The sequence below is a fragment of the Petrotoga sp. 9PW.55.5.1 genome (assembly GCF_003265365.1).
GTDB lineage: Bacteria > Thermotogota > Thermotogae > Petrotogales > Petrotogaceae > Petrotoga.
In genome coordinates this window covers 1-54147 of sequence record NZ_AUPM01000060.1, presented here as the reverse complement: position 1 = coordinate 54147, position 54147 = coordinate 1, and the positions used below count along the sequence as shown (strand labels likewise).

At 32.3% G+C, this 54147-nt stretch carries 43 protein-coding genes, 2 pseudogenes and 3 CRISPR repeat arrays; of the genes and pseudogenes, 11 read left to right on the top strand and 34 right to left on the bottom strand.

Annotated elements, in window-relative coordinates; genetic code table 11:
- Both PW5551_RS09055 and PW5551_RS09050 read right to left on the bottom strand, forming a co-directional pair.
- A pseudogene (locus PW5551_RS09055) lies at positions 1 to 262 on the bottom strand (ABC transporter ATP-binding protein); the annotation flags it as partial.
- A gap of 817 nt (positions 263 to 1079) precedes the next feature.
- On the bottom strand, positions 1080 to 2324 hold the full coding sequence (locus PW5551_RS09050; protein ID WP_113075456.1) for an MFS transporter: 1245 nt from the start codon (positions 2322 to 2324) through the stop codon (positions 1080 to 1082).
- A 340-nt stretch (positions 2325 to 2664) separates the two neighbouring features.
- Between PW5551_RS09050 and PW5551_RS10335 the strand changes: the two are divergent.
- Positions 2665 to 2817, top strand: a pseudogene (locus tag PW5551_RS10335) (IS21 family transposase); the annotation flags it as partial.
- A 13-nt stretch (positions 2818 to 2830) separates the two neighbouring features.
- Here the strand turns inward: PW5551_RS10335 and PW5551_RS09040 are convergent.
- The 30 genes from PW5551_RS09040 to PW5551_RS08895 form a co-directional block, all read right to left on the bottom strand.
- A complete protein-coding gene (locus PW5551_RS09040) occupies positions 2831 to 3721 on the bottom strand; it encodes a tyrosine-type recombinase/integrase (protein ID WP_113075454.1) in 891 nt (296 codons plus the stop codon).
- Between the two features lie 37 nt (positions 3722 to 3758).
- On the bottom strand, positions 3759 to 5492 hold the full coding sequence (locus PW5551_RS09035; protein ID WP_113075453.1) for a phospho-sugar mutase: 1734 nt from the start codon (positions 5490 to 5492) through the stop codon (positions 3759 to 3761).
- A gap of 182 nt (positions 5493 to 5674) precedes the next feature.
- Positions 5675 to 6847: a MalY/PatB family protein gene (locus tag PW5551_RS09030; protein WP_113075452.1), complete on the bottom strand. Its 1173-nt coding sequence runs from the start codon at positions 6845 to 6847 to the stop codon at positions 5675 to 5677.
- Positions 6837 to 7670, bottom strand: coding sequence for an XdhC family protein (locus PW5551_RS09025; RefSeq protein WP_113075451.1), 834 nt, complete (start codon positions 7668 to 7670; stop codon positions 6837 to 6839). Before PW5551_RS09025 ends, PW5551_RS09030 begins: the two co-directional genes overlap by 11 nt.
- Positions 7670 to 8476: a bifunctional 5,10-methylenetetrahydrofolate dehydrogenase/5,10-methenyltetrahydrofolate cyclohydrolase gene (locus PW5551_RS09020; RefSeq protein WP_113075450.1), complete on the bottom strand. Its 807-nt coding sequence runs from the start codon at positions 8474 to 8476 to the stop codon at positions 7670 to 7672. Before PW5551_RS09020 ends, PW5551_RS09025 begins: the two co-directional genes overlap by 1 nt.
- Before the next feature lie 27 nt (positions 8477 to 8503).
- Positions 8504 to 10168: a formate--tetrahydrofolate ligase gene (locus tag PW5551_RS09015; RefSeq protein ID WP_113075449.1), complete on the bottom strand. Its 1665-nt coding sequence runs from the start codon at positions 10166 to 10168 to the stop codon at positions 8504 to 8506.
- Between the two features lie 24 nt (positions 10169 to 10192).
- Positions 10193 to 12349: a glycogen debranching protein GlgX gene (glgX, locus tag PW5551_RS09010; protein ID WP_113075448.1), complete on the bottom strand. Its 2157-nt coding sequence runs from the start codon at positions 12347 to 12349 to the stop codon at positions 10193 to 10195.
- 31 nt (positions 12350 to 12380) lie between these two features.
- A complete protein-coding gene (locus tag PW5551_RS09005; protein ID WP_113075447.1) occupies positions 12381 to 13142 on the bottom strand; it encodes an ABC transporter ATP-binding protein in 762 nt (253 codons plus the stop codon).
- The gene (locus tag PW5551_RS09000) at positions 13139 to 14158 is read right to left on the bottom strand and encodes an iron ABC transporter permease (protein WP_113075446.1); all 1020 of its coding nucleotides are present in this window, start codon (positions 14156 to 14158) and stop codon (positions 13139 to 13141) included. The genes PW5551_RS09005 and PW5551_RS09000 overlap by 4 nt, the downstream gene beginning before the upstream one ends.
- 21 nt (positions 14159 to 14179) lie before the next feature.
- On the bottom strand, positions 14180 to 15184 hold the full coding sequence (locus tag PW5551_RS08995; protein WP_113075445.1) for an ABC transporter substrate-binding protein: 1005 nt from the start codon (positions 15182 to 15184) through the stop codon (positions 14180 to 14182).
- A 22-nt stretch (positions 15185 to 15206) separates the two neighbouring features.
- Positions 15207 to 15797, bottom strand: coding sequence for an NTP transferase domain-containing protein (locus tag PW5551_RS08990; RefSeq protein ID WP_113075444.1), 591 nt, complete (start codon positions 15795 to 15797; stop codon positions 15207 to 15209).
- A 32-nt stretch (positions 15798 to 15829) separates the two neighbouring features.
- Positions 15830 to 17152, bottom strand: a complete 1323-nt coding sequence (locus PW5551_RS08985) for an NCS2 family permease (RefSeq protein WP_113075443.1) — start codon at positions 17150 to 17152, stop codon at positions 15830 to 15832.
- A 25-nt stretch (positions 17153 to 17177) separates the two neighbouring features.
- On the bottom strand, positions 17178 to 18890 hold the full coding sequence (gene ade / locus PW5551_RS08980) for an adenine deaminase (protein WP_113075442.1): 1713 nt from the start codon (positions 18888 to 18890) through the stop codon (positions 17178 to 17180).
- A gap of 25 nt (positions 18891 to 18915) precedes the next feature.
- Positions 18916 to 20001 carry a 4Fe-4S binding protein gene (locus PW5551_RS08975; protein ID WP_113075441.1) on the bottom strand — a complete coding sequence of 362 codons (1086 nt, stop codon included), beginning with the start codon at positions 19999 to 20001 and terminating at the stop codon, positions 18916 to 18918.
- Between the two features lie 12 nt (positions 20002 to 20013).
- Positions 20014 to 20571 (bottom strand): nucleoside-triphosphatase, encoded by a 558-nt coding sequence (locus tag PW5551_RS08970; RefSeq protein WP_113075440.1) that lies wholly within the window; start codon positions 20569 to 20571, stop codon positions 20014 to 20016.
- The gene (locus PW5551_RS10695) at positions 20564 to 21562 is read right to left on the bottom strand and encodes a xanthine dehydrogenase family protein molybdopterin-binding subunit (RefSeq protein ID WP_113075439.1); all 999 of its coding nucleotides are present in this window, start codon (positions 21560 to 21562) and stop codon (positions 20564 to 20566) included. Before PW5551_RS10695 ends, PW5551_RS08970 begins: the two co-directional genes overlap by 8 nt.
- Positions 21546 to 22835, bottom strand: a complete 1290-nt coding sequence (locus PW5551_RS10690) for a xanthine dehydrogenase family protein molybdopterin-binding subunit (protein ID WP_113075438.1) — start codon at positions 22833 to 22835, stop codon at positions 21546 to 21548. Before PW5551_RS10690 ends, PW5551_RS10695 begins: the two co-directional genes overlap by 17 nt.
- The gene (locus PW5551_RS08955) at positions 22822 to 23316 is read right to left on the bottom strand and encodes a (2Fe-2S)-binding protein (protein WP_113075437.1); all 495 of its coding nucleotides are present in this window, start codon (positions 23314 to 23316) and stop codon (positions 22822 to 22824) included. Before PW5551_RS08955 ends, PW5551_RS10690 begins: the two co-directional genes overlap by 14 nt.
- Positions 23313 to 24230: a xanthine dehydrogenase family protein subunit M gene (locus tag PW5551_RS08950; protein WP_113075436.1), complete on the bottom strand. Its 918-nt coding sequence runs from the start codon at positions 24228 to 24230 to the stop codon at positions 23313 to 23315. The genes PW5551_RS08955 and PW5551_RS08950 overlap by 4 nt, the downstream gene beginning before the upstream one ends.
- Entirely contained in the window at positions 24172 to 25500 is a 1329-nt protein-coding gene (gene ssnA, locus PW5551_RS08945; RefSeq protein ID WP_113075435.1) for a putative aminohydrolase SsnA, read from the bottom strand. The genes PW5551_RS08950 and ssnA overlap by 59 nt, the downstream gene beginning before the upstream one ends.
- Positions 25501 to 25511: 11 nt before the next feature.
- Positions 25512 to 26876, bottom strand: a complete 1365-nt coding sequence (locus PW5551_RS08940) for an 8-oxoguanine deaminase (protein ID WP_113075434.1) — start codon at positions 26874 to 26876, stop codon at positions 25512 to 25514.
- A 4-nt stretch (positions 26877 to 26880) separates the two neighbouring features.
- On the bottom strand, positions 26881 to 27360 hold the full coding sequence (locus PW5551_RS08935) for a (2Fe-2S)-binding protein (protein ID WP_113075433.1): 480 nt from the start codon (positions 27358 to 27360) through the stop codon (positions 26881 to 26883).
- 14 nt (positions 27361 to 27374) lie between these two features.
- Complete coding sequence (locus tag PW5551_RS08930) at positions 27375 to 28244, bottom strand: xanthine dehydrogenase family protein subunit M (RefSeq protein WP_113075432.1); 870 nt, start codon at positions 28242 to 28244, stop codon at positions 27375 to 27377.
- Positions 28241 to 30496: a xanthine dehydrogenase family protein molybdopterin-binding subunit gene (locus tag PW5551_RS08925; protein WP_233488501.1), complete on the bottom strand. Its 2256-nt coding sequence runs from the start codon at positions 30494 to 30496 to the stop codon at positions 28241 to 28243. Before PW5551_RS08925 ends, PW5551_RS08930 begins: the two co-directional genes overlap by 4 nt.
- Positions 30497 to 30551: 55 nt before the next feature.
- Entirely contained in the window at positions 30552 to 31562 is a 1011-nt protein-coding gene (locus PW5551_RS08920) for an ornithine carbamoyltransferase (protein WP_113075430.1), read from the bottom strand.
- A gap of 38 nt (positions 31563 to 31600) precedes the next feature.
- Complete coding sequence (gene hydA, locus PW5551_RS08915) at positions 31601 to 32956, bottom strand: dihydropyrimidinase (RefSeq protein ID WP_113075429.1); 1356 nt, start codon at positions 32954 to 32956, stop codon at positions 31601 to 31603.
- 25 nt (positions 32957 to 32981) lie between these two features.
- Entirely contained in the window at positions 32982 to 34184 is a 1203-nt protein-coding gene (locus PW5551_RS08910) for a YgeY family selenium metabolism-linked hydrolase (RefSeq protein ID WP_113075428.1), read from the bottom strand.
- 65 nt (positions 34185 to 34249) lie between these two features.
- A complete protein-coding gene (locus PW5551_RS08905) occupies positions 34250 to 35494 on the bottom strand; it encodes a threonine synthase (protein WP_233488500.1) in 1245 nt (414 codons plus the stop codon).
- Complete coding sequence (locus PW5551_RS08900) at positions 35491 to 36969, bottom strand: pyridoxal-phosphate dependent enzyme (protein WP_113075426.1); 1479 nt, start codon at positions 36967 to 36969, stop codon at positions 35491 to 35493. Before PW5551_RS08900 ends, PW5551_RS08905 begins: the two co-directional genes overlap by 4 nt.
- A gap of 181 nt (positions 36970 to 37150) precedes the next feature.
- On the bottom strand, positions 37151 to 38494 hold the full coding sequence (locus tag PW5551_RS08895) for a uracil-xanthine permease family protein (RefSeq protein ID WP_113075425.1): 1344 nt from the start codon (positions 38492 to 38494) through the stop codon (positions 37151 to 37153).
- A gap of 592 nt (positions 38495 to 39086) precedes the next feature.
- A CRISPR array of direct repeats spans positions 39087 to 39737; the repeat unit is 29 nt; unit sequence TTTCCATTCCTTATAGGTAGGATAAAAAG.
- A gap of 306 nt (positions 39738 to 40043) precedes the next feature.
- Between PW5551_RS08895 and cas6 (PW5551_RS08890) the strand changes: the two genes are divergently transcribed.
- Positions 40044 to 40757 (top strand): CRISPR-associated endoribonuclease Cas6, encoded by a 714-nt coding sequence (cas6, locus tag PW5551_RS08890; protein ID WP_146738349.1) that lies wholly within the window; start codon positions 40044 to 40046, stop codon positions 40755 to 40757.
- Between the two features lie 337 nt (positions 40758 to 41094).
- The gene (locus PW5551_RS08885; RefSeq protein WP_113075423.1) at positions 41095 to 41334 is read left to right on the top strand and encodes a hypothetical protein; all 240 of its coding nucleotides are present in this window, start codon (positions 41095 to 41097) and stop codon (positions 41332 to 41334) included.
- Positions 41335 to 41498: 164 nt separating this feature from the next.
- Here the strand turns inward: PW5551_RS08885 and PW5551_RS10215 are convergent, their stop codons facing one another.
- On the bottom strand, positions 41499 to 41645 hold the full coding sequence (locus PW5551_RS10215) for a hypothetical protein (protein ID WP_158526174.1): 147 nt from the start codon (positions 41643 to 41645) through the stop codon (positions 41499 to 41501).
- A gap of 576 nt (positions 41646 to 42221) precedes the next feature.
- Between PW5551_RS10215 and cas6 (PW5551_RS08880) the strand changes: the two genes are divergently transcribed.
- From cas6 (PW5551_RS08880) to cas2, 8 genes are read left to right on the top strand one after another with little or no spacing between them, the layout of a single operon-like run.
- The gene (gene cas6 / locus PW5551_RS08880) at positions 42222 to 42953 is read left to right on the top strand and encodes a CRISPR-associated endoribonuclease Cas6 (RefSeq protein ID WP_113075422.1); all 732 of its coding nucleotides are present in this window, start codon (positions 42222 to 42224) and stop codon (positions 42951 to 42953) included.
- Position 42954: 1 nt separating this feature from the next.
- Positions 42955 to 44655 carry a type I-B CRISPR-associated protein Cas8b1/Cst1 gene (gene cas8a1, locus PW5551_RS08875; protein ID WP_113075421.1) on the top strand — a complete coding sequence of 567 codons (1701 nt, stop codon included), beginning with the start codon at positions 42955 to 42957 and terminating at the stop codon, positions 44653 to 44655.
- Positions 44656 to 44660: 5 nt separating this feature from the next.
- Complete coding sequence (gene cas7i, locus PW5551_RS08870; protein WP_113075420.1) at positions 44661 to 45578, top strand: type I-B CRISPR-associated protein Cas7/Cst2/DevR; 918 nt, start codon at positions 44661 to 44663, stop codon at positions 45576 to 45578.
- Complete coding sequence (gene cas5b / locus PW5551_RS08865) at positions 45575 to 46261, top strand: type I-B CRISPR-associated protein Cas5b (RefSeq protein WP_113075419.1); 687 nt, start codon at positions 45575 to 45577, stop codon at positions 46259 to 46261. Before cas7i ends, cas5b begins: the two co-directional genes overlap by 4 nt.
- On the top strand, positions 46248 to 48443 hold the full coding sequence (gene cas3 / locus PW5551_RS08860) for a CRISPR-associated helicase Cas3' (protein WP_113075418.1): 2196 nt from the start codon (positions 46248 to 46250) through the stop codon (positions 48441 to 48443). Before cas5b ends, cas3 begins: the two co-directional genes overlap by 14 nt.
- 31 nt (positions 48444 to 48474) lie before the next feature.
- A complete protein-coding gene (gene cas4, locus PW5551_RS08855; protein ID WP_113075455.1) occupies positions 48475 to 49002 on the top strand; it encodes a CRISPR-associated protein Cas4 in 528 nt (175 codons plus the stop codon).
- Positions 48992 to 49972, top strand: a complete 981-nt coding sequence (cas1b, locus tag PW5551_RS08850) for a type I-B CRISPR-associated endonuclease Cas1b (protein ID WP_113075417.1) — start codon at positions 48992 to 48994, stop codon at positions 49970 to 49972. Before cas4 ends, cas1b begins: the two co-directional genes overlap by 11 nt.
- 3 nt (positions 49973 to 49975) lie before the next feature.
- On the top strand, positions 49976 to 50239 hold the full coding sequence (gene cas2, locus PW5551_RS08845) for a CRISPR-associated endonuclease Cas2 (protein ID WP_113075416.1): 264 nt from the start codon (positions 49976 to 49978) through the stop codon (positions 50237 to 50239).
- Between the two features lie 203 nt (positions 50240 to 50442).
- Positions 50443 to 52508: direct repeats of the CRISPR family, unit length 29 nt; unit sequence GTTTTACCTTAACTATGTGGGATGTAAAT.
- Positions 52509 to 52649: 141 nt separating this feature from the next.
- On the opposite strand, the gene PW5551_RS10330 is transcribed toward cas2, so the two are convergent.
- Positions 52650 to 53003, bottom strand: coding sequence for an ATP-binding protein (locus tag PW5551_RS10330; protein ID WP_199562271.1), 354 nt, complete (start codon positions 53001 to 53003; stop codon positions 52650 to 52652).
- Between the two features lie 272 nt (positions 53004 to 53275).
- Positions 53276 to 54012: a CRISPR direct-repeat array (repeat unit 27 nt; unit sequence CTTTTTATCCTACCTATAAGGAATGGA).
- Positions 54013 to 54147: the final 135 nt, after the last annotated feature.

Genomic DNA, 54147 nt, shown 5'->3' with positions numbered 1-54147 from the left:
GGAAGTTAACTTTTCGATGGTAAGTATTAAAAAAATAACTGAATAACCTATCTAAAGCTACTACCCCAATCAAAAAAAACAAAAAATAGGGTAAGATATTAATTTTTTGAAGCGATATTATTTCATCAATTAAGTATTGAAGAAAAAAAGGGTTCAGCGAACCAAATGCAATAGCTATCATACCTAAAAGAAATATGATAATCATATATCTTTTATAATTTTTTACACCATATTTTATAAGCCTTTTCGCAAATTTGTTCATATAATAACCTCCAATGATTCGTTTGATCAGTAGTTTGATTCTAAAAAACAATTGGAACAGCTTTTATATTTGGTTTTATCAAATGTTTTACTATATTCTTGTTGTGATACTGCTAAAAGATTTTCTAATTTTTCTTTACTTTCAAATACATTCCCTAATGAAAAATCATTATTATCAACTAAAAGCTAGCATGGAAAAATATTCATTTTTTAAATAAAAACACTCTTTAGAATTTTGAACCACTAACATAAATATCTAATGATAATTTGCTCACTATGTTCAAACACTTCTTGTCTTTTTAATCCTTTTTCCAATACTCTTTAAAAATTAAAAATGCATACTTACCAACTTTCATCAATATAACTTACAATTTCTCCAGGATTTAATGATTCGAAACCTGCGATTCCTTCATTATCACCTGCCCAAACAAAAACTCCCCTGATAGCAATACCACTGTCAATAAAATAACAATGAACTTTTTCATCTTTTATCCAACCTTCTGATTTTGTAATTAACCTTCTTCTCTTACAAACTCATAAGACCAAACACTATTTTTATCTTACCCTTTTCTATATGATTTTCAAGTAATTTTTTTATCAGGTTCAAATATAGATCAAAATATATTTTCAGAGATCGGCTCAAAAAACCTTATGTAAACTTTAATTAAGATGTTTTTTATCACGTTTTATACTCTGTTTTCGTTTTCTCTTTTTTGATGATAGTTACAGTATAGTTGATTAAAAAGGTAAAAGTTAATGAATATGGGCTTGTTAACAATAGAACCAAAGTAAATATTATGTTGTTTTTAAATGAAAATTTAGTCTACCGCTATTTCTTGTTTTTTTAATCGAATAGGGATAAATATATACATTAGCCCTATTATGCTACTTATAAGTCCAAAAACTATAAAAATATTTTGCAAAGGAAAGATAGTTGCTAATACTCCAGCTAAAGCAAAAGAAAAAGGTCTTAAAGAATTGTCCATCGTAGAACGTAAGGCAAAGACTCGTCCTCTTGTATCTTTTGGCGTTCTTCTTTGAATTATAAGATTTTCATTAACATTTACAATTTCACTCATAATTCCTAAAATAAGAAGAGAGAATAACGCATAAAGATATCTATTAGCTATCCCAAGAGACATTAAAGATAATCCTGAAAGTATACCGGCAATGGTCAAGGCTGTATATTTCATTTTTATTTCTTTAACAAATGAAAGGACAAGAGCAGAAATTAATGAACCTACACCTAACATTGCCTGCATAATTCCATACCCTGCGGAATCAACTTTCAATATTTGATCAGCTAATATTGGCAAAAAAACAAAAATAGTTGTACCGAAGAAATCAGCTATAATTTCTAAAAGTATTAACCATTTCAATTCAATATTAGACCATATCACTTTAAATCCATCTTTTATATCTGGCCACATTCGAATTTTTTTGTGAGTTTTTACTTCTTTTTTATTTATTTCTTCTATATTTATGAACATTTCAGATACAGCTGATAAAATAAATGTAATAGCGTCTATAAAAATTGCTCCTTTTATACCTACTAAAGAAATAAGTACCCCACCTATTGCCATTCCTATAATTTGGGAAAGTCTATCAGTCATTGAGATTAAAGCGTTTGCTTGAAAAAGATCTTTGTCATCAGCAATAACGGGTATCAAAGAGAGTAAAGCAGGGCCAAACAAGCTTCCGCAGATCTGTAATCCAAAAATTGCCAAAATTAACACCCATATTTGGAATAAATAAGTGCCAAAAAAGGAACCTAACAACAAGAGGATCACACCACATGTTATATCTGTTATAACAAGAATATTCCTTTTCTTCCACCTATCGGCCCAGACTCCTGCAAAAGGAGAAAAGATTATATTGACAACTGCTACCGTAGATAAAATAGCGCTAACTGCTGCAACTCCGCCTATCTCAGTTGCAGCAGACCAAAGAATAGAGATAAAAAAAATTGCTGTTCCTACACTTGAAACAAGCCTTCCAAAGAATAAAAGTAAAAAATTTCTATTCTTTGTTAAAAGGTTTAAACTTCCTTTAGAACCTGGCATTTTATCCCCCTTTCTTTCATTTTTCTCCAATCTCTCATAACCTTCTAATATTTTCTAAATAAAAGTAGTATAACTCTTTATCGAGATTGTCATAGGCAGTATAATAAGAGTCATTTTTTCTAAGTTTTTTATATATTTTTTTGAACATTATTATTCCCTCCTTTAATAATATTAAGTTATGAATCAATAATTTAAATAAATTATATCACCTTATTTTTCAAAAGTCAAGGTATAGAATAAAAAAATCAAATTATTTTTATTCTAAAATAAAATTATTAATTTAAATATTGAAAAATTATAAAAATATTTTAAGGAGTTTAGATAATTAAGGATATTGAAGATGAAAGAGATGAAAGAGCAGATAGAAATAATAAAAGTGATGGGAATGAAACCGAATTTTTCTGAATTAGCAAGTATATACGCAGTAGATAGAAGGACAGTGAAAAAGTATTACGAAGTATACGAAGGGAAAGCTAAGAAAAGGAATAAACCGGGGGTGAGCCGGTTTAAATTTTATCTAATAGAGAAGTATGATTGTCAGATCTAACATATATTCCAGTAGTAGAAATTGTAGTATGTCCCAATATGTAACGTACCTCTTCTAGATTTTTCCCCGAGTTAAGAAGCCTTTTAGCGCAAGTGTGCCTAAGCGCGTGAGGGGTGGCATTCAAATAATTTATATTTTTATACCCTTTATTTTTCAATTGATCAATTTTTTCATTGACTTTTATAACATATTTTTTGAATCTACGCTCCATAGTTCGAGAAGAGAAAGGAACATCATTGTTATTGGAAAATATATACTCCTTATTTTCAGAAAAAGATAATAGTTCTTCTGCATACTCTTTTGAAATTTTAAGATACCTTTCTTTATTTCCTTTCCCTTTTACTATAATTTCAGCGTAATTTTGATTAAAAACGATACTTTCTTTTTTCAAAGATAAAGCTTCTGATATTCTTAATCCTGTATTTAATAGTAGAGAATAAAACATCCTATCAAAAATATCATCGATAACGGAGAAAAATATTTTTATTTGATCTTCGGTTAGCCCTTTAGGTACATCGCTTGGAATTTTAGTACTCGCATCTTTCCAATAATTTTTTCCTGTTATTTCTCCGTTTTCATACAGATAATTTAAAAAAGATTTTAAAACTACTATTCTAAGTTTTATAGTTCTTTGAGAGAGATTGGATATCTCTTGTAAATATTTTAGAAAACAGGTTCTATTTAATCCATATTTTATTACGTACTTTTTATAATTATTCAAAACTTTTTGATATTCTTTTATAGTTGAATCAGCACGTCTTTTTACAAATTTCAGGTAGGATAAGAACTCGTCTATATATTCATTTATTTGATCATTATTAATTTCATTATTATACGATGTTTCATTCATAGAATTCCCCCTGAAGATGCCAATATTAATTTTTCAACTATTGCACAGAATCTATAATGTCATCTATCGTTTTTCTTATTGAATTTAGTTTTCTTTTTGATTCTTCTTTATTTTTGTCATAAGAGTAGATGTAAATCTTAAGTTTTGGTTCTGTTCCCGAAGGTCTAACTGCATACCAAGAACCATCATTAAACCAGAATCTTAAAACATTTGATGAAGGGATCTCCGTAATTACCTCTGTCTTGTTTTCGTATAAATAATACATTTGATTTTTTGAATAATCGGCGTACTTAGCTAATTTTAAATCAGATATCTGTTTGGGAAAATTATATCTAAATTTTTCCATTATTCTATTAATTCTTTCCTGCCCTGCAATTCCTTCTAGAACTAAAGAAAAATTATTTTCTAATTCATATCCAAACTCTTTATAAATATCCTCTAGAACTTCTAACAAATTTTTACCCTTATTTTTGTAATAGCCAACCATTTCTGAAATTAACATAGATGCAATAACGCCATCTTTGTCTCTAACGAAATCTCCCATAACATAACCTATACTTTCTTCAAAACCAAATAAGAATTTATACTTTCCTTCCTTTTCTAGTTCATTTTCCTTTCCACAGATATTTTTAAAACCCGTGAGTGTCTCAAACACAGTTATCCCATATTTATCAGCAATTCTTTTTGATAAATCTCCTGTAACTATAGATTTTATAATTGCCGAGTTAGTATCTAAACTTTTATTTTCTTTTTTACTCTCTAGAATGTAGTTTACCAACAAAGCACCTACTTGGTTACCGTTAGGCATTTTATACTCATTGTTATTTAATACTTCAATAGCTGTTCTATCACAATCTGGATCATTTGCTAATAGTAAATCTGCGTTTTTCTGATCACCTAATTTTTTTGCCTCTTCAAAAGCAACTTCATATTCCGGGTTTGGATTAGCAACACTTTTGAAATCTGGATCAGGAAGTTCTTGTTCTTTGACAACAAAAACATTGTTGAACCCTCTATCTTTTAATACACGTCTGACAAAGTAGTTTCCGGTACCGTTCAATGGAGTATAAACTATGTTGATGTTTTTATCAATCTCTTTATCTCTTAAAGCTAAACTCTCAACTCTTTTTAAATATTCTTCGTCTAGTTCTTTTGGAACATATTGAAGTAACTTCTTTTTTATAGCTTCATTTTCAGGAATTTTCTTGATTTTATCAAAATCGTAGCCAATTTCTTCTATTTTTTCTACTATACCGTTGGCTACATCATCTAAAATTTGTGAACCTTGATCCCAATAAACTTTGTATCCATTGTAATTTTTAGGATTATGACTCGCTGTAACTACAATACCCGCTGTAGTTTTTAAGTATCTAACAGCAAAAGAAAGTACTGGCGTTGGTCTTATATCTTCAAACAAATAAGCTTTTACGCCGTTACCAGCAAAAATTAGTGCACACTGTTTAGCAAATTCTTTTGAAAAATGCCTCACATCGTAAGCTATAACAACTCCCATATTCATTCTTTCATGTCCAAAATCCTTTATATAATCAGCAAGAGCCTGAGTTGCTCTTCCCACAGTATAAATGTTCATCATGTTGGTACCAATTCCTAACTTTCCTCTTAAGCCGGCTGTTCCAAACTCTAAGTCTTTGTAAAATCTCTCTTTTATTTCTTCGTCGTTGTTTTCGATTTTTTTCAACTCTTTTTTTGATTCTTCATCAATAATAGGATTATTGAGCCAATTATAATAAATTTTCTTGTAATCTCTCAAAATCATTACCTCCTGTCTTTTGCGTATACACTCCCACTTTCATTTCAAATATTACCTTTTTTTAACTCTTGTGATAAAATGAAAATATCCTAATCATCGAAATATTTTTCACTTAGCGTTTCTAACTTCTTAGAGTGTAATATATTTACATTTAGATTATACCATCCTTCAATTAAAATAATTTACAGGTCTTTAAAAGCATTATAAATGTTATTACAAACTTTTTCTATGACACTTTTTGGACACCCTATGTTCATTCTAAAATAACCTTTCCCTTCTTCTCCAAAAATGCTTCCTTCTTCTAATCCAACTTTTGCTTTGTTTACAAGCATTTCTTTTATCTTTTCTTCATCTCCATACGCTCTAAAATCTAACCACATTAAGTATGTCCCTTCGGGCTTTGTAATTTTTACTTTCGGTAGCTTATCATTAAAAAAGCTTATTACAAAATCTATATTATTTTCTAGATAAATTAGTAGCTCTTTAAGCCAACCTTCACCTTTTTCATATGCTGCTTTGGCAGCTATCATGCCAAATATATTTAGGCTACTACTTGAAATACTTTCAATAGTATTTTTGTATTCGTTTCTTAATTCATTGTTTGGGATAACTACATACGAGGCCTTTAAGCCTGCTAAGTTAAAAGTTTTACTTGGAGCATAAAAGGTTAGTGATTTTTCTTTTATTTCTTGAGAAATAGATACAATAGGGATATGTTTGTTACTTGGATATATAAGATCTGAATGTATTTCATCCGATAATAGAATAACGTTGTGTTTAACACATAGATCACTTAATTTTTCAAGCTCTTGTTTTGTCCACACCCTACCAACTGGATTGTGAGGATTACAAAGTATGAATAGTTTCGTTCTTTTATCGGATAACTTTTTCTCTAAATCCTCATAATCCATTATATAATTTCCGTTTTCTATTTTTAGAGAGTTACGTAATATCTCTCTTCCGTTAGATTTGATGATGTTATAAAAGGGATAATAAACTGGTGTTTGAATTACTACTTTATCTCCAGGTTTTGAAAAAGCAAGAATCGCTATTTTTAAAGCATCAACAACTCCATCTGCTGTTATTATCCATTCTTTACTGATATTCAACTCATGTCTTTTTTTAACCCAATTTACAAAAGAATCAAAATAATTATCATCTATCATTGGATAGCCAAATACCCCATGATCTGCTCTTTCTTTCAAATTTTGTATAATTTCGGGAGGAGACTTAAAATCCATATCAGCTACCCACATAGGGATGATATCTTCCCTTCCATATAACTGTTTTAAAGCCTTCCATTTAGCTGATTCTGTATTTCTTCTATCAATTATTTCATCAAAGTTATATTTCACTCAAAGATTTCTCCTTTATTGAATAAGTATTTCTTAAAACAGTTATATTAGCCTTTCTATAAACCGCAATAATTTCAGCCAAAATTGAAATAGCAATTTCTTCAGGAGTTTCCGCACCTATTGGAATCCCAATAGGTTGATAAATTTTGTCTACGTAACTTTTTGAAACTCCTCTCTTTAATAAGTTTTCTTTCATTTTTAATGTTTTTCTTAATGAACCAATTACACCCAAATAAGCGAAAGATTTACCTTCTAGCAATCTTACAACATCTTCGTCTAATGAATGCTGGCGAGTTAGAACAACTACATAAGTGTTCTTATCAAAATTTATTTTCTTAAAGGCTTCATCTAAAGAACAAATTATAGTTTCTGTCCAAGAAATGTTTTGCTGATTAGCCAAATCTTCTCTATCATCCCAAACGATTGTTTTAAATCCCGTTATACTTGCAACTCTTGCTAAAGCTTTACCTACGTGACCAGCTCCAAATATTACTATTTTTGGTTCGTTTCCCAATGGTTCTAATAGAACGCTTATTTCCCCACCACAAATAGATTTTCCATCACTTTCTTTTTCTCTTAGTACTGCGTCATAAATTTTAGGCTCTATTTCTCCTTTTTTTATCATTTCATTTGCTTTTTCTATAACTTCTTTTTCTGAAGGGCCTCCGCCAACTGTTCCTATTGTTGAGCCGTCGGCTCTAACCCACATACTTGCTCCAATATCTCTTGGGGTAGAACCTACTGCTCTAATAACCGTACATAGAACGCCCGATTTCCCTTCTTCTATTTCTTTGTTTATAATTTTTAATAATTCAATATTCATTAAAACTCACCTTTTGCGGCTCTAAATACATTTCTCATTAGTATTGCTGTTGTCAAACTCCCAACTCCTCCAGGAACGGGAGTCAAATTACATATTTCAGAAACATCTTGTGAAACATCCCCTACTACCTTGCCGTTAACAACATTTATTCCTACATCGATAACGGTTGTTCCTTCTTTTACAAAACTTTTATCAACAAAATTGGCTCTACCTATTGCTGCTACTAATATATCAGCTCTTTTTGTTACTTCTTTTAAATTTTCTGTTTTTGAATGGCAAACTGTTACAGTAGCATCCCTACCGCGTTTTTGAAGCAGTATAGCAGCAGGTTTTCCAACTGTAGTGCTTCTTCCGATTATAACTACGTTCTTTCCTTTAACGTCTATAAAATCTTCTATAATTTTTACTACTGCTTCTGCTGTACAAGGTATGAAAAGTTCTTTTTCATAAAACATTGAACCTATATTGTATAAACTGACTCCTTCTACATCTTTAAATGGGGAGATGTTTTTTGCAATATCTAATTCTGTAAAACCTTTTTTCAAAGGTCGAGCAACAAATATTGCATGAGTATTTTCATCTTCGTTATGTCTTTGAAGATCTTCTACTAGATTATTGCTTTCAACAATTTCTAAGTTTATTCCATATTTTTTCGCACTTCGTTTCTGGGAATTTAGATAAGATAAAGTAGACTTATCAGGTTCAACAACTAAACTAACAAGTTTGGGTTCGAAAGTCAACTCATTTTTTATAATATCTATTTCTTCTTTAATTTTTTTTATTGTGTCTTTTACATCGATAAACATTTTAAACCTCCTATACTTTTTAACTTTTTAAGATAATCCAGAGATGTCACCTTTTTCATCTATGTCCATATTAACAGCGTTTGGAACTTTTGAAAGTCCAGGCATTCTGAGTATATCTCCAGCCAATGCAACAACAAATCCAGCACCAGCGGATAATTCAAAGTCTCTTATTGTAAATGTATAATCTTTTGGAGCTCCTAATTTATTCGGATCATCTGAGATTGAATTCTGTGTTTTAGCTATAATTACAGGAAGTTTATCATAACCATACTTTTTAAGATATTTTAATGAAGATAAAGCAGAAGATGTGTACTCTACCTTTCCAGCGCGGTATATATTTTTTGCTAATTTATCTATCTTTTCTTCTATAGGATCTGCAAAATTGTATATGGGAGTAAAGTTTGATTCCTTTTCAGTTAGTCTAACAACTTTTTCAGCTAAATCAATAGCTCCTTGAGAACCCTTTTCAAATCCCTCATTGACACTAGATTCGACACCTAATTCTTTGCAAAAATTTTCAACTATGGAAATCTCTTCTTCTGTGTCTGAATAAAATTTGTTTATCGAAACAATTACCGGAAGATTAAACTTCTTCAAATTTTCTACGTGGACTTGTAAATTGGCTAAACCTTTTTTCAAATTCTCCGTATTTGGAGTATTCAATTCATCTTTCTTTTGTCCTCCATGGTACTTTAGTGCTCTTATCGTTGCAACAAGAACTGTAGCTGATGGTTTCAATCCGAAAGTAGGTGAAACAAAGTCATAGAATTTTTCAGCTCCAAGATCTGATCCAAAACCAGATTCAGTGACAACATAATCAGAAAGTTTTAATGCGAGTTTAGTTGCAAGTATTGAATTAGTTCCGTGAGCTATATTTGCAAATGGCCCACCATGAACAAAAGCAGGAGTGTTTTCTATAGTTTGAACTAAATTTGGATTTATAGCATCTTTTAATAAGACTGTTAATGCCCCTTCAATTTCTAAATCTTTCACAGTTATAGGTTCACCTTTTCTATTTCTTGCAACTACTATATTGGATAATTTGTTTTTTAACTCTTCCATATTCTGGGACAAGCATAGTATGGCCATAATTTCTGATGCAGCGGTAATTATGAATCCATCTTGTCTTGGATAACCGTTTTTTCTTCCTCCTAGTGCTACTATAATTTCTCTTAGGGCTCTATCATTCATATCCATCGCCCTAGGCCATGAAACCCTTGTAGGGTCTATATTCAATTTATCGTACTTGATATAATCATCTATAACAGCGGAAATTAGATTATGAGCGGATGTTATGGCATGTATGTCTCCTGTAAAATGGAGGTTAATATCTTCCATTGGAAGAACTTGTGAATAACCACCACCTGCTGCTCCACCTTTTATTCCCATTACCGGTCCCAACGAGGGTTCTCTTAAAGTTACTAATGAATTCTTATGGATCTTATTTAAAGCCATTGATAAAGATATACTTGTGGTGGTTTTACCTTCTCCTGCAGGCGTAGGAGTAATTGCTGTAACCATTATTAGTTTCCCATCTTCTTTAAATTTTAGTTCGTTTAAATAATTATGAGATACCTTTGCGATATTTTTTCCGTATAAACTATAGTATTCTTCAGAAATGTCTAATTCGTTAGCTATGAGTTCGATTCTCTTTAATTTTGCTCCCCTTGCGATTTCAATATCTGTAAGCATTAAAAATCCTCCTTTTAAGAATTATTAAGATATTAAAACAATTGAACTTCTAGATTTGACTTTGTATTTTGGACTTTCTACTTTCAATGGCTCTTCAAGAAAATCTTTTGGACTTTCTTTGGAAGTATCAACGACTCTATGCCATTTTTTTCCATTAGGAAGCTTAGGGATTTCAAATATAAGATCTTGATCGAAGGCATTTAAAGCAACGTAAATGTCTTGATCTTTCTCTTGACAATTTGTTATGTAATCATCTCCACTTATCATAAAAGCTAAACTACGTGAATAATAACTGAAATCTGGTTTAAAAGGTTCGACTCCATGCCAGGTAATATCAGCAATTCCATCTCCTCCTATGTCTTTTCCTGTGAAAAATCTGTCTCTTCTTAGTGCACAATGTTTTTTTCTAAAATTTATCATCTTTTTGGTGAATTCAAAGATATCTTCAAATTTGTTTTTTCTACTCCAATCTACCCAAGATATTTGGTTATCTTGACAGTAAGTATTGTTATTACCTAGTTGAGTTCTGCAGAATTCATCACCCATCAAAATCATAGGTAGTCCTTGAGAAACCATTAATATAGTTATAAAATTTTTTATTTGTTGTTTTCTTAATTTTATAATCTTCACATCATTTGTTTCACCTTCCACACCATGGTTGAAACTATAATTAGCATCCGTTCCATCTTTATTGTTCTCTCCATTTGCTTCGTTATGTTTGTTATTATAAGACACTAAGTCCCATAACGTAAAACCATCGTGGGAAGTAACAAAATTAACACTATGGTATGGTTTTCTTCCTCTTCTCTCAAAAAGGTCGGGACTTCCTGCAATTCTTGTGGCTAAGTCTGTAACTGTTCCGTTATCTCCTCTTATAAATTTTCTCACAGTATCTCGAAATTTTCCGTTCCATTCTGCCCATCCTGTAGGAAAATCGCCAACATAATACCCACCTGCAGCGTCCCATCCTTCTGCAATAAGTTTTGTTCCAGCAAGAATAGGATCGTCAGCTATATCTTTTAACAAAGAAAGGTCTCCAACCCAATTACCTTTAGGGTCTCTTCCTAAAATTGATGCCAAATCAAATCTAAAACCATCAATATGCATCTCTGAAACCCAATGTCTAAGACTATCTAGAATCATCTGTTTAACAACATAATGACTTGAATTTATCGTGTTTCCAGTTCCTGAATAATTTTCATAATATCTTGGATTTGCCCTACTCAATAAGTAATAGACAGAATTTTCTAATCCTCTGAAATTTAAAGTAGGACCCATCTCATTTCCTTCTGCAGTATGATTGTACACAACATCTAAAATTATCTCTATACCATTCTTATGTAATTCATAAACAAGGTCTTGAAACTGTACAACCTCGTCACCTATTTTAAGCCCATATCTATAATTGTTTGTTACAGAGAAAAAACTTATAGGGTTGTATCCCCATACGTTTTTTAATCTTTCCCCTGTTAAAGGATTTATGTTGAGATTATCGTTCATAGAAAATGAAAACACTGGCATTAATTCTACAGCGTTTACGCCAAGTTCTTTCAGGTAATTAATTTTTTCAATTATTCCTTTGTATGTTCCTCTATGTTCAACTTCAGAATTCGGACTTATCGTAAAAAGCCTCACATGCATCTCATAGATAACAAGATCATTCAGTGAATGTCTAGGATGTATGTCATCTTTCCAATTGTAATTTTTACAATTCCAAATAACTGATTTTAAACCTGATCTGGCTGAGTCGAGGGAAGAAAAACTGAGATCTTTTTCATTGCTATCTCTATCATAACCGTAAATAGAATAATCTGAAAAGTCTAATTTGCCACCAAGAACTTTGGCATACGGGTCCAAAAGTAACTTGTTTGGATTGAATCTATGTCCTTTTTCTGGTTCATATGGTCCTTCTATTCTCCATCCATAATAATATCCAGCTCCTATATTTTCAACAAATACGTGCCAAACATCTCCTGTTCTATTAGCAATCTTATCTAACGTATATTTGAAAATAGGAGTTTCATCATAATACTTTTCGTATATTTCCAAGGTTACAGAAGGCCCATTTCTTGTATATATACCAAAATTAACCCCATTATCTTCAATTCTAGTTCCCAATATTGGTTCGCCTTTTGTTACTTTAAATCTGCCACTTTTTGTGGATTGACTTTTGACTTCCATAGCAACACCTTCCAATAATTCGTTATATTTCTTAATTTATGTAAATAATGCTTTTATCCTTAATATAATCTACCGATATATCAACTTCATACAGAGTTTGAAGATTCTTTGCATTCATAACTTTTTCTTTTTTACCACTTGAAATTATTTTTCCATTTTTTACCATAATAATTTTATCGCAAAATCTGAGAGCCAAATTTGGATCATGTAGAGCAGTAATAACCCCTTTTCCTTCTTCACTCAACTTTTTCATTTCTTTCATTAATAAGTACTGATTTTTAAAATCCAAATGAGATGTAGGTTCATCCATTACTAAATAATCAGTATCTTGCATCAAAGCTCTTGCTATTAAAACTAATTGCTTTTCTCCACCACTTAATTGATTGAAATTTTTTTCTGAAAGCTTTCCAATATTGAAAAATTTCAGCATTTCAAAAGCCTTCTGGTAATCTTTCTTATTAGGCATTTTCCCTAAGGTTAGATAAGGCGTTACACCCATTGATACTATATCCAACACAGAATAAGAAAAAACCGATGCATGTTCTTGAGGTACAACGCTAATAAGTTTGGCAATCTCTCTATTTTTTAAATGGCGGATATTAGTATCTTCGATATAAATTTCTCCGAAATACGGTTTTAATAGGCCATTTAAACATTTCAAAATAGTAGTTTTCCCAGAACCATTTGGTCCTAACAAAGCTACAAGCTCTCCTTTATTAAAAGAAAAATTAATATCATCGATTGTTTTTTTATTAGGTTCATATGAAAAAGATAGGTTTTTAACCTTTATCATTGATTCCACCCACTTTCTCTTCTACGTATAAGAAGATACACAAAAAAAGGAGCGCCAATAAATGCAGTAACAATACTTATAGGTATCTCAGATGGAGTGAGAGTTCGTGCAATATTATCCATAATTAATAACAATATGCCTCCTAAAACACCTGCTGCTGGAAGCATATACCTATGATTCGCTCCTATAATATATCTAGCTATATGAGGAGTTACCAAACCTATCCAAGTCACTTGGCCTGCAACAGCAACTGTTGGAGCAATCATCACAGTACTCACAAATATTAGTAATATCCTCGTCCATTTAACGTTGACACCCATCGATATAGCTTCTTCATCCCCCATTGACATAACGTTTAAATGCCATCTTAATATTAAAAGTATTATAATACCTGGAACCATAGTAAATAGAGAAATATAAACCTCTCTCCATCCTGCTCTGTTAAATCCTCCCATCAGCCAAAAAACAATATTTGGTAATTTCTCATAGGGATCAGCTAAGTACTGTATTAAAGAAACTCCTGCATTGAAAAAAGAAGTTACAGCCATTCCAGCTAAGACTAAAACTGTAACTCCCTTAACTTTACTCCATACAGAGATATAAAAAGTCAAAAACACCGCTATAAGCCCAAAAGAAAAGGAGAATAAGTAAGGTCCTAACAAACCCTCTTTGTTCAGCAAAATCCCTAAAGCTACCCCAAAAGCTGATCCAGCTGATACTCCTAAAATCGAAGGTGAAGCTAAAGGATTTCTAAAAACGCTTTGATATGTCGCCCCAGTCATGGATAAAATAGCACCAACTATAGTTACTAAAATTATTCTTGGTAAACGTATATAGAAAAAAACGTTCCAATCGTTGCTATTTATAGGCTCTTCTCTAATAATTCGTGTTCCCATATTTGTTAAAATATCAGATATAGATATTTTGTATCTCCCTATAAAAAGAGAAATTATAAAAACCGAGATTAATAACACAATTAATAGTGTCAATATTTTTCTTTGACTTTGTATATGCATTTTTATATCTCCAAGTAATTTTTAGTTATTTGCCTTATTTAAAAGTTCATTGTAAGAGATCCCGTACAATGTATAATAAAAATCATTTACAATTTGTTCATAATCAATATCTGTAAATAAATCGGGATGAGCGTTTATAGCCAACCATAACATTCCTAAATATGAAGAAGGACTAGGAAAATCCCATGGTTCTAATTCTGAAGGGAATCGATAAACTTCTTTATTTTTAAAAGCATTGACATAACGATATTTAGGATCATTTAATAAATCATCTATATTCCCTCTATATAATTGAGAAGTAACTACCATATCAGGATTCCAAACGATCAATTGTTCAGGGGAAATCTTCACAAAACCTTTTTTGTTCATTGCGGCAGGATTTATACCCCCTGCTAATTCTATCATATCATTTTGCAATAAACCTTCTCCAACTGTATCTAATAATTCTGAATTAGCAAAATAAATAACTTTTTTTTGATTGTTTGGTAAGTTCTTTGTCCTTTGTAATATATTAAGAATATTTTCAAACTGTTCATCGACTATTCTTGCCTTTTCTTCTAAACCTAATACTTTACCAAGTAATATGTTAGTTTCTCTAATTTGTTCCAAACTTTCCGGATTGATTACGAAAGATGCTATCCCTAATTGTTCAAGTTTAGAAGCTGTTAATTCTGCTTCGTTATGGGGAAATAAAATAACCACATCTGGATGTAGTGAAGCGATTGTTTCAATATTTACTCCTTCTCTTTTTGAACCCACAGGCGTTAAATTTTTTATTTCTGGATATATGTAACTGAATAATTTTTCTCTACTTGATCCATCATCTACACCTACTAACTTATCTTGCTCATTTAATGCAAAGACAAACTGTGTAGCCGGTTTATAGGTAGTTATAATTCTTTCAACATTAAGGGGAACTTTCACTTCTCTTCCAATCATATCTCTCACAATAACAAAGTCAGAAGAAAAAAGCGTAGTTAGCATTAATAAGATAATAAATATAAAGAATAAGAAATACTTTTTCATAAAAAAACTCCTTTGTATTAGATTAATGTTTATATTTTTCGTATTCCTCGGGAGTATCAATGTCAATTAATATACCTTCATCTTCTATTTCTAAATAATTAATTTTTTCAGGGTAAAGTTTCAAAAGATTCCTTAGCCCACCAGGCCCATTTAACTTAAATATATCGGGTACAAATGTTTTATGAACTATCAAAGGATGCCCCCTACAGCCCATATATGTAGGGGCTAAAATAGGGGGCTTACTTTTAATTAATTCTGTCATCAATTGATTATAAGTAGCTGTTCTAATTAAAGGCATGTCTCCCAAAGTAAAAAGAATATATTCTGTATCTTTTGGGAGAAGTTTCAAACCTGTCCAAACGGTTGTTATCATTCCGTTTTTATAATTTTCATTAATTAATACTTTTATTTTCTTTTCACTAATATTAGAAAAAATTGGTTTAATTTTTTCATAATTAGCTCCAAGTACAACTCTTATCTCTTTTATATATTGACAACGTATTAGATTGAAAACAACGCTCTCTATTATAGTTTTATCTTCCCAAGGAAGTAACTGCTTTATTTCTCCCATTCTTTTAGATTCTCCAGCTGCCAAAACTATGGACGTAACCATTAAACCAACCTTTCTATTTTTTTATTTCTAATTTATAACCATATAAAATACACGATAAACAATACACATAAAAGATATACTAACCAATGAACCTCTTTAGCTTTTCCAGTGAATAATTTAATTATTGGATATGTAATGAATCCTAAAGCTATTCCATTTGAAATTGAATAAGTTAGTGGCATAGCTATCATAGCAACAAAAGCGGGTAAAACTTCTGTAAAGTCATCCCATTTAATAGACCTTATATTGGATAACATCATTACACCTACTATTATCAAAGCTGGAGCAGTTGCTGCACCTGGAACTATAGCAATTATTGGTTGAAAAAACAGTGATAAGAAAAATAAAATTGCAACAACATAACCTGTAAGACCTGTTCTACCTCCTTCAGAAACTCCAGAAGCAGATTCAACATATGTTGTTACTGTACTTGTTCCAAAAAGAGCTCCGCCTGTTGTAGCTATAGCATCCGCCAAGAGAGCTTTATCTGCCTTTGGAAGAGAACCGTCCTCTTTCAAATATCCTGCTTGTTGGCTAACTCCTACTAAAGTTCCGGCTGTATCGAAAAGGTCTACGAATAAGAAAGAAATTAAAACACCTATCATACTAAAGCTAAAGGCTGATCTTAAGTCTAATTCAAATAAAACCTGATTCCAATCTGCCATTTTAGGCAAAGCCACTACCCCTTGAGGAGTTGGCGTAACCCCATTGAACAATCCTAAGATAGTTGCAATAATAATACCTATTAGTAAAGCCCCTTTAACTCTTAATGCGTGCAAAATTCCAGTAATGATTAAGCCTAAAATAGCGATTAAAGCCGTTCCCGAAAATATGTCGCCCATTCTAACTAAAGTAGCGGGATCAGCTACCACTATTCCAGCATTTTGTAATCCAATAAAAGCTATAAACAAACCAATTCCAGAACTTATACCTGTTTTTAAGCCCATGGGAATAGAGTTAACTATCATTTGTCTAACAGGGGTAACGCTCAAGATAATAAATATGATACCTTCAATAAATACAAGACCAAGAGCGGTTTGCCAAGTAACTCCCATTCCTATAACAACAGAATAAGCAAAAAATGCGTTCAATCCCATTCCTGAAGCTAATGCAAAAGGATAGTTCGTTAAAAGTGCCATCATCACAGTACCTAAAATAGCTCCTGCAATAGTAGCAATAAAGACTCCATTGAAAGGCATACCAGCATCACTCAAAATAGATGGGTTTACGAAAATAATATAAGCCATGGTCATAAACGTGGTAATCCCTGCCAATACTTCCGTCCTAACGTTAGTTCCGTTTTCCTTCAATTTAAAAGTTCTTTCCAAAAAGCCTACCTGTTTTGATTCAGCCATGTTCCTACCCCCTCTTTTGGAATGTTTATTCTAACACCAAACTTACGAAGGAATGGTTTACAACATCGTACAATCCTTCGCAAGTAATTTTTAGTTCTGGAACAACTGGTAAACCCATAAAAGCTAAAGTCATAAATGGACTTTGAATCTTTACACCTAAGTCGTAGACGATTTTTCTTAGATCTTTCAACTTTTGTGAAACATATTCAATAGGTTCTTCAGAAACTAATCCTCCAACTGGTAACGGTAAAAAATCTAGCACGTTTCCATCTTTAGTTACAACGATTCCACCATGAAGTTCAGATATCTTTTCAACAGCAACTTTCATATCGTAAGAATTGCTCCCTATAACTATGATATTATGAGAATCATGAGCTATTGAGCTAGCAATTGCGCCGGATTTTAAATTAAATCCTTTTAATAAGCCTAGTCCTATTTTACCATTTTTCTGGTACCTTTCCACAACTGCAATTTTATTTATCCCATTTTTTATTAATTCATCTTCATATAATTCGGATTCTGGAGAAAAAAAATCTAATTTAGTAACTATCTGATCTTTTATTAAACTCATGACTCTATAAGTTTTACCATGTGGCAGATGAAAATCATTTTCTTTAATTTTAGGAATTTTAATAGAGTTAAATACCAGCTCTGGCTTTGGTGAATTACCACTATTTATAGAAAAAAGAAACTTTCCATCTTTTGCTACCAAAATTCCATCTTTATAAACTTCCTTTATAGTTAGCTCATTCAAATTATCTACAATAATTAAATCCGCTTGATAACCAGGGGCAATAGCTCCTAAATAATTGATCCCAAGGGCTTTAGCTGCATTAATTGTTGCAAGCCTAATTGCTCTTAAAGGATTCATACCCAAATTTATGGCCTTTTTAATCATGAAATTAATATGTCCTTCTGATAATAAATCTTCAGGATGCCTATCATCTGTTGCAAATAGAAAATAGCTAACATTAGAGTCGTTTATTGCTGGTAATATACTTTCTAAATCTCTTGTAACCGAACCTTCTCTTACCATTACATACAAACCTTTAGAAACTTTTTCTAAAGCCTCTTGTGAAGTTGTTGTTTCGTGGTCCGCTCTAATACCCGCTAAAAGATAAGCATTTAATAATTTACCGTTTAATTTTGGTGCATGACCATCGATAAAATAATTTTGCATTAACTCTATCTTATCCCATATATAATCCTGACCATTTATAACACCTTCGAAATCCATTACCTCTCCTAAACCAAAGAATTGATTTTTTGATAACATTTCTTTTATCTTTAAAGCATCTAAAACGGCGCCTGATTTATCAAAAGGAGTTACGGGAACACAAGAAGGAATCATTAAATTAAAATTCCAAGGTAAATTCTTTCCTAAATTAAGAAAATATTCAACACCTATCTCTCCAGCAACGTTTGCAATTTCATGGGGATCAGCAACAATCGTTAATGTTCCTAAGGGAATGACTGTCTTAGCAAACTCTTCAACAGAAACCATTGTGCTTTCTAAATGCAAATGAGCATCAATAAAACCGGGAGAAATGTATTTCCCATTTAAATCAATTTCTTTAACTCCAGAATAATTACCCCAACCAATAATTTTCCCATTCGAAATGGCCAAGTCTTCTTCAATAATTCTTTCATTAAAAACGTCAATTATTTTACCATTTTTAAAAACAATATCTGCCTTTTCTTTTCCTAAAGCAACGGACAAAAGGTTCTTATTAGACATAAAAAGTAGTCTCCTTCCGTATATTTCAGATAGTTAAGGCATTAAAATTGCATCTAGAAACACACAAACCGCATCCTTCACACTTATCCTTATCAATTCTTACACTGTTAAGTGATTTAACCAAATGTATTGCATCATAAACACAACTTTTTAAACAAAGACCACATTCTGTACACTTTTCATCGTTAACATTAGGTATTACCAACTCATACCTTGGCTGATCAATAATATTCTGTTGGGCAATCCCTCTAATTTCATCTAAAGATTTGTAACCATGACTATCAAGAAAATTTTCAATGTCTTTAGATATTTTTCCATATATTTGTGGGCCGGTTAAAATAGCTGCCGTACATACCTGTACAGCTTGAGCACCTGCCATAATCATCTTTACGGCCTCTTTAGCGGTACTTATACCTCCTACACCAATGACAGGAATATTAACGGATTTTACCGCCTCAAAGACGGATTTAAGTGCCAAAGGAAAGATCGCTTGTCCTGAAAGCCAACCATAACCATTTTTACTACCTAGTAAGGCTCGTCCAGTTTCCAAATCTATATCCAATGTTGGACCAAAAGAATTTATCAGCACAATCCCGTCTGCACCAGCTTTTTCAGCTTCTTTGGAAAATGTAGGAATATCAATCTGTGGACTTAATTTAACCATTACAGGAAGATCAGTTGACTCTTTGGCAGCTTTGATACTGTTAATCATAGGGGTTGGATCGCCACCTAAATAATGAGTTGATAATTCAAAACCATCTGCAAATTTTTCTACCTTTGGAATAACTTCTCTAATTTCTTCAGCGGTATATCCTACTCCAATAATAACTGGCAATCCTGTTTCAACCACTTTTGGATACTCTTCCTCTATCCATTTTTCTAAAGGAAGTTCGGACCATAATTCTGTGTTTATAAAACCACCTTTAACTTGAGCCATATTAGGTTTTGGAACTTTTGCAGCTTCAACGGAAACGGTTTTAGTGACTATAGCTCCAGCTCCACCTTCTTTTGCTCTATGAGCAGCCTCACCGTTTCTAATAGGGGGTCCTGCCGCGGGCATAACTGGATTTTTTAATAACATTCCCAAAAGATTAACAGATATATCAGCCATACAATCACATCCTCAAAAAGATTTTTGATAACTTATTAAATTTTTAACTAAATTATATACATCTTCGTATTGGCTCTCTCTATTCTCTTCGGTAATTTTAAAAATTTCTACATCTGTTCTATTACGAATTTTATCAAGAAATTCATTTGATTCATCTTTTATGACACCTAAAACAGGAATTTTAGAATCTAATAGAGAATACACCTTTTTTTGAAATTCATAAGCATTTAATTCAAATCTACCTAATTCGTCCATTATAATAATGTCAACAAAATTCGACGGAGAAAGTAATCTCACACCAACTTCATCAAAGGCTTTTGTATTAACTAACCACTTAAAGTAATTCTCTTTTCGATATGCGAATCTATTCTCTTCAGATAAATTTAAAACAATTTTTTCATCGATTAGATAACTGCTCTCAATTAGATAAAAAGCATTCCAATTGAATATTTCTCCCTCTTTATAAACCGTAAAGCCTCCGATTTTTGGTTTCAGTTTCTTTAAAATCTTTTTTATAATGGTTGTTTTTCCAACCCCGATTCTGCCAGTTAAAAATATATTGTTAATCACAGTTTTCTTTTTCCTTTAAAGCTGCGATAATTTTTTCAGGAGTTATAGGTAATTCATAAAACCTTACTCCTATTGCGTTATAAATTGCATCCGCTATTGCTGGAGATGCTGCAATGGTTGTTGGTTCGCCTATACCTTTAGCTCCAAACGGGCCAATAGAATCTCCGTTTTCAACTAAAACAGAATGAAATTTTGGAACATCCAGTGAAGTTGGAACAAGGTAACCAGTCATATTAGGATTTAGTGTTATACCTTCTTTTATCACTGTTTCTTCCATAAGTGCCATACCTATACCTTGAGCTGTGCCGCCTTCTATTTGACCTTCTACGTTGATTGGATTTATTGCTTTACCACAATCAAGAGCAGTATAAACATCTTTGACTTCGACAACTCCTGTATTAGTGTCAACTTCAACGTCTATAATTTGTGTCATAAAAGTATATGCAACATACAACAAATCAGATTGTCCATTTTCAGGATTAGGTGCATATGTGGGTGGGAAATATGTAGCCTCGCCTTTTAAGTTTTCACCTTTCTTTTCAACTAACTTTTTAAGCTCCCATATGCTGATTTTTTTATCTGGATTTTCATTTAAAAAAACTGTTCCATCTTTAATCCCTAATTCAGGATAGTTACTATTAAACTCTACACTTGCATAATGATATATTTTCCCAAGCAAATCCTCACTGGCCATTTTTACAGCATTTCCACTAAAAGTTGTTTGACGTGTTGCTGATGTGGAACCAGAATTTTTAGTCTTATGGGTGTCTCCTTGAATTACTTCTACTTTATTTATGTCTACTTTCAAAACTTCAGCCGCTACTTGAGTAATAACAGTTAGTACTCCCTGTCCAACATCGGCAGCGGCAGTCTTAACTAAAATCTTTTCATCATCCGTTAACTCTACACTTGCATGAGAATAATCGGGGAACCCTTCACCATATCCATAACCAAACATTATAGTCGCCATGCCTCTACCTTTTTTCTTCATAAAAAACACCTTCTTTTTCTTTGGAGAGTTTTACAGCTTCTTCGATCGTTTTAATAACGTTAACACTTTGGATTAATTTTTGACCGTTAGGTGTTGTAGAGCCAATTCTATATGCATTCTTTAATCTAAGTTCAACTGGATCCATGCCTAATTCTTCAGCGAGGATATTCATTTGAGATTCATAAGCAAATGCCATTTGAGTTGTTCCAAAGCCTCTCATAGCTCCACCATAGGTGTTATTTGTATAAACAGTGTAAGCAACACCCTTTACGTTTGGAACATCGTAAGGACCAGTACAATGATACATTCCTTTATGAACTACGGCAGGCCCACTTGATGCATAAGCACCTGTATCTCCAACAACTTCTACTTCCCAAGCTTTTAACTTCCCATCTTTGGTTGCACCAGTTTTTGCTTTAATATATATTGGATGCCTTTTTGACTGAGCTGTCATAGACTCTTCCCTTGTGTAAGTCAATTTAACAGGTCTTTTAGTTGCCATTGCAGCTAACGCCAAATGAATATGAACAGATATGTCTTCTTTTCTTCCAAAAGCTCCACCAATTACTGGTTGGATAATTCTTATTTTTTCTTTTGGTAAATTAAGTGATTGAGCAATATCCGCTTGGCTATCATGAATCCACTGAGTCGCAGCCCAGATAGTAACAACCCCACTATTCTCATCGTACACGGCTACTCCTGATTCTACCTGTAGAGGCAGCTGATCTATATGCTGAGTTTTATACTCTTTTTCTATTATTACATCAGATTCTTTGAATCCTTTTTCGATGTCTCCTTTGTTTAAATAATGAGTAAGTAATATATTTCCTTCTTCATGAATTTTTGGCGCATCGCTTTCCATTGCTCTAAAGGGACTTGAGATTACTTCTAACTCTTTTACTTCAACCTTTATCAATTTTACAGCTCTATTAGCGATTTCTTTATTTTTAGCAATTACAATTGCAAGGGCATCTCCCATGAACCTCATTTTCTCGCCTATTCCAACTAAAACAGGTTGATCTTTTATAATCAATCCAAATTTGTTTAAATTAGGGAAATCTTTTTTTGTAATTACTTTTACAACCCCAGGTAGAGCTTCTGCCTTACTAACATCTATTTTTTGAAGAATTGCATGAGGATGAGTTGCTCTTTTGACTTTTACATAAAGCATATCTTCAAAATATATATCATCGGGATAAATGGCTTTTCCTGTAACTTTATCTTTTGCATCTACTTTAAAAACATTTTCACCTATATACTTATTTGGCTTCAACGTTCTCACCTCTTTTAATCATTTCTAACTTTTTAGAGGCTAATTTCACGGCGTCTATAATCTTTTGATATCCTGTGCATCTACATATATTTCCTGAAAGTCCCCTTCTGATCTCTTCATCGGTAGGATGAGGATTCTCTTCTAACAACTTTTTAGTTGAAATGATAAACCCTGGAGTACAGAATCCGCATTGAACTGCACCAGTTTCGATATACGCTTCTTGAATTGGATCAATTTTATCTTCAAATCCTAATCCTTCAACTGTTATAATTTCTGCTCCATCAGCTTGATAAGCTAAAACTAAACAGGAAGTAACTAGTTCACCATTCATTATAACTGTACATGCCCCACATTCTCCTTTTCCACAACCTTCTTTAGTCCCAGTTAACTTTAGATCATCTCTTAACAAATCTAACAAGCGGGTAGTTGAACTTACATCAGGATTTCTTACTTCTCCGTTTACAGTTATAGATATTTTCAACCTACCCTCACCATCCTTTCTATTTCTTCTAAAGCATTGATAGTAATTCTTTTTGCTACTTCACGTCGATACTCTTTAGTACCTCTAATATCATCAATAGGGGAAATGCTTTCTGAAACGATTCTCCCAATATTTTCATACTCTATGTCGCTTAATTTCTTATTCAACATTATCTCCTCAATCTGTTTTATAGAAACAGGAGTTGGGGCAACTGAACCAAGGCAACATCGAACTTTTTCTATTCTATTATCCTTGTCAAAGGAAATTACAAAAGCAAGAGTTATGCTTGAAATAATTAAAGCCTTTCTTTTTCCAACTTTAATCCATTTTCCATAAGTATTTTTCTTAGGGATAGGGATAATAATTTTGTATAATATCTCATCATTTTGAAGAATGTTTCTTTTTGGGCCAACGAAAAAATCTTCAGCAGATATGTCTCTTGTATTGTTTTTAGAAACTAATCTAAAAATAGCATCATAAGCAATAAGTGGAGCCAATAAATCTCCTGCAGGAGAAGAAGTGCAGATATTGCCGCCAATAGTTCCACGATTTCTGATTTGGGGTGAACCTACATCCCAAGCAGCTGCCTTTAAAACAGGTAGGTATTCTCTAATTGTTTCAGATTTCTCAATTTGAGCATGTGTAACAAGTGAGCCAATTTCTATAACGTCATTCTTTACTTCTATTTTTTTCATCTGTTCAATATTTTTAAGGTCAAGCCATCTTTCAATTTCGTACAACTTATCAAAATATTCTACAAGAATATCTGTTCCACCTGCTATAATTCTAATATCTGAACCATATTCACTCAGTAATTCTACTGCATCTTGAATGTTGCTGGGAGAAAAGTATTCTTTAAAATCTTTGCCAGAAGTCTCTTGCTTGTATTTGAGTTCTTCTTCGTAATTGTTCATAATCTAAAAAAGTCACCTCCCGATTGTCCATAAGTATTTTCCCATCAACAAGAACTGTTTGTACCATAGACCCATTCATTCCAAATAAAATATGGGCAAAGACATTTTCTTTTTCAATTGGTGTTGGAGAAGAATAATCAATAACTATTAAATCTGCAGGTAATCCTTTTTCAATAGAGCCTAATTTTTTGTCAAAAAACCTGCTTGCTATCTTTTTATTATTAATAAAAGCCATATCGTAAACCTCGTTCCATCCAACTCTTGGATCTTTTGATTCATGTTTATATAGTAAATTTGCAGTTTTTATACTCTCAAACATATCGTGTGTATATGCATCTGTTCCTAAACCTGTAACGATATTGTTTTCAATAAAGCTTTTAATGGGAGCGGCTCCCACAGCGTTGTTCATATTTGATTCGGGGTTATGAATTAAATATGAACCGCTTCTTTTCACGACATCAATTTCTTCTTTTTGTATGTGAACCCCATGAACGAGCAAAGATCCAGGATTTAAGATATTAAATCTATTTAATCTATCTATTACCCCGTTGTACCCTCTTTTTACACTGTCTTGGTAATCTTGAATCCCTTCTGCAACATGAACGTGAATAGGAACGTTCAATTCTTGGGATAATTCAGAAACGGTTTTAAGTGTTTCGTCCTCTAATGTAAAAGAAGCATGTAATCCTATCAGACCCTTTAAATGACTGTTTTTAATACGTTGTACTTTTCTTATGAACCTTTCGTTTTCTTTAATTGCAGCTTGTGATTTTTCTTTACCATGTCTATCTGATATTTCATAGGATAAATTAGCTCTAATTCCACATCTTTTAACAGCATCTTCGATAATATCTAAACTTCCATCGATATAGTTATAACTAGCATGATGGTCGAAAATAGTCGTCACACCATTCCTGATACATTCGCATATAGCAAAAAGAGCACTATAATATATATCTTTTTCATTTAAAGTATTATCCAAACGCCACCACAATTTTTTTAAAATTTCCACGAAATTTGATGGTGGTTTATCTTTTAAACCCATACCTCTAGCAAATGTGCTGTATAAATGCGTGTGAGTATTTATTAGTCCTGGCATTACTATATTATTTTTAACATTTTTAAAAATCGCATCAGGGTATTTCATTTCTAACTCTTCGGTATTCCCGATATCTTTGATTGTTCCATTTTCGATAAAAATTGCTCCATCTTCGATAATTGTCATATTCTCATCAAAAGTTAAAATCTTAGCGTTGGTTAAAAGCAGCATTAAAGACCTCCTTATTCAACCATAGCTTTTGATATTTTGTTGGCCTCTTCGATTATCTTTCTTTCATCTACATTAACAAGTTGTCCTTGTTTAACTACAATTTCACCGTTAACTATGGTTATGTCTACGATCTGTGAGTCTCCTGTGTTAATTAAAAGAGAAATAGGATCGTAAAGTCCTCCAGCGTATCCTAGTCTGTTTGTATTAACTAAAAATAAATCGGCAGCTTTTCCTTCTTCTAAACTACCCAATTCTGGTTGGTTAATTAATTGGCTTCCTCCTACTGTTGCTATGTGCAAAATATCTTCGGCAGTAATACTTTTAATTCCATGTATCAAACGATTCATTAGAAAACCAATTTTCATCTCTAAAATCATGTTCGATGAGTCATTACTAGCACTTCCATCAACTGCGAGCCCTAATCTAAGGCCTTTTTTTAACATATAAGGAATTTTAGCAGCCCCTGAAGCTAATTTTTGATTTGAAACGGGGCAGTGTGCCACTCCAGTTTTTGTTGAAGCAAGTTTATCTATTTCTTTTTCGGTGAAATGAACACCGTGTGCATACCAAACATCTGGTCCTGTCCATCCTAAACTTTCCATATATTCAAGAGGTCGCATACCAAATTTATCTAAACAGAATTGCTCTTCATCTTTAGTTTCAGCTAAATGCGTATGGCTGGAAACATTGTATTGGCGAGCAAGTTTTATTGATTCTTCAAGCAACTCTTTGGTTACTGAAAAAGGAGAACATGGGGCAAGAATTACTCTATTCATAGAATAAACAGTAGGGTCATGGAATTTTTCTATCACTCTTTGAGAATCTTCTAAAATTTCTCTCTCAGTTTGAACTACCGAGTCAGGAGGTAGGCCGCCGTCTTTTTCACTCAAAGACATACTTCCTCTACTCGCATGCAATCTTATTCCAATATCTTTAGCTGCGTTAAATTCATTGTCTAGCAAATCAGGCGGTTGATCTTTTGGAAAAACATAAAAATGATCAACAGAGGTAGTACATCCAGTTTTCAAAAGTTCTCCAGCAGCAACAAGTGTACTATAATAAACCGCCTTAGGGGATACTTTCGCCCATATTGGATACAAAAACTTTAACCAATCAAATAGCTCAACATTTTGAGCTTGAGGAATATTCCTAGTTAAAGTTTGATAAAAATGGTGGTGAGTATTGATTAATCCTGGGTAAACATAACAGTTTGAACCGTCAATTATTTCATCCAATTTTTCATCACTTATATCTATATCCTTACCTATTTTCTCTATTTTATTTCCTTTTATAAGTATAGAATACCCTTCCAATATTTCTCTGTTTTCATTCATAGTAACGATACTTTTTACATTCTTTATTAAAATATTAGACATACGATCACCTACTACTTAGTTTTTTTTCGCTAACACTTTCAATAGCTTGTATAATTTGTTCATAACCAGTACACCTACATAAATTACCTTCTATAGCTGTTTTAATTTCTTCTCTTGTAGGATTGGGATTCTTATTTAATAGAGCCTTTGCCGACATAAGAATACCAGGGGTACAAAAACCACACTGTACAGCTTGGTGGTCTATAAAAGCTTGCTGAAGAGGATCCAATAACCCATCTTTTTCTAAACTTTCTGTTGTGTACACCTCATCTCCATCGAGTTGAGCAGTTAATACTAAACAAGAATGGACAGCTTGTCCATTAAGTATTACAGTACAAGCTCCACATTCTCCAACATCACAACCTTCTTTGACACTTTTTAATTTTAGCTGATCTCTTAAAGTATCTAAAAGTCTTTCTTTTGGTGTTACTTCAAGAACCTCTTTTTTCCCGTTAACATAAAAAGTTACGCTAATTTTATTCATTGAATCTTCCTCCTCTAATTGTTAAACACAGCAAATATGCTTTCCATTCCACGTTTAAACAAAGCTTCCAAGGCGGGTTTTTTATAAGGAGTAGACCATCTCTCACCTGTAATTGAAATCATTTCTTCAGATATCTTAGGTGTTATCTTTTCTAAAATTATTTGATCAATTCTTTTACCGATTATTTCTTGTTCTAAATTAGTAAATCTTACTGGATATGGAGTAGCTGAACCAGGTACTATTCTAATATCCTCGATTATATTTTGTTTTACTTTTGCAAGAATCGCTAAGTTAAGCCTTGCAATGTTTACAGCTCTTCTCCTCCCTATCTTCAAAAAAACACCAAAATATTCTTTATCAATCTTTGGAATTATTATTTTTGTAATTAATTCATTGGGATTTTGAGATGTTTTATAAGGTCCAACTATATATTTTTCTAAAGGAACAAAGCGCTTCCCTTCAACAGAACTCAATTCTAGTTGAGTTTTTAAAGCTATTAAAGGAGGAACGAGATCCGCAGCTGGCGAAGCGTTAGAGATATTGCCTCCCACAGTTCCCCTGTTTCTAATTTGCGGAGAACCAATTGTTTTGGCTGCTGTAACTAAAAACGGATACATATTACTTATTAATTCTGATTCTATTAACATTGTATGAGTGCATAACGGTCCTATTTCTACTGTTTGGCTAGTTTCTTCGATATATTTTAATTCTTCAATATTAGAAATATCCAAAATATAGTTAAAATCACCTAATCGTTTACTTTTTTTATGAATATCTACAAGTATGTCTGTACCTCCAGCCAATAACTTAACGTTTTTATAACTATCTAATATTTTTAAAGCATTTCCTAAATATTTTGCTTTCAAAAATTCATATTCAATCATTTTTTCTTCCTTCCTTTTTTAAGAGAGCGGCCTATGAGAACTTTTTCTAAATTCAAAGGTAGTGATCTAATTCTTCTACCAATAGCTTGTGCTACTGCGTTAGAGATAGCAGCTGCTCCTAATTCTAAAGTCGGCTCTCCAATGGATTTCGCGCCGTATGGTCCAACAGGATCAGGATTTTCAACAATTATAGGATATATATTTGGCATATCTTTGGCGGTGGGAATCAAATATTCATCAAAATTTGTATTGTTAATATAACCTTCTTCTATATCTACTTCTTCCATAATTCCATAACCTAAACCCATCATGATTCCACCATAAATTTGCCCTAAAACACCTGCAGGATTTATAGCTCTTCCTACATCATGAGCTGCAACCATATTTAGAACCTTAATCTCACCGGTTCCTGTATCTACTTCTACCTCCGCTATTTGGCACCCATAAACATAAGTAAAATAAGGGTTCCCTTGCCCAACTTCTTCATCCCAGCTAATTTGAGGAGATTTGTACCAACCGTAAGTAGAGAGAAAAACACCTGAGTTATAAGCTTGAGTAGCAACTTCATCGAAAGAAATTAATTTTTCTCCGTCTGGTAGGTAAATGTTGTTATCTCTAAAAAATAATTCCGAACAAGACAAGTTATGTTTTTTAATTAAAAATTCTGTTAGTTTTTTCTTTAATCTTTTTGCTGCGTCGATTGTTGCATTTCCTCCTACCAATGTAGCTCTAGATGCAACAGTAGAACCGCTATCCGGAGAAATTAAAGTATCGACTATTAAAAAATTTATCTTATCAATGTTAATTCCTAACTCTTCAGATATGATTTGAGTATAGGCGGTTTTCAAACCTTGCCCATTTTCAGCCAATCCACTATAAAAATAAACTGAACCATCTTTTTGAATAGATAAAACAACGCCTGCAGCATCTACAGCTTCTGCTCCCAAACTAACTCCTCGATAACTAACGGCCATACCTATTCCTTTTCTTTTATCACTATTTTGTTCTTTACTATATTTATTGTATTTATTCATGAAATCAATTTTTTCAGATGCTTTTTTAATAACCTCTTCTAAACTCACCTTATGATTATTAAGCAATTGCCCACTTGCAGTGATAGAATTATCTCTAAATATGTTTTTTAATCTAAACTCTAAAGGATTCATTCCCAACTCTTTTGCTAATTCGTCCATAAGAGATTCTTGCGCAAATATAACTTGCGGTGAACCATAACCACGCATAGCCCCAGTATAAACATTATTTGTATAATATCCATAAGTATCAGTTTTCACATTAGGAATTTCGTAAGGTCCTGTCGCCTGAACAACTGATCTCCATGTCACAAATGGGGTCTGACATGCGTAACCACCACTATCAGCAACAGCTTCTATCTCCATTGCTTTTATTTTTCCATCTTTTGTGACACCTACTTTGTATTTCATTTTGTAGGGATGTCTTTTATAACTCTCAATTATAGAATCTTCCCTCGAATTTTTTAATTTAACCGGTCTATTGGTTTTTAAAGCCAAAACTGCGGCTCGAGCAGCCATTGAAGAGATAACTTCATCTTTCCCTCCAAAAGAACCTCCAATATGATTTTGAATGACTCTAACCTGGTTATAACCAACTTTCAATACAGCCGCAACCGCATTTCTACATGCAAAAGGATTTTGTACTGAACCATATATAGTGACTAAACTATTGTTCTCATAAGGCACAGCTATTACAACTTCTGGCTCTAAGTAAGCATGTTCAATAAATTGTGTTTCATACTCTCTTTCAAGAATAATATCAGAATTATTAAAACCTTCTTCCACATTACCTTTTCTCAACTTATGATGAACAACTTCATTACTATTCTTCTCGGGGTGTATGGGAGCTGTGTTTCTAGCTTCTAATTGATCAAAGACCCCAGGAAGTTCCTCATACTCAACCTCAATAAGTTCTACTGCTTTTTCAGCTGCTTCTATACTTTCAGCTGCAACCGCAGCTATTCCATCTCCTATGTAAAACACCCTATCTTGAGCAAAAACTTGTTGATCAGGTACTATAACTCCGAATCTATTATTTGGAACATCCTTTGCTGTAATAACTGACTTAACTCCAGCTACTTCCCAAGCCTTATCAACGTTAACGTTAAGAATTTTTGCGGATGGATATTTTGTCCTTAGTACTTTGGCATAGAGCATATTAGCAAACTCCAAATCATCTGCAAATTTGGCTTTTCCAGTAACCTTTTCGTAAGCATCCACTCTTTTAATTGGTTTATTAACGAATTTAAAAATAATTAATCACCTCCACTATAAACTACGGTCTTCCGCCCATTGTTAAAGCCATAATTGCTTTAGCAGTATGTAAACGATTTTCAGCTTCATCATATATAATAGAATGAGGGCCATCTATAACAGAATCAGTTACTTCTTTTCCCCTATCAGCAGGCATAGCGTGCATGTATAAAACGTTTTTATCAGCAAGTGCCATTCTTCTTTCATCACAAATCCAATCTTTATACTTTTCTAAATTTGCTTTCATTTCTTTTTTGCCTTCTTCTGAATCAGGATCTTCAACCCCTAAAAATCCTCCCCAATTTTTTGGAATAACTATTTGAGCCCCTTCAAACGCTTCATCCATATCGTTTGTAAATTTAATACTACCATTGTACTTTTTAGCGTTTTCTTTAGCTTGCTCAATAATTTCTGGCATCAAAGGGAATTCTTTTGGATGAGCTATAGTAACATCCATGCCATATCTAGTAAAGAGGAGTGCTTGAGTTTGTGGGACCGAAAGTGGTTTAGCATGAGAAGTAGCATAAGCCCAAGATACAGTTACTTTAACGTTTTGGAGGTTATCTCCGACTTTTTCTTTTATGGTCAATAGATCAGCTAATCCTTGTAAAGGATGATAAATATCGTCTTGCAGACTAATAACTGGCACATCTGCATACTTTGCTACATCTCTTAAATATTTGTTTCCGATGCCAAAAAAACAATTTCTAATAGCTATACCATGACCGAATCTACTTAAAACAATTGCAGTATCTTTGGCGGATTCGCCATGGGAAAGTTGCATTTTATCGGGTGTGAGATCGTGGGCGTGACCACCTAATTGAGTTATACCAGCTTCAATAGAATTACGCGTCCTTGTTGATTGTTCGAAGAAAAGCATGAATACGGTTTTTGCTCTTAATAAATGATCTGTTACTTCACCCATTGCAAATCTCTTTTTAAGTTCCTTAGAAACTTCAAACACAGTTTCTAATTCTTCTCTACTCCAATCTTGTGTTGAAATGAAATCTTTGCCTCTAAATAATGTATTCATAGTTCATTCCTCCGATATATATATAATTTTATAACTTCTCAAAATTCAGCTTTTACAAACTTTCCATACCCTTTTTCACCAACAAACTCTCTATCTTTTACTATTACTTTTCCTCTTAAAATCGTAGTTACGGGCATACCTTCGACCTCGAATCCGTTAAAAGGATTATAACCCGCATTAGAATGGGTGTTTTTATCGTTTAATATTTCTTTGATATTAGGATCAAATATAACTAAATCTGCATCTGAACCTTTTTCTATAACACCTTTTTTAGGAAAAAGTTTGAATATCTTAGCAGGGTTTGTTGATAAAAGTTCAACCATCTTATTAATTGAAAAAAGACCATTTTTTACTCCATACGTATAAACCAATGGAAGAAGTGTTTCAACTCCGGGTATACCTGGGAAAATATCCAGTGAATCTTTTCCCATTAATTTTTGTTCTTTACTGTATGCACAATGATCTGTTGCTACAACATCAATAACATTTTCTTTAATGCCTTGCCAAAGAGCTTCGTTATCCTCTTTTTCTCTCAAAGGAGGAGTCATCAAATACAATCGTCCATCTGAACCTTTTAACTTATCTTTAGTTAATAAAAGATAATGAGGAGTAGTTTCTACTAACAAATCAAAATCTTTGTTTTTAAAAGTTTTTACTGTTTCATATCCTTCCTTTGAAGAAAGATGTACTATGTATATAGTTGCTTTAACCTTCTCTGCAATTTCACATACCTTCCTTATAGCTTTAGCTTCCGCTATAGAAGGCCTAATATCAGGATGGTATTGAACTCCTAACTTCTTTTCTTTTTTGAACTTTTCAACATTTCTTTGAATTATTTCGTCATCCTCACAATGAATTGCTATGATTAAATCGTTTTCTTTTGCTTTTATAAAAAGAGGTTCCCATTTATCTTCAGAAATCATATACAACCCTTTGTACGTAGTGAAAGCCTTTAAACTAGATATTCCAAAATTTTTGATCTCTTTTAATTGAGCATTATCTTTAATAGGATTGAATTTGTCGTCTATTACTATATGAAAATGAAAATCTATAACAGAATTAATAGTTTCTTCCAATCTACTTTCTAGACCTTTCATCAAAGAACCATCTTCACTATCGGCAAAATCGATATGAGTAGTAACGCCTCCTAGTGATGCTGATACTCCTCCAGAATAAAAATCATCTATACTTGTTGTTCCTCTGGAATGGAGGCTAAAGTGAGTGTGGCTATCTATTACACCAGGTATCACATATTTATCCTTTGCATCAATAACCTCTTCATCTAAAAAAGGAGATAAATTATAATTAATTTCTACTATCTTTTCAGCCTTAATTCTTATATCCTTTTTCTCACAATTTTTTGAGGTTACAACTATTCCATTTTTAATAAGCAAAAATCATACCCTCTTTCTAATATTTTTATGAAAAATTTTGTACATATAATTTTGGAATTGTTGCATACATAGCAGTTGCTTTCACTAGTTCACTTTTCCAAGTTTTTTCATTTGGAGCATGTGCTTGATCTTCATGTCCAGGCCCAAATCCAATACAAGGTATACCGTATCTTCCCATAATTGAAACAGCATTTGTAGAAAAAGTCCATTTGTCAACTAAAGGATTCTCATCAAATAAATTCTCATAAGCTTTTACTAATGTTTGACAAGCTGGATGATCCTCTTCCAAAACCCATGCTGGAAAGTATGACTCAGTTGGATATATTAAACCCGTGTAGGATGGCTTTTCATAAGTATATAATTCTACATCCGCGTTATATCTTTTTGAAGCGGGCAGATTTTTAATCTCTTCTATTGCACCTTGCCAACTTTCTCCCCAAGTTAATCTTCTATCTATTGATATTGAACATCCATCTGCAACCGCACATCTAGAAGGAGATGAAAAGAAAATCTCAGAAACTGTTAAACTGCCTTTTCCCAAAAAATTGTCATTCTTTAAGCATGTATGTAAAACCTTTAATTCGTTAATAATATCAGCCATTTTATAAATGGCGTTATCTCCTCTTTCTGGAGCAGAACCGTGACAACTTACTCCATGAGTAGAAACTTTAATTTCCATTCTTCCTCTTTGCCCACGATATATATTACAAGAGGTAGGCTCTGTAATAACAACAAATTCTGGTTTTATCTTATCTTCATTAATTATATATTGCCAACAAAGCCCGTCACAATCTTCTTCTTGTACTGTACCTGTTACAAGTAAAGTATAATCATCTTCCAACCCTAAATCTTTTATGATTCTTGCTGCATAAACCATAGAAGCCATGCCACCCTCTTGGTCACTAGCACCTCTTCCAACGATAATTTCATCGTCTTCATAACCTTTGTATGGATCATATTGCCAAAGGTTAATATCCCCTATCCCCACAGTGTCAATATGAGCATCCATAGCAATAAGATGTTTTCCATGCCCTATATAGCCTAGAATATTACCCATAGGATCAATCTCAACTTTATCAAAACCAACTTTTTCCATTTCTTCTTTAATTCTTAAAATAACGTCTTTTTCTTTGCCGCTCTCACTTGGAATAGCGATCATATCTCTAAGAAACTTTGATATATCTTCTTTATAATCTTCTGCTTTCTTTAAAATTTCTTTATAATTCATTTTTGATATGTCTCCTTTCAATTATGAGAATAAAAATATCGTTCAGGTATTAAAGAGAATAAAAATTAAAAATAATCATTCAATAAATTATATAATTCATTTATATCTGTACTAACTCTTAAAGGTTCTCCTACAGATTTTTGAGCATTTTTTATATCTTTTAAACCATTACCTGTAATTACCACACCAACAGATTCATAAGGTTTGATAATCCCATTTTCCACTGCTTTTTTTATCCCCGCAACGCCGGCTACACCAGCAGGTTCTCCAAAAATCCCCGTCTTTTTACCTAAAACTTTCATCATATCTAATATTTCATTATCACTAATGATAACCATATCGCCTTTGGATTCCTTTACAGCTTTAATTGCTTTGATATAATTCCTAGGCTTCCCAACAGCTATACTATCAGCTAAAGTATTTTCTTTTTCAACTATTAAATCTTTCCCACTTTTGAAAGCTTTAGTAATGGGCGCACACCCTTCAGCCTGAACTCCTAACAATTTTGGAACTTTATCTATAAAGCCTATCTGTTTTAAATCGTAAACTCCTTTCCACGCACCAGCAATAGTACAACCATCCCCTACCGAATAAACTAACCAATCAGGCATATTCCAATTCAACTGTTCTGCAAATTCAATTGAAGATGTTTTTTTACCTTCAACTAAATATGGATTTATAGCCGCATTTCTATTGTACCAGCCCCACTTATTTATCGCCTCTTCTGATAAATAAAAAGTTTCTTCGTATGAACCTTTTACAGAAATAACTAATGCCCCGTATATTAAAAGTTGAGTAACTTTACCTATTGGAGCTCGTTCGGGAACAAATATCACAGCTCTCATTTCGTTTCCCATTGAAGCTATATTTCCTGCTAAGGAAGAAGCTGCGTTACCTGTAGAGGCGCAGGCTACAACATTAATTCTCGCTTCCTGCGCCTTTACAACAGCTATAGATGACGCTCTATCTTTAAGAGATCCCGTAGGATTAAGCCCATCATCTTTTATATAAAGAGTAGATACTCCTAATTCTTTTGCCATAGCTTTGCTTTCATAAACTGGAGTATTTCCCACTCTCAAAGGAGGTTTGACACTATTTGGCTCTATAGGCAATAAAGGAGCATAACGCCAAATGCCTGGATTATTGTTACTAGATAAATCCTCTTTTGACCACTCTTTTTTAATTTTTTCATAATCGTACTGAACGTCAAGAATACCTTTTTCTCCACATTTAGGACATAGATATTGGGTTGGAGAAGCTTCATAACTTTCTCCACAACTGATACAAACTAGATTCTTTACATACTTCAATTTATTTCCTCCAATAACCCAGTCTTTTTATTAAACTCATTAATAAGTTCATCAATCTTGTTTGCAGTTTCTCGCATGCCACCCCAATATTCATCCGCTTCATACCATTGTGCATTGAGCTCATTCAAATCTTTATTCTGTTGTTCTATCCAAGTATAGTATTTTAGATTATGAATTCTTTTTCTGTCATAATAATTAAGCTCTTGCATATTATCTGTTTTAATACCAATTAGATGTTGATAATAGTCAATAGCAGCTTGATGCTCGTTGTATTCTCCGAATTCTTCTCTCATTTCTTCCAATCTTGAACCATAAAGTTCCATTGAATCAGTAAAAACCGTCATTACAATATCGTGTTCTGTAAGTTCATAATATTTAGCAAATTTAATTGCAGAAAGAGTATTAGCAATTGAAGATATTCCAAGTAAGTTTAAATTTTCTACTAACTTTTCATCTATACCCTGTGCCTTTAAAAACTTTTTACCCGCAGGTTCGTTAAAAAGCCTTACCAAACTCATTGTATCTTCATCGTCTATAGCTATAACCATATCAGTATTTTTTACATTATGAATCCATGGAACATGTTTATCCCCAATTCCCTCAATTCTATGAGCTCCAAAACCATTGTTTAACAATGTAGGACATTGTAAAGCTTCCCCAACAACTAATTTACTGTTTGGGAATAAGTCTTTTAAATATTCTCCAGCACCTAATGTTCCAGAAGAACCTGAAGTAAAAACAGAACCCGCTAATCTATCTTTACTACCCATAATATCATTTAAAACCTCTTCCATTGCATGACCAGTAACTTCATGGTGCCACAAACGATTCCCCATCTCATCAAACTGATTGAAAATAACTATTTTATCGCCGTATTTTTCTTTTAATTCTTTACATTTGTCAAAAATCTCCTTAACATTACTCTCACTACCTGGTGTACCTATAACTTCACCCGCTACTTTTTTAAGCCATTCAAATCTTTCTTTACTCATTCCTTTTGGCAATATTGCAATTGACTCACACGCTAAAAGATGAGCGTCGTATGCCCCCCCTCTACAATAATTACCGGTTGAAGGCCATACAGCTTTTTGGCTAGTGGGATCAAATTGCCCTGTAACTAATCTTGGAACCAAACATCCAAAAGTAGCTCCAACCTTATGAGCTCCAGTCGGAAACCATTTTCCTACTAAAGCTAATATTCTAGCTTTAACTCCAGTTAACTCAGAAGGTAATTCAAAATAATTAACGTTCCCATATAAACCGCCTTTTGAAACGGGTTCATTTTTCCAAGTTATTCTAAACAAATTTAAAGAATTAATATCCCACAAACCAATATCTTTTAATTTTGCCTTTATTTTATCGGGAATTAATTCTGGGTTTCTCATCTGTGAAAATGTAGGAATTATGATATTCTTTTCTTTAGCTCTTTCAATAACTTTTTCTAAACCTTCTTTTTTCACTGTTAAATCAATCATACTTTTCCTCCAATCATATAGTAATAATGAAAACAACCACAATATATTAACAACTAATATCCTTTATTAAATAACAATTATAGCGCTTTCAAGCTTAATTGTAAAATTTCTATTTATTACCTATTTCACGTTTAAACGAGAATAATTCTGAATATTCGTCTCTAATCGTTAATATTTCTATTTATTGATTTTTCTTTTTGTTTTTTGGTTCCGGCATCAACAAATTCAGAACTATTGCTGTTAATGCACCTACGGTTATATTCGAGGAAAAAATAATTGCCATCCATTCAGGAAGCTGATTAACAATATCTGGTCTGAAAGTAACTCCTAGTCCTAAAGCTAAAGAAATTGCTAAAATAAACATTTTCTTATCGGTTAAACCACCTCTTAATGCAATTCTCATTCCTGAGGTAGCCACCATACCAAATAATGCAATCGTAGCTCCACCTAAGACAGGTTTAGGCATTACACTAACCAAAGCGCCAATTTTTGGGAAGAACCCTAATAACATCAAAACAATTGCTACTCCCACTCCTACAACTTTACTTGCAACTTTACTCAACTGAATAACCCCAATATTTTGACTAAAAGTTGTATTCGGTAACGTATTAAAAACAGCGGCCAAGGCACTACCTACACCATCTGTTAAAACACCTCTTTTTAATCTTTCATCATGAACCTTACCCTCAACAGGCTCTCCGCTAACCTCTGCTATTGCTGTTAAATCCCCGACAGTTTCAACAGTTGTGATAATGTAAGCTAAAATCCATGGTAGAATCAAACTCCATTTGATTGAAAGTCCATATTTAAAAGGAATAGGTGCAGTAATCCAACCAGATTCTGCAACTGGTGCAAAGTCTACCATCCCTAAAGGAATTGCCAAGAGATAACCAACCACTAAGCCAATTGCCACCGCTCCTGCTTTTATAATCCCCTTACCATATATATGAGCAATTGCTATTACAATTAAAACAAATAAAGCCATCAATAAGTTCGGAACACTTCCCCAATCGGTAGCGCCAACTCCTCCTCCTATATCATTAACAGCTGTTTGAATCAATCCCAACCCTATAAGCATAACCACAGTACCAGAAACAACAGGAGGAAATATCTTCCTAGTTTGAGTTAAAAAACGACTTAAAATCATTTCAACAGGCGATGTTATAAGTGCCATTCCTAATACTAAAGGCAAACCACCAACATTAGCTGCAACAATTGCCATTGGAACAAAAGTAAAACTAGTACCTTGAACAGCCAACATCCCAACACCCAGTGGTCCAATTTTCTTTGCTTGCATAAAAGAAGTAACCCCTGAAATAATCAAAGCCATACTAACAAAATACCCAGTTTCTACTGGATTCAAACCCGCAACACCCGCAATAATTAAAGGAGGTGTAATAATCCCCACAAACATAGCCAACATATGCTGAATACTAAGAATAACTGTTTCAAAAAAAGGCGGTTTGTCTTCCAATCTGTAAACAACTTCTTCGTTATTTACACTTACTTTTTTTGCATCATCCATATAAATACCTCCTCCGTAGTATATTCATATTAGAAAAATCGCTAATACTTAATAAATCTAACAAAAAAAGTAAAATGCAAAATCAAATGGCTTAAATATAAATTAATATATTATACCATAATTTAACAATCAAGTACAAAATAAAATAAAAAAAAGCATGCTAACAGCATGCTTTAGTTTTAATTCTAATATTTTTTGTCGATCTCACCCCAATTCATATACTTATTTGTATTTGACTACTCCCCCCCTACTTTATCCAAATCTAATAGAGCGGTTTAATTCCCCTTCTGTGAAGGGGTAAATGTAATAGAAATTCCCCTCTTGAGAGGGGGTGGATGCGACGTTCTTTGTCGCAGCCGGGGTGTGGCAGCAGACGGGGTAGTCGGTTTAATTCCCCTTTTTGAAGGGGTGGATGCAGCGTTTTGTGCTGCAGACGGGGTAGTCGGTTTAATTCCCCTTNTGTGAAGGGGTGGATGCAGCGTTTTGTGCTGCAGACGGGGTAGTCGGTTTAATTCCCCTTCCTTGAAGGGGTGGATGCAGCATTTTATGCTGCAGACGGGGTAGTCGGTTCTATTCCCCTTCTGTGAAGGGCACACCATTACTCATAGGCAGGATAAAAAGAAAGTTTTATCCACTTTTCTTCATCTAAACTTGCTAAGTTTCCATTCCTTTTCTCCCCACTCCATTCCTTATAGGTAGGATAAAAAGTGAATAAGACGGATCTGGCATCAGTAAGAGACATTATGTTTCCATTCCTTATAGGTAGGATAAAAAGAAAGCGGTGCTGCTGAGAATGGCGAAAGCAAAACGGAATTTCCATTCCTTATAGGTAGGATAAAAAGCTTTGATGCCGTTTGTATATATTTTGAATGCTCTTGGGGTTTCCATTCCTTATAGGTAGGATAAAAAGGCGGCAAGTAAATTTTGAAGTTTTTATTTATGCATCGTTTCCATTCCTTATAGGTAGGATAAAAAGCCATTAGGGACTTTGAAAAGGTAGATAAAATATATGAACGTTTCCATTCCTTATAGATAGGATAAAAAGACTAAACTTTCTACTTCATCCCATCCCAACCAATAGTTTCCATTCCTTATAGGTAGGATAAAAAGCTACAGCATCCAGTGAATGTTCAGCGCTAAAAAAATGTTTCCATTCCTTATAGGTAGGATAAAAAGGCCCAGTTTCTTCGTCGTATCTTGGATGATTAGCATTGTTTCCATTCCTTATAGGTAGGATAAAAAGGGCGTAAGACTACTATAAATACTATATCATAAAAAATTAAGATTGTCAAGCCAATTTATTAAAATAACGTAAAATTGACTTATAACATCTATTTTATCAATATTGTGACTTTTATAACTATTCTGTCGATCCCCCGAGGTTTTACCCTTATTATAGGTCTACAGTACATATATTTTTTAAGAAAATTAATCTTACTTGATTTTCTGTTTATAATATGATATCATATATTCATAATATAAAAGCTATGTTAATAAAAAAAGGTAGGAGATAATTATCAGACTAAATATTCAATTTTCTTTTGATAAATTGATACTACCAATAAATTATAACCATATTATTCAGGCTTTTATTCTTCAACTAATAAATGATGCTGAATATAGAAAATTCATTCATAACCAAGGATATTTATACAAAAAACGTTGTTATAAGATGTTTTCATTTTCTCGATTAAATGGTGAATTTAAAATTAATCCTCACGATAAAACTATCGAGTTTTTTGAAAATGTTAATTTGATAATTTCATCTCTTGATGAAAATATAATAAGATATGTTGCTGATTCATTGTTGTTTAAAAGTGAATTTGAATTAATGAACCAAAAAATTTATGTTAAAAAAATTGAATACAAAGATGAGGAAATACATAATAATCGCCTCCAGATAAAAACTCTTTCTCCTATAACCGTTTATTCAACCATTCAAAAAGATTCTTCAAAAAAAACAATATATTATTCCCCTTCCGAAAAAGAATTCTCAAAATTAATAATAGAAAATTTAAAATCCAAATATTTAGCATTTTATAAGCTTGATGAAGAAAAAGTTCCTTTCAATGAAAATTTTGTTATTAAAGAAAAAAACGGTAGTAAGTCAAAGCTTGTAATAACTTACTATAAAAATTTTATAATTAAAGGTTGGCATGGATTGTTTGAAATAAAAGGAGATCCAAGATTATTAAAAATTGGCTATGATGCTGGATTTGGAGCAAAGAATTCTCAAGGTTTTGGTCTAGTAGAGATACTTTAATTTTAAACATAAGGGGGAGATTTAATGGGGTTTATTGATGCTTAAAAATAGCTAAACCAAAAGATGTTGGGGAAAAGAACAGGAAATCTTTTTTACCCACTTCAAAAATAGCAAAAAATAATGGTTAAGCTGAGGTAAAAAAGATTATATAAAAGGAAAGAAGAACTAAAATATTGAATTTCAAGGAAAATGCTCTTTGAAAAAGTCAAAAAACTTAAAGAAAAAGACTATTTTAGAACCAAGAAAAAATGTGTTTCTCAATTTAATATTATACGAGGGTAAATAAACAACTAGAATTAGAAAAAAGATGAAATAGAAAAAAGGGTGGAGAAAAAATATGAGAGTTATAGGGTGGATATTTATTATTATTGGTATATTTTCTGCTTTTTCACTTCCCATTTTGGGGCTACCAGAAATAATAATAGGGGCAATATTAATTTCTATAGGCAGAAAAGGGAAGGATAGAAGGCTTGCGAAAAAAGCGAGAAAATTGCGTTATAAAGCAGAAAAAGCAAGAATGGAAGGCGATTATGATAGGGCAAAAGAATTAGAATTAAAGGCTAAAAAATATGATTGAGGAATTTTCGGTACTAATAGTTTTATTGTTTGCTTTTTTTTATAGTTTTGATGAAAATTAAATACTCACTTTAGAATCTTTTCTTATGATAATAATTGTTTTAATTTCAAAATCATTTTTGTGAAAAAGTAAGATTTCTTTATTTATTCTCAAATAACATGGGGTTAGACTGCTATGAATGCATTCTTGTGCCTGTTGAATTCTTCTGGTTCTTCTTTTGTCATCTTATTTACTATCTCTTTGCTTATTATTCTTATTAACTCTTCTAATCTTTTTACTCTTAAGTCTGACTTGTCTGTTAATAGTATCATCCTAAAATTCCCCTTCTGTGAAGCTCAACTATTTGTTCTTTGAGCTCATTTGAATATCTGACTCCTTTATTACCCATAAAAGTTATGTAAAACAATTAGAAAATATCGAGCAAGCAATTAAATTGTAAAAAGCGCGTATTGTTTTCACAGAATATTTAACAGACTTAAAAATTTATTTAAAGAATGGATATACAACTCTATTATAGCTTTTACTAGAATACTCTCAATTTGTAGAAACTTCATGTCTAAATTACCTTGTAATTTAAAATTACAAAAATTAACTCATAATTTTTTTCAATAAGTAATTCCCGTTTTATTACGTTTTTTTTAATCAAAATTTTTGCTATAATTAAAAAGAATTACAATTTAAAAAAGAAGAAATTTTTACTGTGTTTCAATAATTTCCGTTCCCTTCAAGAAATTAACTTAGATATAAAACGATCCTCAAAAAATGGAATTTAAATAAAAAGTTGGTTTACAGATTCTTTTTATTGAAAAAAATTAACTTTTCATGAGACATTTTGCCAAAGGTTTAACATAGGAAATAAAAAAATCAAATGTAAAGGAGGGATTAAGGTGCGATTGTGTTGCAACTTTGAAACAGAAACAGTTCCATTACCCTATCAAATGATGTTTGTAAGTCTTATTAAAGAAATTTTAAAAAGTTCTTCAGAAGAATATTTTAATCAGCTATATTACTATGACCACGATAAAAGAAGCAAACAGTCAAAAAACTTTTGTTTTTCGGTGTTTTTAAAAAACTTTGAATTAAAAAATGAACATTTTGTTTTAAAAGATGGATTGAATCTAAACATAAGTTCTCCAGATAATCTTTTTATAGTAAACTTTTTTAATGGTTTACTAAAAACCAAAAGTTTCAAGTATAAGAATTATTTCATTAAACTTGTAAAAGTTTATCCTCTTCCAGAAAAAAATATCACTGAAGAAAGGATCACCTTTAAAACAATGTCTCCCATTCACTTAACTGACAAAAGAAAAAAGCCTCTCTCTCCTTACGATGAAAATTTTACAAAAGAATATAATTACCTTTCAGATAAGATATTAGCAAATTATAGAGGAGAGGGATTATCAAGAAATATAGAATTCACCCCAATACAAATGAAAAAAGTAGTTGTTAAAGAAAAAATAGATGAATTTCAAAGAAATACAGGCAAAGAATTTATGTTTTTAGAATCTTACGAAGGTACCTTTTCATTACAAGGCGATGTTTCGGATTTGAGAGACATTTATGCTCTAGGAGTTTCCCTTCGACGAAGCCAAGGATTCGGTATGATAGAGGTGATATAATATGTCTATAAAATTCTATTTATCTGAATGGTTTTATAATATGGGCATTGTAGGATTTCTACGTATTCTTAAATTTAATAATGTCGATGAAAGTAGATATACAGCAAAAGAAAACTACTTAGAAATTGAAAATGAATTACTCGATAATTTTGCCGAATATTACTTTAATTATTTTTTTACTATAAACGATGATAGAGAAAGATTTGTAACAATCACAAATGAAGCAACCAAATTAATTGAAAATTACGATGAACTTTCTGAAGCCTCTGACCAAGAGGCAAGTGCCAAAAATATTATTGAAGCAATAAATAAAGTTTATGATCGCTTCAAGAGATATGAGAATTCAGTGAAAAATACCTGCTACGTTGATGAATACAATGATTTATTGAATTCATTAAAAGAAATTAATCGTATAATTAAAAAAGATACAAGTACTAAAACACTAGGAGATGCAAAATCGATTTTAAATAATTTATTAGCTTTTGTTTCTATTGAAGAAATACGAAAAAAACGGGCTGCAAATATAACTCGATCAAATCTAAGTGATTTTTTCGGTCAAGCAAGTTTTCTTAATCCTGCTTTCGCTGGTGCTTACGCGCAAAATTTCATAGAAAAAATGCACAAGGATTATGTCCAACCGGTGAAAGAAAAATATAATCAAAATCCTTCTAAAAAATCTAAAAGTAAAACAGTATATCACTGTTCATTATGTTCACGCGAGACTATCGGAAATTACCATTTTGATGAGGCTATGTTTTCACCAATAGGATTGAGTTTAAAAGAAAATAAAAATTTTTTTTGGAACGAAGTTAATAAACTTCCAATTTGTGAAGAATGTAAGCTTCTTCTAATGTGTACTCCAGCTGGATGCACCCCACTTAGAAAACCCCGACCAACAATCGACGAGATTGATTATTACACTGAATATACTTTTGTTAACTTAGACACAGACATAGATAGTTTGTTTAAAATAAACGAAAATTTTAAGCAACGTTCAAGTTCCTCTAATCCTTATAGAGAAATTATAATTGATATAGTGACTGAAAAGAAACAAAAGGCGCGTTGGACGTTGCAGAGTATTTTCTTTGTCGAATTTCAAACCAAAAAGAAGACTACATATTTACACTATTTCAACATAGCTCCTTATAAAGCGAAATTTTTTATAGATAAACAGGTAAATTATTTATTAACTCACATATATCCCCCTCGATTCCAAATGGATACCATGGAGTACATTTTAAATGATAGAGACTTATATCTGTTAATTTATGAGAATTTGAGTAACTATATAAAAAAGGCTGGAACTCCTATTTGGTGTTTTAATGTAGTGTGTTTAAGACATTTATTAAATGGATATAGAAGGAGGCAGGAAAAAGTGAGCACAAAAATTATAAATGAGGCTTTTAACTACGGAAAAGACCTTAATAGATATTATGTTACGACAGATTCTGCGAACAAGATTAATTCCATAGGCTATAAAATGTTAAATGCTGTAAAAGTGGGGAACAAAGAAGAATTTTTGGATAATCTTATTAGAACTTGTATGAGTATTCAAAAACCTATTCCCGACTTTTTTTTAAATGTACTAACAGAGCAAAGAGCAGATTTTAAAGATATTGCTTTAGCATTTATATGTGGATTTACAGCATTGCCCTTAGGTGCTGATGAATCTAAAGAAAATGTTCTTAATAAGGAGGTTTGATAACTATGTCTAAAGGTTTAACTGCAAGCGTTATATTTCAAGCACAAAGCTTAAATTACGATGAAGGAATAGCCAACATTTCTGTTCTTAAAAAGTTAACTCGAGGAGATGGAACTTTAATTACCTATGCATCAAGACAGGCCTTAAGATACGATATTGTTAGACTTGGTCACGAAATGTATAATTGGAACTTACAAGTTGTTGATAAATCAAAAGGTACAGTCCAATTTCGTGACGATTTGACAATAAAAGATTCTGTAGAGATGGATTTATTTGGATACATGAAAACTGTAAAGAAAAGTCAGAAAGAAACTGGTGGAGCTGGTACAAGACCAGCAGTCGTGCGTTTGAGTCATGCTATCTCTCTTGAACCATACAGAAGTGACACAGAATTTTTAACTAACAAAGGACTTGCTGACAGGATAAAAGAACACCCTAACATAGCTAACATTGAACAGCATTTAAGCTTATATACATATACCTTTACTATAGATCTAGCTAAGATAGGGGAAGATGGAGAAACCATTTTGGATAATGCCGAAAAATCAAAAAGAGTTAACCAATTTTTAGAAATAATAAAACTCCTTAATAGAAACATTCGTGGAAGGCAAGAAAACCTTTCACCAATTTTTATAATAGGTGGCATTTATGATTTGTCTTCTCCTTTCTTCTTAGGAAGAATAGGAATAAATATGAAAAACGGATTGTATTATATTCAAGAAGACAAACTTAACAGCACTTTAGAAAAAACCTTAGATAATAACAAAATTAAAGATAAAACATTCGTAGGCTTTGCCGATGGGTACTTTACAAATGATTTTAAAATAAAAGAAATGTTCGGAGAAAGAGCCTTATCAGTAGAGCATTTTTTTGTCAAAATGAAAAATGAAGTCAATAATTTTTATGGGGTGAGCAATACATGAAAGCTTTAAAATTGAATATTTACCAGCAAAATGCAACTTATAAAAAGCCTTTTGCTTTTAAGGTGGCAGAGACGTATCCTCTGCCCCCTTACTCTACCGTAAAAGGATTATTGCATAAGATTATGAATGCTGAAGAATTTAATCCTTTAGCTATTTCTATTCAAGGAAGCTTCGAAAATATCTGTTTCAATTTACAAAGTATGTATTCGTATAAAAGTAGAGAAGGTCCGAGTGTTACTTCTGTACCTTCCTATGTGCATATGTTATACAATGTAAATTTGATTATACATGTATGTGCTCAACCAAATATTATTGACGCAATTATTAAGGGAATAAAAGATTCAGAAGAATATTTTAGTTTAGGAAGAAGAGAAGATTTAGCCGTAATAGAGGATTTTAAACAAGTAAATTTAGAAGAAATAATTATAGGACGAGGAAAAGCTGATCCTTACGAAATAAAATTTCCTATTTATATACCGAAAAAACAATTACCTCCTGATTTGAGTGGCATAAACTACCGACTTAACTGGAAATATACTATACAAAACGAACTAAGAGTATGGGAACGTATCGATACCGTATATGTTGAAAGCGGTAACGTAATAGATTCAGGAACAATTCTTTTAGATGAAGAAGGAGATCTAGTTTTTTTAATGGAAGGTGAAGGAAATGATATATGCTAAATCGAATCCACAGGAATCCATGTATGAACATACCCAAAAACTTTTGGAAAATTTAGAGATATTAAAAACTATGTATGGTTCGAGAATTGAAAATATCCTACCCAACGTAGTTAACAAAGAACAATTTTGGTATTGCGTTTGCATAACAGCATTTTATCATGACTTTGGAAAAGCATTTACACCATTTCAAAATGTAATTAGAGAAATGATTGGGCAAGAAAAGAGTTATAGTTCTTTTAAAAACGATATCCCTCACGGATATCTCTCCCCAGCCTTTTTACCTTTTGAAGAAATGTCACATTATCTGTCTGACGACAATGAACTGGTAAAGATAATTATACAAGCAATAGCGTTTCATCATGAAAGAAATATTATTCCCGATAAAGGACATATTATTGAAGTTATATCCAAAGACCTAGAACCTCAACTTTCCGAAATTAATAAACATATGGGGACAAATATACAGAAACTCGATAAATTTTATTTAAATGATATGACAAATAGAATAACTCAATCTCATAAATATTATCACTTATATGTATTGATAAAAGGTATACTACATAGATTAGATCATGCCTCTTCTGCACATGCTGAAGTAGAAGTATATAGTAAAGAGGCTTTAAATGAAGTAACCGAAAAGCACATAACTTTAAACCTTAATTCAAATTTGAGAGATGTTCAAACCTATGCTCGAGATAACTCCCATAAAAATTTGATTATTGTTGCTTCTACAGGCATAGGAAAAACAGAAGCTGCGCTGATGTGGGCTGGTGAAGATAAAACTTTTTTTACCCTTCCTTTAAGAGTTTCTCTAAACTCTTTATACTCAAGGGTGAAAGAGACAATAAATTTTGATGAAGTGGGTTTGCTTCATTCAACTGCTTTAGATTATCTAGCAGATAAGGGTTATGAAGATTCTTTGATAATCTATGAACAATCGAAACATTTAGCAAAGAAGTTAAATTTTACCACAGTCGATCAAATTTTCCCCTTTGTTTTCAAATATTTAGGTTACGAAAAAATATATGCGACTCTTGCATATTCTAAGATTATAGTAGATGAAATACAAGCATATTCCCCCTCAATGGCCGCAAGCATTATAAAAGGTTTAGAAATGATATACGAACTAAATGGGAAATTTTTGATTATGACAGCAACATTTCCTAGAATATACAAAGATTATTTGATACAAAAGGAAATACCATTTGAAGAAAAGCAATTTTTGTCAACTTTGGAAAGGCATTTTGTAACTATAAAAGAAAAGTCGATATTAGATGATGTAGATCAAATTATAAAAAAATCAAAAGAAAGCAAAGTTTTAGTTTTAGCTAACACCGTTGCTAAAACCATCGAAATTTATAATATCTTAAAGAGTAATATACCCCGAGGAGTATATAAAAATGTTAATCTTTTACATTCGCTTTTTATTCAACGTGACCGTGCTCAAAAAGAAAAAGATATTCAAGCATTTTCTAAAAGTGATGAAGCAGGGATATGGATTAGCACTCAGATAGTAGAAGCTTCTTTGGATGTTGACTTCGATTACTTATTCACCGAAATGTCAACACTGGATAGTCTTTTTCAACGATTCGGCAGATGTTATCGAAATCGACAGTTTGATCTCAATCATCCTAATGTTTATATTTATACAAAAAATGTAAGTGGAGTTGGCTATGTATATAACAAAGATATTTGGAATTTTAGTTTAAACTATCTTAGAGACTACGATAATAAAATTGTCACTGAAAGCGATAAAGTACAAATGGTTGACCAACTCTACTCGGAAAATCAATTAAAAGGAACAAAATTTTTAGAAGAGTTCAGAAATTCCCTTAACTTTTTAGACAATATTATTGATTATGATCTACGTAAAGAAGAAGTACAGAAGATTTTTAGAGACATTAATACAGTTACGTGTATACCTGAAGATATTTATAATAAAAATAAATTTCTCTTTGATTTATGTGAAAAAGAAAAAGATAAAAATAGCCTTGCAAAATTGTATTCAGAAGTAAGAAAGTTAACCGTAGATGTGCCTCTTTATAAGGCGAAGGAACATATCTTATGTAGACTCAACGGTTACAGACTCAATAATATTCACTTGCTAAAATGTGATTATAACGATGAGCAAGGTATAATTTTTAGCCAAAAAGGGGATGATTTTGATAGATATATCCTTTAATGAGAGGCACATAAATAACAATGTTGATTCGTTGGAGTTCGACTTTCAAACCTTTAAAGTTCAAGGTATTAAAGTTAATTATTATTTCGTATGTAAAAGAAAGTTGTGGTTATACGATAAGGGAATAAGTATGGAAAATGAAAGTGATGCTGTATTAGAAGGAAAATTAATTCATGAAAATTCTTATCCTAAGGCTAAAACTCGTGAAATAATGATAGATGATCTATTAAAGGTAGACATAATCGAAGGAGACTATATAAAAGATGTGAAAAAATCAAGCAAGATGAGGCGGAGCGATACCATGCAGATAGCATATTATCTATTTTATTTAAAACAGCTGGGAGTGATGAAAAAAGGTACCATAAACTATGTCAGAGAAAGAAAAATTGAGAAAATAGAACTGACTGAAGATTTAGAAAATGAAATTAAAAATGCCCTGTTAGAGATAAATAAAATATTGGATAGTAAAAAGCCACCTCGAAGAGAAAAACTACCTTATTGTAAGAAATGTGCCTATTATTTATTCTGTTATGTGGAGGAATTAGATAATGAAACATAATTATTATATTTTTAAGAGTGGACGTTTAAAGAGAAAAGATAATACGGTATTTTTGGAAACAATCGATGAGGAAAGAAAATATTTACCTATTGAAAGTATTGATTCCTTACACCTTTTTGGCGAAATAGATTTAAATACAAAACTTCTAAACTATTTAAATAGTTATGGAATAATAATTAATTTTTACAACTATTATGGTTACTATTCTGGAAGTTATTATCCACGAAAACAACAAGTATCGGGTTATTTGTTGGTTAATCAAGTGCAGCACTATTTAAATAAAGAAGAAAGATTATTTTTAGCTAAGCAATTTATAATTTCTGGTGTTTTTCATATGGTTCGTAATTTGAGACACTACGAAAACACTAAAGAATATATAGAAACCATAAATAGAGAGTTGTCAGACATTGATGAAGTTCCTGTCATACCAGCCTTGATGGGAATAGAAGGAAGAATTAGAAATGTATATTATTCAGCTTTTAACAGCATCTTGAAGCATGGATTTCTATTAAATAAAAGAGAAAAAAGACCTCCAAATGATCCTGTGAATGTACTAATTTCATTTGGAAACAGTATTTTATACTCAACTGTTCTCGGAGAAATATATAAAACACAATTAGATCCCACAGTCAGTTATCTTCACGAGCCTTCTACCAGGCGTTTTTCATTATCTTTAGATTTATCAGAAATTTTTAAACCTTTGATTATCGATTCTCTTATATTCTATACAATTAACAACAAAATATTAAATTTGGAAGACTTTGACAGTAAAGAAGAAATTTGCTTGCTAAGCGAAGAAGGTAAGAAGAAGTTTATTAAAGAATATGAAAAAAAACTTAGTACGACTGTAAAGCATAGAAAACTTAAAAGAAGTGTTTCATATAGAAGCTTTATAAAATTAGAATGCTATAAGCTTATTAAACATCTTATTGATGACGAGCTATATAAGCCTTTAAAAGCGTGGTGGTAAAATATGTATGTGATAATAACTTATGATATTAGTGAAAAAAAGGTTAGCGTTGTTAATAAATTGCTTAAAAAATACTTAACATGGACCCAAAATTCTGTTTTTGAAGGAAATTTAAGCGTTGGTGTTTTGAAGAAATGCTTAATGGAAGTTAGTAGAATAATTGATAAGGAGAAAGATTCAATATATATTTTTAGCGTAGAAAGAGAACAAAATATTAAAAAAGAAATAATTGGCATAGAGAAGAATTATGATGATATTATATTATAACAAATATCAATATAAAGGTTGTGCAGTAAACCTCATTCTAAATTATAATGATTCCTTACTTCATTAATACTGATATACAAGATAATTTTTATAATAAATCAAAAAATTAATTGGGACTTTACTGCAGAAAAGAAAATTATAGCTCAGTATAAAAAGCCTAGGATCAATTAAAAAAGTACTATTGAGGTACTGCGAACATGTGGGTTTTACCTTAACTATGTGGGATGTAAATTCAGATTGAGAACCTAAACTCAAAGTATGACCAGTATGTTTTACCTTAACTATGTGGGATGTAAATCTGAATAAGATCTCGCTTCCGTTTGCTAGTGTAATAGTTTTACCTTAACTATGTGGGATGTAAATCCATTACGGAGGCATAATGTCTACAGGAGGTTTGAGGGTTTTACCTTAACTATGTGGGATGTAAATGTGGAAACTGAATATGAAGAAGGAAACGCAATAGAAGTTTTACCTTAACTATGTGGGATGTAAATTTTATCGTAGTTACAGCGATTGTAACTCCAGCGATAGTTTTACCTTAACTATGTGGGATGTAAATTCTCTGAAGCAGACAGCTTATAGCCTTGTGTTAGAAGTTTTACCTTAACTATGTGGGATGTAAATGATGAAATTGAAAATAAAGCTTACGCAATTAAAGGAATAGGTTTTACCTTAACTATGTGGGATGTAAATCTTTTTGCCGATACTGTGCCAGCTATTTTTGTATCTTCGTTTTACCTTAACTATGTGGGATGTAAATTTCCAAGCATTGTTTATCTCTGTTCTCGCTACTCTCGTTTTACCTTAACTATGTGGGATGTAAATCCTTTTTAGATAGATTTGATAAATAGAACAGGCCCAAGTTTTACCTTAACTATGTGGGATGTAAATTTTCTTGAGTCGCTTGTGTAATGGAAGGCTTATCAGGTTTTACCTTAACTATGTGGGATGTAAATTTTAGAATTGCTTTCATCCAATCAGGGAGATTACTTTGTTTTACCTTAACTATGTGGGATGTAAATGTCTATACCACCCATGAGTCTTGGAGCAGTATTTCCAGTTTTACCTTAACTATGTGGGATGTAAATAAAATACAAGCAAATGCAATCACAGCCGACAAAATAGTTTTACCTTAACTATGTGGGATGTAAATTTTTTGTAGCCTTTGCGTTGTTTTTCGAGATAGTTTAGGTTTTACCTTAACTATGTGGGATGTAAATTAGTTTTGTCTATCGCTGCGGATATTGGTATATTGCGGTTTTACCTTAACTATGTGGGATGTAAATACTATTGTCAAGATGTTTCCACAATTGCTCAACCTTGAGTTTTACCTTAACTATGTGGGATGTAAATTTATGACTGAAAAGTTTATCAGCTGACATGAGATATCCAAGTTTTACCTTAACTATGTGGGATGTAAATGAAGGATGGCATTTTTTTCTGATAGCAGTTCATGATGTTTTACCTTAACTATGTGGGATGTAAATGCCAACCCTGCTGCGAGTGTAGCTGCCGCCAAAGCGTTTTACCTTAACTATGTGGGATGTAAATTGTTTTTATGTTTTTTGGAGTAGGAAGCAATATTGATTGTTTTACCTTAACTATGTGGGATGTAAATCCAGATGTATATGCCGCAGTCAATTCTGTATTCAAAGTTTTACCTTAACTATGTGGGATGTAAATTATCAAACTCTCTCGGCAATTCTACACTTGCATAGGTTTTACCTTAACTATGTGGGATGTAAATAGCAGGTACTTGTTCAACTTCTCCCTCATCGCCTAGTTTTACCTTAACTATGTGGGATGTAAATGCGAAAAAGGAAATCAAAAATGGTATAGACTATATAGTTTTACCTTAACTATGTGGGATGTAAATGAAGCAGAAAAAGAAATAAATACGATAGAACGAACGCGTTTTACCTTAACTATGTGGGATGTAAATTTTCAGAAAGAGCAATATAATTGAGCATTTTTTCTGGTTTTACCTTAACTATGTGGGATGTAAATTCTATTTTTCATGTTTTTAAGAATAGTTCTTCTATTAGTTTTACCTTAACTATGTGGGATGTAAATTTTATCAAAGGTTGATTAGTATTTGAAAAATAATTAGTTTTACCTTAACTATGTGGGATGTAAATTATACATTCGAAGAAATGCAAGAATTGAACCCACATCGTTTTACCTTAACTATGTGGGATGTAAAGCATATACAGTGCAGACGGATGGAACAAAGAATATGTTGAAAATATTGACAACGTGGGATGTAAAGCATATACAGTGCAGACACAGGTGGGTTAGAAGATTGAGTTTTACCTTAACTATGTGGGATGTAAAGTTCTTTATCTCTTTCTTCGCAGGATACACATTGAATCGTTTTACCTTAACTATGTGGGATGTAAATTCCGTCCCATCAGGCAATACTCCATCTCCTATGTCGTTTTACCTTAACTATGTGGGCGTAAAATTTGCCTTTTATTGAAATTACATGCGAATGATGCAAAAGTCTATATAAAATAGCTTGAGCTAACATTGGAGTACCAAATATCTCTTTTGGAATACCTCCCGTTTGCTTAAATGCCGATATTAAACATTCAAATACATCTTGTTGTGTCTTTTCTTTCCTGTATTCAAAGTAACAGTATCTCGAGTATCCTAACTTGTAGCTAAATACATTGAATTCAAATTTTTCTCCTGTTTTCGAATATAGTTTTACATCTTCTTTCCAATCTCTATGAAGGTTGATTATGGTATGTTTTTGAATCAAGAAAAATTTTCAAAAAGGAAACATATGGGTTAGAAAAAGGAGAACCCGAGAATTTTATCTTTTAATAATTCTTACATAAAAATTGCTAATCAATTTATATATTTTTTGTTCTGTCGACCTATAATAAGGGTAAAACCTCGGGGATCGACAGAATTGTTATAAAAGTCACGATATAGATAAAATGAATGTTATAAGTCAACTTTACGTTAATTTAATAAATTAGCTTGACAGTCGTAATTTTTTATGATATAGTATTTATAGTAGTCTTACGCCTTTTTATCCTACCTATAAGGAATGGAAACATGGTTCCTCCACAGAAATAGCTTGGAAGTGTTCAGGAACTTTTTATCCTACCTATAAGGAATGGAAACAATCTAAATCTTCATAACTTTCTTCCTCTTTTTCTTCCTTTTTATCCTACCTATAAGGAATGGAGTGGGGAGTAAAGGAATGGAAACCCATACGGCTGTATCCTTCTATAAGCCTCTTGAAAACCTTTTTATCCTACCTATAAGGAATGGAAACTTTTCTAAACAATATCTTTCTGTATATATTCCTACATCTTTTTATCCTACCTATAAGGAATGGAAACTCTTTTCTCACTGTTTTTAATAAACCTGATAGATCAACTTTTTATCCTAACTATAAGGAATGGAAACCAGCTTCGTTAACGTCAGGTAACAAATACATTGTGAACTTTTTATCCTACCTATAAGGAATGGAAACTCTTAGCTTTTTAGGCTAAACACACTGTCCTTAACCTTTTTATCCTACCTATAAGGAATGGAGTGGGTAGTAAAGGAATGGAAACATAATCTTTGAGATAATATATCACTATTTGATAATTCTTTTTATCCTACCTATAAGGAATGGAAACAAAATCTCATATCATCCATAATATCCATCATTCTCCTCTTTTTATCCTACCTATAAGGAATGGAAACTCCCAATCGTTCTTTGGGAACGCATTAACGGCACTTACCTTTTTATCCTACCTATAAGGAATGGAGCGCCCTTCACAGAAGGGGAATTTCAGAGTACGGTACATATAATTTGCTAAAAGCAAATTTAAGCGTGACTACCCCGTCTGCAGCATAAAACGCTGCATCCACCCCTTCGAGGAAGGGGAATAGAACCGNNTACC

Bases quoted from the DNA above. Each gene is read 5' to 3' on its own strand.
- PW5551_RS09050 (WP_113075456.1), bottom strand. From the start codon at position 2,324: ATGCCAGGTTCTAAAGGAAGTTTAAACCTTTTAACAAAGAATAGAAAT.
- PW5551_RS09040 (WP_113075454.1), bottom strand. From the start codon at position 3,721: ATGAATGAAACATCGTATAATAATGAAATTAATAATGATCAAATAAAT.
- PW5551_RS09025 (WP_113075451.1), bottom strand. From the start codon at position 7,670: ATGAATATTGAATTATTAAAAATTATAAACAAAGAAATAGAAGAAGGG.
- PW5551_RS09020 (WP_113075450.1), bottom strand. From the start codon at position 8,476: ATGTTTATCGATGTAAAAGACACAATAAAAAAAATTAAAGAAGAAATA.
- PW5551_RS09015 (WP_113075449.1), bottom strand. From the start codon at position 10,168: ATGCTTACAGATATTGAAATCGCAAGGGGAGCAAAATTAAAGAGAATC.
- glgX (WP_113075448.1), bottom strand. From the start codon at position 12,349: ATGGAAGTCAAAAGTCAATCCACAAAAAGTGGCAGATTTAAAGTAACA.
- PW5551_RS09005 (WP_113075447.1), bottom strand. From the start codon at position 13,142: ATGATAAAGGTTAAAAACCTATCTTTTTCATATGAACCTAATAAAAAA.
- PW5551_RS09000 (WP_113075446.1), bottom strand. From the start codon at position 14,158: ATGCATATACAAAGTCAAAGAAAAATATTGACACTATTAATTGTGTTA.
- PW5551_RS08995 (WP_113075445.1), bottom strand. From the start codon at position 15,184: ATGAAAAAGTATTTCTTATTCTTTATATTTATTATCTTATTAATGCTA.
- PW5551_RS08990 (WP_113075444.1), bottom strand. From the start codon at position 15,797: ATGGTTACGTCCATAGTTTTGGCAGCTGGAGAATCTAAAAGAATGGGA.
- PW5551_RS08985 (WP_113075443.1), bottom strand. From the start codon at position 17,152: ATGGCTGAATCAAAACAGGTAGGCTTTTTGGAAAGAACTTTTAAATTG.
- ade (WP_113075442.1), bottom strand. From the start codon at position 18,890: ATGTCTAATAAGAACCTTTTGTCCGTTGCTTTAGGAAAAGAAAAGGCA.
- PW5551_RS08975 (WP_113075441.1), bottom strand. From the start codon at position 20,001: ATGGCTGATATATCTGTTAATCTTTTGGGAATGTTATTAAAAAATCCA.
- PW5551_RS10695 (WP_113075439.1), bottom strand. From the start codon at position 21,562: ATGAAGAAAAAAGGTAGAGGCATGGCGACTATAATGTTTGGTTATGGA.
- PW5551_RS08950 (WP_113075436.1), bottom strand. From the start codon at position 24,230: ATGAACAATTACGAAGAAGAACTCAAATACAAGCAAGAGACTTCTGGC.
- ssnA (WP_113075435.1), bottom strand. From the start codon at position 25,500: ATGCTGCTTTTAACCAACGCTAAGATTTTAACTTTTGATGAGAATATG.
- PW5551_RS08940 (WP_113075434.1), bottom strand. From the start codon at position 26,876: ATGTCTAATATTTTAATAAAGAATGTAAAAAGTATCGTTACTATGAAT.
- PW5551_RS08935 (WP_113075433.1), bottom strand. From the start codon at position 27,360: ATGAATAAAATTAGCGTAACTTTTTATGTTAACGGGAAAAAAGAGGTT.
- PW5551_RS08930 (WP_113075432.1), bottom strand. From the start codon at position 28,244: ATGATTGAATATGAATTTTTGAAAGCAAAATATTTAGGAAATGCTTTA.
- PW5551_RS08920 (WP_113075430.1), bottom strand. From the start codon at position 31,562: ATGAATACATTATTTAGAGGCAAAGATTTCATTTCAACACAAGATTGG.
- PW5551_RS08910 (WP_113075428.1), bottom strand. From the start codon at position 34,184: ATGAATTATAAAGAAATTTTAAAGAAAGCAGAAGATTATAAAGAAGAT.
- PW5551_RS08900 (WP_113075426.1), bottom strand. From the start codon at position 36,969: ATGATTGATTTAACAGTGAAAAAAGAAGGTTTAGAAAAAGTTATTGAA.
- PW5551_RS08895 (WP_113075425.1), bottom strand. From the start codon at position 38,494: ATGGATGATGCAAAAAAAGTAAGTGTAAATAACGAAGAAGTTGTTTAC.
- PW5551_RS08885 (WP_113075423.1), top strand. From the start codon at position 41,095: ATGAGAGTTATAGGGTGGATATTTATTATTATTGGTATATTTTCTGCT.
- PW5551_RS10215 (WP_158526174.1), bottom strand. From the start codon at position 41,645: ATGATACTATTAACAGACAAGTCAGACTTAAGAGTAAAAAGATTAGAA.
- cas8a1 (WP_113075421.1), top strand. From the start codon at position 42,955: ATGTCTATAAAATTCTATTTATCTGAATGGTTTTATAATATGGGCATT.
- cas7i (WP_113075420.1), top strand. From the start codon at position 44,661: ATGTCTAAAGGTTTAACTGCAAGCGTTATATTTCAAGCACAAAGCTTA.
- cas5b (WP_113075419.1), top strand. From the start codon at position 45,575: ATGAAAGCTTTAAAATTGAATATTTACCAGCAAAATGCAACTTATAAA.
- cas3 (WP_113075418.1), top strand. From the start codon at position 46,248: ATGATATATGCTAAATCGAATCCACAGGAATCCATGTATGAACATACC.
- cas1b (WP_113075417.1), top strand. From the start codon at position 48,992: ATGAAACATAATTATTATATTTTTAAGAGTGGACGTTTAAAGAGAAAA.
- cas2 (WP_113075416.1), top strand. From the start codon at position 49,976: ATGTATGTGATAATAACTTATGATATTAGTGAAAAAAAGGTTAGCGTT.